Genomic DNA, 56940 nt, shown 5'->3' with positions numbered 1-56940 from the left:
AAGCCGCCCGCGGCGGCTGAAAAGCGCCTGCCGCGCGAGCAGCTGTTTCATGCCATGCGTGCTGGCCTGCGGTTCGCGCTGCACAGCAAGCCGCTCAAATCCACGCTGGTCCGTGCCGTCGCGTTCTTCCTGTTTGCCAGCGCCTACTGGGCCCTGCTGCCGGTCATCGTGCGTCAGGTGTTGCAGGGTGGCGCCTTGCTCTACGGCATCATCCTGGGCTGCGTCGGCGCCGGTGCGGTGATCGGCGCCATCGTGCTGCCGCCGCTGCGCAAGAAGCTGGGTCCGGACCGCAGCGTCATGGCCGGCACGCTGGGCACGGCGCTTACGCTGGTGGTGTTTGCGGTGGTGCCGCATCCCGTCGTCGCCGGTGCGTTCAGCTTTCTGGCGGGCGCGTCGTGGATCATGGTGCTGACCTCGCTCAATGTGTCCGCCCAGGTGGCGCTGCCCGACTGGGTGCGCGCACGCGGGCTGGCGATCTTCGTCACGGTGTTCTTCGGCTCGATGACCGCCGGCAGCATGATCTGGGGACAGACCGCCGTGCGCGCCGGCGTTCCCACGGCCCTGCTGATCGCGGCCGCGGGCTCGATCGTGGCGATGCTGCTGACCCGCAAGGCCAAGCTGCAACTGGGCGCCGACCTGGACCTCGCGCCGTCGATGCACTGGCCCGAGCCCCTGATCGGCCAGCACGTCACGCATGATCGCGGCCCGGTGATGATTACCGTGGAATACCTGATCGATCCGGCACGCGGCGCGGACTTCGTGCAGGCCATGCAGCATGCCGGCGCCGAACGCCGGCGCGACGGCGCGTATGCATGGGGCATTTTTGAAGACGCCGCCCACCCCGGCCGCTACCTTGAATACTTCCTGGTGATGTCGTGGCTGGAGCACCTGCGCCAGCACGAGCGTGTCACCCACGCCGACGAGGACCAGCAGGCGGAAGTGCGCGCCTTTCACATCGGCGACACCCCGCCGCGGGTGTCGCACTTCGTCGCCCCCGTCCCGCAATAACGGGCAGCAGGATGAGACCGGCGCTGCCCGCACACACCGTTACAAGCGAAGCATGATTCCTGACTAGAATTGCGCCGACAGGGATTTTGATGCCGCGCGCCGACAGGCGGCGGCTTAGGTGTGACATGGATAGCGCTCCTCGCTTCGAGGCAGTCAACGGAGCCCGCTTCGAGGTTCTGTGGGTGGATGGCGACCGGGTCTTCGGGCGCGGCGCCTCGAAGCTGGCCGTCTGGCTCAGGCCTAATGACAGCTCGGAATGCGCGCGGCACCTGCTGGAACAGGAATACGGCCTGCGCGACTACCTGCATCCGGGCTGGGCGGCCGTGCCGACCGAGCTGGCGCGCGTCGGCGGCTCCACCGTCCTGTATCTGCAGGATCCCGGCGGACAACCGCTGGCCACGCACCACTCGCGGGCAATGGCCGCCCCGGCATTTCTGCGCTTCGCCATCGCGGTGGCGATGTCGCTGGGCAAGATGCACAACGCCGGGCTGATCCATCGGAATCTCAAGCCGGCGCACATTCTGTTCAACGAGCAGGACAGCGCCGCTCACCTGACCGGCTTTTCATTTTCCACGCCGCTCGGCGCCTATCAGACGGCGCCCGCCTCAACGCCGGGCGACATCGTCGGCACCCCGGCCTACATGGCCCCCGAACAGTCCGGCCGCTCCGGCCACCGCGCCGACGCGCGATCCGATCTGTATTCGCTGGGCGTCGTCTTCTACGAAGCCTTGACCGGCGAGCTTCCGTTCCAAGCCGAATCGGCGCTGACCTGGCTGCACAGCCATACGGCGCGCGTTCCCGTGGCGCCCGCCGAGCGCAACCCCGGCATCTGCGCCGAGATCTCAGCCATCGTCATGAAGCTGCTCGAGAAATCGGCGGACGACCGGTACCAGACGGCGGAAGGGCTTGCCGCGGATCTGCAGTGCTGCCTGACCACGCTGACGGCCGGCCCCGGCGCCGCGCCGGACTTCGTGCTGGGCCGCTACGATCACCCCGGGCGCGTGCGCGTGCCGGCCACGCTGTACGGCCGGGGGACGGAGTTGGACATCCTGCTCGGCGCCATGGGCCGGGTGGCGGGATCGGGCCGCGCCGAAGTGGTGCTGATCTCCGGCGAACCGGGCGTCGGCAAGTCCATCCTCATCGAAGAACTGCATCGCGTCGTCGGCAGCCAATACACCCTGCTCGCCAAGGGCAAGGGCGATCCTCACAGCCACGCCGGTCCCTACGCCGCGCTGGTCGAGGCGGCGCGAGGCCTGCTTCAGGCCGTGCTTGCCAAGAACGAAAGCGATCTGGGCGAGTGGCGCGAAAAGCTGCGCGTGGTGGTCTCCGCGGGCGGCGACAGCTTGCTCGCGTTGATTCCCGAACTGGCGATGATCGTGCCGGACGCGTCGGGCCTGCTGGCCGAAGGCGACGCCAAGGCGCGGTTGCGCCTGGCCTTTCAGCATCTGTTCTGCGCGTTCTCGTCGCCAGGCCATCCGCTGATCCTGTTCCTGGACGACCTGCAGTCGACCGACGCGGCCACGCTGCGCGTCATCGAACAGCTGGCGCAGATGGATCTGCAGAACATCCTGGTCGTGGGCGTGTACCGCGCCGAAGACATGACGGCGCGCCACGCGCTCGCCGCCTTCATTGACAGCCTGCGCGCCCACACGATTCCCCTGACCGAGATTGCGCTCACCAACCTGCACGAGCGCGATTCCGCCCGCCTGATCGCCGATGCGCTTCAAAGCAAGTCGCCGTGGATCGATCCGCTGGTCAGCCTGGTGCAGGCCAAGACGGCCGGCAATCCGTGCTTCATGCTTCGCTTCCTGGCCACGCTTGCGGCCGAGGGACTGCTGCACTACGACCCGCGCCGCCAGCGCTGGATCTGGGATGCGGACGCCATCCGCGAACAGGCCTATACCGACAACGTGGTCGGCATCATCATCCAGCAGGTCGAGCGGTTGCCGGCGGACAGCCGCGAAGCCATTCAACACATGGCGTGCCTGGGCCACGACACGTCGCTCGACAAGCTTGCGCTCGCGCTGGACTGGCCGCGACTCGACGTGGCCACCGCCATGCGCGAATGCGAGCGGCAGAGCCTTGTGTTCCGGACCGGCGACGTGTACCGCTTTCCGCACGACCGGGTGCAGGCGGCCAGCTATGCGCTGATTCCCGAACGGGAGCGCGCGGCCACGCACCTGGCGATCGGCCGGCGGCTTGCGCAGGACCTCGAATCCGAACAACTGAAGGCGCAGGCATTTGAACTGGTCGACCAGTTCAACCGGGCATGGCAACTGGTGCACAGCCGGGAAGAACGCGTCCGGCTTGCCCATCTGAACGCCCTGGCCGGCGCACTGGCGAAGGACACCGCCGACTATTCCGCGGCCATCCGATATCTGGAGGCCGCCTCGGCGTTCCTGTCCGACGACGGCAGGCAGCATCAACCGGCGCTGGCCTTCACCATCGAGATCACCCGCGCGGAATGCGAGTTCCGCAGGGGCGCGGTGGCGAGCGCCAAGCATCGGCTGGCCCGGCTGGGAGAGCGCGAGGGACCATTGCCGGAACTGGCCCGCGTGACACAGTTGCGCGTGGAAGTGTTCATGGCGCTGGGCGAGCGGCACGAGGCCATTGACGCCGGGCTGCACTACCTGCGCCGCGCCGGCATCGACTGGACGAATAGCCCGTCCGATGAAGCCGTCTCCAGCGAGTACGCCCAGTTCAATGCGCTGCGCGACGGCCGGCCTGCGGCTGCCCTGCTCGGCCTCCCAGAGATGCAGGACGCCGACGCGGAAGGCACGATGGGCGTGCTGACCGCGCTGCTGCCCCCGGCCTGGACGCTCTTTGCGAATCTGCGCGAGCGCGTCATTCTGCGCATGGCCAACCTGAGCCTGCGCCATGGCAATACGGATGCGTCCAGCCTGGGTTACACGTGGCTGGGCATGATCCTGGCCGCGCGCACCGGCGACTACGCAGACGGCTACGCCTTCGGCAAGCTGGGCGTCGATCTGGTCCAGCAGCGCGGACAGGTCCGTTTCAGCGCGCGGGTCTATCAGGTGTTCGGCGGCCAGATCGTGCCGTGGTCGCAGCCCGTCAGCCAGGCGCGCGACCTGCTGCAAACCGCCTTCGAACTGGCCAGCCTGCAGGGCGACTGGACCTATGCGTCCTTCGCGCTGAACAGTATGGTCACGCACATGCTGGCCACCGGCGGCGCGCTGAACACCATCCGCGCCGACGCCAACCGCGGCCTCGCCTTCGCGCGCAAGGCGGGTCTTGAAGTCCTGGACCGATATACGTCGCAGCTTCAGCTGGCCAAGATGCTGCAGGGCCTCACGACGCAATTCGGCACGCTGGACGACGCCGGTTTCAGCGAGGCTGAATTCGAACGGAAGATCCAAACCGAGCCCGGCCGGAACGTCACGGCCTGCTGGCACTACCTGCGCAAGCTTCAGGCCCGGGTTTTCGCTGGTGATTTCACCAGCGCCGTGCGCGCCAGCCAGGAAGCCTCCGCGTTCGTCTGGACGTCGCTGGCGTTCATCGAGGAGATGGAATTCCACTTCTATTCCGCGTTGGCCCGCGCCTGGTGTCCCGTACCGGCGTGTCCGTCGGAACGCGCCGCGGCGCTGGCCGCCGTAAAGATCCATCTTGAGAAGCTGTGCCCGTGGGCCGCATCCAGCCCGTCCAACTTCCAGAGCCAGCAGCTGCTGATCGACGCCGAAGTCGCGCGACTGAATGGCGACGTGCTGGACGCGATGCAACGCTACGACGACGCCATCCACTGCGCCAGCGACCACGGCCTCGTGCACGTCGAAGGACTGGCCAATGAATGCGCCGCGCGCTTCTTCGAGAGCCGCGGCCAGCAGCGCATCGCGCACACGTATCTGCAACATGCACGCGCGTGCTACCAGCACTGGGGCGCGTCGGGCAAGGTCAGGCAGATCGACGCCCTGTATCCCACGCTTTTCGTGGACCGCCGAAGCGCCGCGCAGGGCTCCACCATCGAAACCCCGGTAGAAAGCCTGGATCTGGCCACCGTCATCGACATCTCCCGCGCGCTGGCCAGCGCGCTGGATCTGCGGACCTTGCTGGACAAACTGATGAAGATCGCGCTGGAACAAGCCGGCGCGACACGCGGCGTGCTTGTCCTGCAATCCGACGGCGAACTGTATGCGCGCGCCATTGCGACCACATCCGGCGATTCCGTGACGATCAGCCAGCGCGCCCAATCGCTGGACGAAGCCGGCCTGCCGCAGCAGATCGTGAACTACGGCTGGCGGACCGGCGAGACCATCGTCCTAGACGACGCGTGGGTGACGGGCGCATTCAACGGCGACCCGTACGTGCGCGCCGCGCGGCTGCCGTCCGTGTTGTGCCTGTCGTTGACCACCCAGTCCAAATCCATCGGCGTGCTGTACCTGGAAAACACCCTGGCGCGCGGCGTATTCGCGCCGCACCGGACCGCCGTGCTGCGCCTGCTGGCCTCGCAAGCCGCCATTGCCATCGAACGCGCGCGCCTGTATCGCGATCTGGCGCAGCGCGAAGCCCGGATACAGCGGTTGGTCGAAGCCAACATCATCGGCATCTGGTTCTGGCGCGACGACGGACAAGTGCTGGAAGCCAATGACCTGTTCCTGTCCATGACCGGCTACGACCGCGAGGACGTGGGCGCGGGCCGGCTGCGATGGACGGCGCTGGTGTCACGCAGCGGCGCGGTGTCCCTGGATGAACTGTTGCTGCGCGAGACCGCCGAGCCGGTCGAGACCGAACTGATCCGCAAGGATGGCCGCCGCGTGCCCGTGCTGCTGGGCTCCGCCCGGTTCGCCGCCGACGACAACCAGGGCGTGTCGTTTGTCCTGGACCTGTCCGAACGCAAGGCGGCAGAGGCCAAAATGCAGCAGATTCAATCGGATCTCGCGCACGTCACGCGCATGACCACCGTCAGCTCGATGACGGCATCCATCGCGCACGATGTCAGCCAGCCGGTGTCGGCCGTGTTGACCGAAGCGCAGGCGGCGCTGAACTGGATTGCGCGCACGCCGCCCAACACGGAAGAAGTCGCCGAGTCCCTGCGCCGCATCGTGCGCAGCGGCCAACGCGCCGGTTCAATCATTTCGGGAGTGCGCGCGCTGATCAAGAAGGCGCCGGCGGCCTTTGGTCCGATCGAACTGAACGGGCTCGTGAAGGAGACGCTGACGCTGCTGCGCAGCGAGCTCGATTGCAGCGACGTCCAAGTGATCCTGGACCTGGCTGATGGAGCGCTGCACACGTCCGGAGACCGCATTCAGCTGCAGCAGGTCCTGCTCAACCTGTATGTCAACGCGGTGGACGCCATGAAGCACGAGCCCTCTGCGCGGCAACTGACTGTCGTCACCCGGCTTGCCTCAGACGACGAAGTGCTTGTGGAGGTGCTGGATACCGGCAGCGGCATCGACGCGGCGTCGGTGAAGAAACTGTTCGATCCCTTCTTCACCACCAAGACCAAGGGACTGGGAATGGGTCTTGCCATCTGCCGCGAGATCATCCAGCTGCATCACGGCCAGATGTGGGCGCGGCCCAACAGCCCGGCGGGCGCGGTGTTCTACTTTTCGCTGCCCGCGCAGGCTTGAGTCATTCGCCGTCGCCCGCCTCGGCATCGTCGCGCGAGGCCGGCGCGTGCGCGGCCACGCGTGGGTTGACCTTCATGATCATCTGCACCAGCTGGGCGAAGCTACGCGCCTGCATCTTCCGGTAAGCGCTGGCACGGTGCGCCTTGACCGTCACTTCACTGATCCCCAGCTGCTCGGCGACTTCCTTGTTCAGGCAGCCGGACGCGATCAACTCGATCACCTGCTGCTCGCGCGCGGTCAACGAGCGATAAAGCGCCATGACCTTTTCGAACTCCTGCTCCTTTGCGCGGCGTGCGACGTCCGACTCCAGTGCGCGGTGCACGGAATCCAGCAGCCGCTGCTCGGAAATGGGCTTTTCCAGGAAATCGATGGCGCCGGCCTTCATGGCCTTGACCGTCTGGCGGATATCGCCAAAGCCCGTGACCACCACGATAGGGATGTGATCGCCCAGTTCACGCATGCGCGCCTGCAATGCCAGGCCGTCGCCGTCCGACAATTGCAGATCCAGAATCAGACAGGAAGGCACCGGCGGCCGCGCCGCCGCCTGAAAGGCGCTGATCGAGTCGAAGGTTTCGGCGTAGATCCCGATGGACGACAGCAAGCGAAACAGCGAGTCGCTGACCTCGGCGTGATCGTCCACGATATACACAATCGCAGAGGGCACGCCGGATTTTTGAATGTTCAACGCTATGACTCCTTGCGGGGCGCGGCGCAATGCTTGCGTCGCATGCCTCATAGGGCAGCCACCAGATACAAATGCTGCGAGTTTAAGCGTTGAGATTTGTCCCCTTTATTGGGCGAACCGGCGTGCGCCAGACACCGTCCGTGCCGGCTGCCGTCAGCCGTGGGCCGTGCGCCGTGGGCCGTGGGCCGCGGCGTCAGCCTCAGCGCCCCGGCTGCATCACCGCCAGCGCCACCCCGTCGCGCTGCGGATCCGCGCCACCCTGCAGCGCACCGGTCATGCGCGAAACCACGTGCGGCGCCGCGAAGGCATAGCTCTGATGAGAGCGGTTGATCGCGTGTCCTTCCTGCTCCAGCACGTCGGTCACATAGCGCGGAATCCGGTTGGAAACGTCGATCGCGTTGCCAGTCACCGAGATGCGGGGCGCGGCCACCGCCTCGAAGGCGCTCATGCCGAAATCCACTAGGTTCACCACGGTCTGCGTCAGTGCCGAGGCAATGGCCGTGCCGCCGGGCGCACCCAGCGCGGCCTGCACCTCGCCATCGCGAAACAACAGCAAGGGGCATTGCGAACTGGTGCGGCGCTTACCTGGCCCGATCGAAGCCGCCCGGCCGGGCCGCGGGTCAAAGCCGCTGAGCAGGCCGTTGTACAGCACACCCAGGCCATCGGTGATGACGCCGGAACTCGTGCCCAGGCTGTGCGTCAGCGTGGCGGCGTTGCCATCGGCGTCGATCACGCAGACCTGCGTGGTGTCGCGCGGCTCGGTAGCGATGCCGGGCGCCAGCCGGGTGACCTCGGCAGACTGGCGCGACCGGATGCGCGCGGCGATCTCCGCCGCGTGCTCGCGCGACAGCAGGCGCGCCACCGGCACCTCCACGAACTCCGGGTCGCCGATCAGGGTGTCCTTGTCGATCGTCACCCACTTCAGCGTCTGGGCCAGCAATTCCAGATACGCCGGGCTGTTGTGGCCCAGCGCGGCCACATCGAACTGCGCCAGCACGTGAAGCGCCTGAATGAGCGTCAGGCCACCCGCCGGCGGTGGAAACCCCGCCACCTGCCAGCCGCGATAGTCGCCCCAGATCGGCGCCGCCTCGGAGACGGCATAGGCATTCAGATCGGCCAGCGTCAGCAGGCCGTCGTGTGCCCGCATGTCGTCGGCGATGCGGCCGGCGATCTCACCGCGATAAAAGTCCGCCGCGCCGGCACGCGCCAGATGTTCCAACGTCGCCGTCAGATCGGGATTGTGCAGGCGCTCGCCGGGCCGCTTGAAGTTGCCATCGGCACCCAGGTACACCGCGCGCCCGGTCGCCGTCAGCGCCAGCCTCCCGCGCGTCTCCAGCATGCCGCCGCGGGCGCGGTCGAGCGCGCCGTATTGGTACATGTGCGGGCGCACCACCACGCCGTCGCGCGCGTGCTGCAAGGCCGGCGCCAGCGCGTCGGCAAAAGACCAGGTGCCGTAGCGCGCCAACGCATGATCCAGGCCGGCCAGCGTGCCCGGCGTGCCAATCGATTGATAGCCCGCTTCGTTGACGTTGCCCTGGACCACGAAGGCGTAGCCGTCGGGCGTTTCGTTCAGCGGCAGATGGGCCCAGATATCCGGCCGCGCCGCTGCCGGCGCGCGGGCGCAGAAGTCCACGCAGGTATGCACGCCGCGCCCGGGCAACGCGACCTGCAGCGTGCCGTAGCCGGCGATGCCGGCCATCATCGGATCCACCACGCATTGGGTGAGGGCCGCCGCCACCGCGGCGTCCACCGCGTTGCCGCCATCCATGAGCACGCGCGCGCCGGCCTCGGCGGCCTCCGGCTGCGCGGCGCAGATCATGGCGCGGCGGGCGGTCATGCGACAGCCCCGGTGGCCTCGCGCAGCGCCAGGATGAAGGCGTTCAGGCCCGCATCGCGGTCGGGCTCGTTGGCGCTCAGGTAACGCGGCTCGGGGTAGGCGGCAAGCTGCACCACCGCCAGTTGCGCGCGGGGGTCAATGAAGATGCGTTGGCCAGAATGGCCCATCGCCATCATCGCGCCGTCCTCGCGCAGCCACCAGCTGTAGCCGTACGCCGTAAGGCCCAGCGCCTGGCGCTGCGCGGTGTGCAGGTCGGCCGGTATCTGGAAGGCCGGCGTGGCGGACTGCGCCACCCAGCCCTCGGGCAGGATGCGCTCGCCATTGACCACGCCGTCATCCAGCACGAACTGCGCGAAGCGGCCGATGTCGCGCAGCGTCATGCCGGCGCGGCTGCCGCCGATCTCCTGGCCGTCTTCGGATTCCAGCGTGTAGAAGCCGTCGAACTCCATCCCGCAAGGCTGCCAGATGCGGCGCGACATGTAATCGGCCAGCGTGCCGCCGGTCGCCGCGCTCAGCACGGCGCCCAAGAGGTACGTGTCGCCGGTGTTGTAGTGCCAGAAGCGCCCGGCGTCGTGGGCACGATGGCATCCGCGCAGCAGCGTCAGCACGCCGCCCGGCACCTTATCGGCCAGCGACTTGCTGTAGCGGTTCACGTCGGACGCCTTGTCCGTGTAGTTTTCTTCCCAGGCAATGCCGGACGACATGGTCAGTAGATGCCGAACCGTCACGGCGTCGTAGGCGCAGCCGGCCAGCGCCGGCACATAGGCGGTGACGGGATCGTCCAGGCTCTTGATGGCGCCGTCGTGCAGCGCCGCGCCGGTCAGCATGGCCGTCATGGATTTGACGGTCGACATGGTGGACCAGCGTTCCTGCGGCTGAAAGCCCAGGCCATAGCGCTCCAGCACGATGTGGCCGCGGTGGATCGCGATCAGGCCGGCCACGTTGTTGCGGTCCATCAGGTCGCCCACGCCAAGCGTCTCGCCATCCTGCGTATAACGCACGTCGATCTCGGGCGCGCGCGGCAAGGGCCGGAACGTCGAGCCGCGATGGATCGTGCGGGTGGCGAACAGACGGTCGACGATGCGATAGCCATACGACTGCAGGCATGGCGGCCACAGCAGGAAATCTTCCCCGCGCGGCAGGTGTTCAACGGCCTCGGCCAGCGGCGGGGTGGGGATAGCGTTCATGAATGCCTCAAGAAAAAACCGGGCGCGAGGCCCGGCACTGATCAGTCGTTACGGATGCCTAGGCGCTTGACGATGGGGCCCCATACCTCGGCCTCGGTCTTCATCGATTGCGACACGGATTCGGCGCCAAGTTCCTTCGGCGGCGTCATGTAGATCTCGTCCATCTGCTTGCGCACCGCCGGGTCCGCCCAGAACTTGCGCGTGGCCTCAGTAAGCCGCGTCACGATTTCCGGCGGCGTGCCCTTGGGCGCCATCAGGCCGTACCAGGCATCGCCCGGAAACCCTTGCACGCCAACTTCCGCGATGGTGGGCACGTCGGGCAACTGCGCGACGCGGTCAGCGCCGAAGATCACCAGCGGCACGGCCTTGCCGGTCTTGACCTGCGGCACCGCGCCGGTCAGCGCGTCAGCCGTCAGGTCGATCTGCCCGCCGATCAGGTCCATCATGGCCGGCGCCGCGCCCTTGTAAGGCACGTGCGACATCTCGATCTTGAAGTGCTCGGCCAGAAACGCGACGTTCAGGTGCGTGGAGTTGCCGATGCCCGCCGAGCCGTAATTCAGGTGGCCTGGACTGGCCTTGGCTTTCTTGACCAGATCGTCCACCGACCGGATGCCCGTGGCGAGATTGGCGACCAGCACCTGCGAGGTGCCGGCAATCTTCGTGACCGGATCGAAATCGCGCGTGGGGTTGTAGGCCAACTGCGAGTAGGTGAACGGATTCACCGACATATTGGACGTGCTGCCAAACAGCAGCGCGTAGCCGTCCGCCGGCTGCTTGGCTACGAACGCGGCGGCGATGCTGCCGTTGGCGCCGGGCTTGTTCTCCACCACCACGGTGCCCCCGATCTCCTTGCTGGCATACGCGGCCCAGGCGCGCGCCAGCGCATCGGCCGCGCCGCCGGCAGCCACCGGCACCACCACCGACACCGGCCGCGCGGGCCAGTCCGCCGCCGTGGCCGGTGCGGCAAAAGCCAGGACCAGCGAGCCGGCCGCAGCCAGGCCCATCAGCCGTTGAACGACGCGGAAATTCGACTGCGGAAAGGGCAAATCGCGGGCCATGGCCTGTGCTCCAGATGAAATCGGACGTTGAAGACCCGCATTCTGGTAGCGCTTTTTCATTACGTCCAATGCATAATTCATCATCAAACCATAATCAGCGCGTAATAAAACCGGGGGACGCGGATGAATCTTCAACAGCTCGAACACTTCCTCGTGCTGGTCGAAACCCGCTCTTTCAGCCGCGCGGCAGCCAAATTGCACCTGACGCAGCCCGCGCTCAGCCGCAGCATCCAGGCGCTTGAAGACACGCTCGGCGGACGCCTGCTGGAACGCGATAAAGGGAAAACACTGACGGCGCTGGGCGAGCTGGCCATCGTGCGGGCACGCAGAATCCGCGTGGAACTGGCCGAATTGCGCCGCAGCGCCAGCCTGCTGGCCGACTACGCGGGCGGCACACTGCGGCTGGGACTGGGCCCCACGCCCACCGCAATCCTGTCGCTGCCGCTCTTGCGCGACATGAAGGAACGCTATCCCGCGATCAAGCTGCTGCTGAGCGGTGGCACGCCCGAGATGCAGGTCCAGGAATTGCGCGAAGGCGCGGTGGACGCTCTGGTGGTGCATCGCAATCACATCCCCGCCGACCCCGACCTGCACCTGCGCTTTTTTCCGCGCACCCCGCTGGGCTTTGTCGTGCGCGCCGGCCATCCGCTGGCCGGCAAGAACGGCCTGGATTTCGACGCGCTGCGCCGCTACGCGGTGGCGGCCAGCGGCCGCGCCATGAGCGACGAGGTCATGCACCGGCTCAACGCGTATTTCGGTCCGCCGGTCCACTTCATCGACGCGATCCAATACCAGTCGAACGACATCCAGGCGCTCGTCGACCTGGTTCGCACCACCGACACCGTCTTCTTTGGCGTGCTCCGCGTGGCGCAACCGGCCATCGCGCGCGGCGAACTCGTGCATGTCGACGTGCGCCCGGCGCTGGAGCTGTCGTCGCAGTTCGTCTTCGTGACGCTCGAGGGCAAGACCTTGCCCCCGGCGCTACTGCGGCTCAGCGAGCTGTGCATGCGGTACATGTCAGGCGCCGACGACCCGCAGCCTGACTGATCATTTCTTGTTATCGCAGTCGATCACCCTACGGTTTTCCTCGTAGCCCACTGGGGCGATAAGGGGACGCCAAGGAGACGCCCTATGCCCCCCCGTTAGACGTCCGGCGTCGCAGCATTGGCGGCATTTGCGGCCTTCGCTGCGGCAGGCTGACGCGCCATCTCGATGAACGCCCGCTGGTAATCCAGGGCGTCGTCCGCCTCGCGCGACCCCAGGAAGATCTGCTTGGGAATACCGCGCGGACCCAAGCGCACCGGCACCAGATCCATCTTGACCGCGTACTCCTCGACCAGCCAGCGCGGCAGCGCGGCCACGCCCCGCCCGCTGGCCACCATCTGCAGCATGATGTCGGTGGTCTCGATCGCCTTGTGCCGCTTGGGCGTGACGCCGGCCTTCAAGAGGAACTGGTTGTAGATGTCCAGCCGTTCGATATCGACGGGATAGCTGATGAGCACTTCCTGCGTCAGTTGCTCGGGCTTCACGTAGGCCACCGACGCCAGCGGATGCCCCTTCGCCACCACCAGCACCTGTTCGTAGTCAAACACGGGTTCGAACTTCAGGCCCGGCTTGAACAGCGGATCGGGGGTGACCAGCAGGTCGATCTCGTAGCCGAAGAGCGCGCCAATGCCGCCGAACTGGAACTTCTGTTTGACGTCCACATCCACGTCCGGCCAAGCGGCCAGATACGGCGCCACCACTTTCAGCAGCCACTGATAGCACGGGTGGCATTCCATGCCGATGCGCAGCGCGCCGCGTTCGCCCTGGGCAAACTGGCCCAGCCGCTCTTCGGCCAGATCCAGTTGCGGCAGCACCCGGTTCGCCACCGCCAGCAGATATTGACCGGCCTGCGTCAGGCGCAATCGTCTTCCTTCGCGCAGCCAGATATCGGTGCCGAGCTGCACCTCCAGCTTCTTCATGCTGTGGCTCAGCGCCGACTGGGTCAGGTTCAGCACGCCTGCGGCGGCCGTCAACGAACCTTGTTTTTCGACCTGCTGGACGATGCTCAGATGGATACGTTCAAGCATTCTTATGATCTAGATTCATGGATTTGTGAAATAAAACCATTTTACGTCATGGGTTTTGATATTTAGCATTGCGTTCTTGTTTGCCGCTGTGTTCCGCACGTTGACCCGATCAACACGCACGTTCCATGGCAAGTCGACTCCCTCCGCGCCGATTGGCTTCATGGAAGCAAAGATGACACACCCCCTACGCTTGGTCGCCGTCTCCGGCGGCATGCAACGTCCCTCCAGGACCACCGCCCTGGCAGAGGAACTGCTGACGCTGATCGCCAATGAAATCCCCTGCGAACCCCGCCTGGTCGAAATGGGGCGGATCGCCCCGCAGCTTGCCGGCGCGACGTGGCGCTCGAACTTGCCCGACTCGGTCGAGCGCGAGTTGACCGCGGTGGAGCAAGCCGATGTCCTGGTGGTGGCAACGCCCGTCTATCGCGGCTCTTATACCGGCCTGTTCAAGCATTTCTTCGATTTCATTCATCAGGACGCGCTGATCGACAAGCCGGTCCTCCTGGCCGCCACCGGTGGCAGCCAACGCCATGCGCTGATCATCGACCACCAGTTGCGGCCGTTGTTCAGCTTCTTTCAGGCGCGCACGCTGCCGCTGGGCATCTACGCCACCGACGAGGACTTCGTCGATTACCGGCTTAAGAACGACGCGCTGATCGAGCGTGCCGGACTGGCCGTGCAACGCGCACTGCCGCTGGTCGAACTGACCCGGCAGATGCGATCTGCCGCGGCCGTGGAAGCCATCGCGGCCTGACGCCCAGGCCAAGCGGCTTTCGCAGCAAGCCGCGCAGAAACGCCTCCGCGAACGCCGGCCCCGTTCACCCCGAATTCACGCTTATCGCAGCACTTTTGCATCCGACCATCATGAACAAAGACTTCACCTTCAGCATCAAAAGCCTTCGCTTCGATGAAAACTATCAGCCGTCGGACAGCACGCGCATCACGACCAACTTCGCCAATCTGGCCCGAGGCGAAAGCCGCGAGCAGAATCTGCGCAACACGCTGAAGATGATCGACAGCCGTTTCAATGACCTGGCGCATTGGGACAACCCCACGGGCGATCGCTACGCCGTCGAGCTCGACATCATCACCGCCGAGATGACGCTAGGTGCAAACGGCAACGCCAATGCGTTTCCGCTGATTGAAGTGTTGAAGACCAACATCGTCGACAAGAAGACCGGCAACCGCATCGACGGCATCGTCGGGAATAACTTCTCGTCCTACGTGCGCGACTACGACTTCAGCGTGTTGCTGCCCGAATACAACGACAACAAATCCACGTTCAGCACGCCGGAAGATTTCGGCGACCTGCACGGAAAGCTGTTCAAGCACTTCGTTGAATCCGAAGCCTACAAGGCAAACTTCAAGAAGCCGCCGGTCATCTGCATCAGCGTTTCCAGCAGCAAGACTTATCACCGCACCGACAACCACCACCCGATCCTGGGCGTGGAGTATCAGCAAAGCGAATTCTCCCCAACCGATCAGTACTTCGAAAAGATGGGGCTGCAAGTGCGCTACTTCATGCCGCCGAACAGCGTTGCGCCGCTGGCGTTTTATTTCCAGGACGACCTGCTGGGCGCCTACACCAATCTTGAGCTGATCGGCACCATCAGCACGATGGAAGCGTTCCAGCGCATCTACCGCCCCGAAATCTACAACGCCAATTCCGCGGCCGGAAAGCGCTATCAACCCAGCCTCAAGAACCAGGATTATTCGCTGACGCAGATCGTGTACGACCGCGTCGAACGCAGCCAGCTGGCCGTCAAACAGGGCAAGTTTGCCGAGGCGCACTTCATCAAGCCGTACAAGCACGTGCTTGATCAATGGGCTGCCAGCCACTCCCACTAATAAACCGAACACAGACGGACACCCGCCATGAAAAAGCTTTTGCCCACCTCGACCGCCGGCAGCCTGCCCAAACCCTCCTGGCTTGCCCAGCCCGAAAAGCTCTGGTCGCCCTGGAGCCTGCAAGACGAACAACTGACCGAAGGCAAGCAGGACGCCCTGATCCTCGCGCTGAAGGAACAGGAACTGGCCGGCATCGACATCGTCAGCGACGGCGAGCAGACGCGTCAGCACTTCGTCACTACGTTCATCGAGCATCTGGACGGCGTTGATTTCGAAAAGCGCGAAACCGTCCGCATCCGCGACCGCTACGACGCCAGCGTGCCCACCGTCGTCGGCGCCGTCAGCCGCCAGAAGCCCGTCTTCGTCGAAGACGCCAAGTTCCTGCGCCGGCAGACCAAGCAGCCGATCAAATGGGCGCTGCCCGGTCCCATGACCATGATCGACACGCTGTACGACGCCCACTACAAGAGCCGCGAAAAGCTGGCCTGGGAATTCGCGAAGATCCTGAACCAGGAGGCCCGCGAACTCGAAGCCGCCGGCGTCGACATCATCCAGTTCGACGAACCTGCGTTCAACGTCTTCTTCGACGAAGTGAACGACTGGGGCGTCGCGACGCTGGAACGCGCCATCGAAGGCCTGAAGTGCGAAACCGCCGTGCACATCTGCTACGGCTACGGCATCAAGGCCAACACCGACTGGAAGAAGACGCTGGGTTCGGAATGGCGCCAGTACGAGGAATCGTTCCCCAAGCTGCAGAAGTCCAGCATCGACATCGTCTCGCTGGAATGCCATAACTCGCATGTGCCGATCGACCTGATCGAACTGATTCGCGGCAAGAAGGTCATGGTCGGCGCCATCGACGTGGCCAACCACACCGTCGAAACGCCGGAAGAAGTCGCCAACACGCTGCGCACGGCGCTCAAGTTCGTGGACGCCGACAAGCTGTACCCGTGCACCAACTGCGGCATGGCGCCGTTGCCGCGCGCGGTGGCCAAGGGCAAGCTGAACGCGCTGAGCGCGGGTGCGGAGATCATTCGCCGGGAACTGTCCGCCTGACGTCGCAGGCGGCCAGCGGCTGGGCGGTGCCTGGCAACCTCCGATCAGTTCGCCTTCGGCCTGCGCGTTGCAATGACCAGGCCCGCGGCGACCATCGCGAGGGCGACCAGCACCGCCATCGGCGGAAGCCGTTGTGACAGGATCGACTCGATAATCGCAGCGGCCACCGGGCCAAGGGCTTGGAAGGCGGTGACCTTGCTTGCCGCCAGCTTGCCCAGCGCCCACAACCAGCAAAAATAGCCCAGACCGCTCGATAGCCCAACGAACGCGACGTTGGCCCATTCCAGCCGATTCAGCGCGGGAATCAGCGGCTGCGACGTGAGGGCGCAGAATCCCAACAGGAACACGACCGCCGAAACCATCGCCAGCCGGCAGGTCGCAAGCGCCGGATAGCGGCGCAGGTATGGCGCGTACAGAATGCTCGTCACGGCGCCGACGACGGTGGCCGAAACCAAAGCCAACACGCCCCAGCCGCTGTTCGCCATGCCTGCCGAGGACTCGGAAGGCATCAGCAGCAGATATGCAACCCCGGCAACCGCGATGCACACGCCAACCAGGCCTCGGCCACTGAATGGCTCCTTGCCTGTGAGCACCGCAAGACACATCGTCACCAGCGGCATCGTGGCAAACACAAGCGCGCACACGGTTGCCGACACTGTCAGCAGCGCATGGTTGAGCAATAGCACCAATACCGCGAACTGAAAAATGCCCAGCGCGGCGATGGCCGCGGCATCGTTGACCCTGAAGGGTGTTCGTGCGGCCGAACCAATCGGCAGCAGCAGGACTGCGGCTCCGATCAGATAGCGCAGAAACGCCAGAGTGGCGGGCGAGAGGGCACTGGACACCACGCTTGTGGAAACCATCGCCGCGCCAACGAGCACCCCCACCGCCGCCGCGGCAGCGATCGCGTTGAGCTCGGTCCGCATGGAAGTTCACCCAGGTTGGTGGCTGGACGCGGGTTTAATCCTGGTGAATTGCTGCTCTGTGACGATGCTTCCCCACTGTTGGCCGTCTTCCTCGTGCACGAGCTTGAAGCCCACGGACTCATACAACTTGCGCGCTGCATCGAGGCCCTTGAAGGTCCACAACTGACACTCGGGAAAACCGAACCGGTCACAGAAATCCAGGGCAGTTCCGATCAGCTTTCGGCCGATCCCGCCGCCGCGGCATCCGTCATCCAGGATGAACCAGCGCAGATGCGCCTGGTTGTTGCCGAGGTCTTGGCCGTCTATGGCGATGGAGCCCACAATCCGGTCGTTCTGGATCGCCGTCCACACCCCATTGCACGGCTCGCCGAGCCGCCCCGTAAACTCGGCAATCCCCGCGGCCACCTGGCTTTCGAAGAATTGGCCAAAGCCCGAGTGCTTTGAATAGAAGGCCGCATGCATCTCGGCCACGCGTCCCACCAGACCGGGTCGATATCCCGACACGATCTGCACCGTATCCAGCGCGGCCGATGACTGCGTCCCGTGGCTGGCCTTGAGCGCTCTGGCGTACTCCGACAACCCTTGCGCGACCGCCTGCTGTTGCGAGGGATTCAAGTGCGCCATCGCCGTGGTGACCTGATTCCGTCCGTAGGCGTGGATACGCTTGACCAACGCCTTGCCCTTGCCGGTCAGCGTCAGTTGCTTCAGTCGCGCATCCTCCGGCGTGGCCGACTCGGCAATCTCGCCCGCGGCGATGAGTTTGGACAGCATGCGACTGACACTGGATTTCTCCAGACCAAGCGCGCTGACCAGGTGGGCCGCCGCCACCATGCCCTGGGCATCGATTTCCAGCAACGCGTGCACAGCTGAAGCGGAGTAGGCGGTGCCCGCCAAGGTCGGCCGCATGAAGCCCAGCTCGCGCACGATCGTGCGCGACGCGGCTCGGATCTCGTCTATCGATTTGGCGGGCATCTGCATGGTGCATCCCATTAAGTTGTATTGCACAACGACTATGTTGTTCAACACAACCAAACCTGTCAAGCAGATTTCCACGCCGGGATAACCCGTAATAACAAGAATCTCTCAAATCAGCGGGCATTTGTGATTACTGGCGCTTCAAACCCGCGTGCTAATTTTTCCCTGCAATTCAAAGCTCGCTTCATAACACTCAAGGGAATCACACCATGCACGCCGTGGGAAAAGCATGCCGCAAGGCAGGGATGGCATCTACCGTTCGCAGCACGTTCTTGAAGTTGATGGCGCCGGCGCTGATCGCCGGGTTGGCGCTGGGCATGACCGCCGCGCCAGTCCGGGCTGCCGACTTCCCGGGCGACAAGCCCATCAGCCTGGTCGTGCCGTTCCCCGCCGGCGGAGGCACCGACTTCATCGGCCGCCTGCTCGCCTCCGAGATGGGTAAAGCGCTCAAGACCACCATCGTGGTCGAGAACAAGGGCGGCGCCAACAGCAACATCGGCACCGCGTACGTGACCCAGGCGCGCCCCGACGGCCACACGCTACTCGTGTCGGGCGTGGGCATCGCCACCAACCAGGGCCTCTACAGCAAGCTGCCCTACAAGCTCGATCAGCTCGACCAGATCGCAATCCTGGCCTTCGGCGCCGACGTGCTGGTGACCGCACCCGGCTTTCCGGCCAAGACGCTGGCCGAGTTCGTCGCGCTGGTGCAGAAAGAGCCCGGCAAATACTCCTACGCATCGTCGGGCAACGGCACCACCGGCCATCTGGGCATGGAAATGCTCAAGCAGCGCGCCAAGCTCGACATCATGCATGTGCCCTACAACGGCGGCTCGGCTGCCATCAACGACGTGCTGGCGGGTCGCGTGGACGTGCTGTTCGTCAATCAGGACACGGCGCTGCCGCACGTGCGCGCCGGCAAGCTGCGCGCGCTTGCCATTGGCAGCGCCAAGCGCAATCCCACCTATCCCGACACGCCCACCGTGGCGGAAAGCGGCTATCCGGGTTTCTCGTCCGAATACTGGTTTGGCCTGTCCGCCCCGGCCGGTGTGCCGGCGCCGGTGTTCCAGCAACTCTTCGAGGCCACCCGCACCGCCATGCAGTCGCCCGCCATTCAGGAAAAGCTGGGCGCCGTCGGCCTGGTGATTCCGCAGCTCACGGATCGCAAGCAATTCGTGACGCTGGTGGATGCCGAAGTGCAGAAGTGGGGCGAGGTCGTGCGGGTGTCCGGCGCGCGCATCGATTGATGCGTGACGCTGCACGGTCCGGGCGGCCCGTGCCGTGCGCGATAACATGAAGCCGGATCGGGGCCGCTAGCGCGGCCCCGTTGTCATGCCTGGCCAGCGTTCGCAGGCGCGGCGTCGATCGGCGCCAGGAAGTTCAGGCGCATGAGCGTGTCGCGCGTGATGTCCACGATCGAGTCGATGTGCGCACCATGCGAGGCGGTCAGATACGAGATATAGAAACGCGCCGGCGGAATCGGCGGATCGGCGGGCAGGGCGCGCAACACGCCCATGGTCAGCATGTCCTGCAAAAGCGGCACGGGCAGAATGCCGATGGCGTGGCCCGCCGCGATCAGGCGTGAGATCAGCGCCAGCGAATTGGTGGTGCTGGGCCCAGACATATCGACACCGCCCGACGCCAGCCAGTTTTCAACCACGGTGTAGAGCGTGGAAGGCGGCGAGTGCGTGGCGATGTGATGGCCGCGCGCGTGCTCTGCGCGGAACGGATCGGCCGTGATGTGCAGCGTGGGCGAGGCCACCCAATGGAACGTCATCCAGCCGATGAACACGTCGGTGATGGTGTCGCCCGTGGCCGGATTGGTCAGCAGCGCCATGTCCAGTTCGCCCGCGTTGAGCTTGCTGTTGAGCACCGACCCCACGTCCACCGTCATCTCCAGCGCGAGCGAGGGATAGTGTTCCTTGAGCTGTGCGATCACCGCGGTCAGGCCTACGTTCGCCGAGCACTCGTCCGCGCCCAGCCGCAACTTGCCGCCCAGGCTGCGATCCTTGCCAAAGTGTTCGAGCTGGCGCGTGCTGTGCAACGCGCTCTCGGCATGACGCAACGCCGACTGCCCCACATCGGTCAACGTCACGCGCTGGCGCGAGCGATCAAACAGCTGCACCTCCAACGCGCCTTCAAGTTCGCGGATGCGGGCCGAGACGGCCGGCTGCGTCACGTGCAAATGGCGCGCGGCCGCGTGGATGCTGCCCAGCTTGGCGGTCCAGTAAAAGGCCTCAAGCTGGCTTAGGGTTATCCGCATGATAAGAACTCTTTTTCAAACTGCGCCGAAACTTTGATTATTGGCCCGGAAAGCCCGCGTGATACCTTTTTTTCACCGGCTTCCGAGCCTTTTTCATTGTAGTGAAGACAAGCGATGTATCTGATTCATCCCATGCCCGAGGCCTTGCCGCATGAAGATCTGGCGCTGTTGCTGAAGGCGGAGCCGGCCACCATCGGGCACTTCCAGACCACCGGCTTCATGCGCGGCGACATCCGTGCGCATCAGCAGGACGTGCGCATTGCCGGACCGGCCGTGACGGTGCGCATGCCCGGCAACGACGGCGGCATTCTGCATCATGCGATGGCCTGCGTGCGTCCCGGCGACGTGCTGGTGATCGACCGGGCTGGCGAGGCCGTGACGGCTGCCTTCGGCGGCGCCATGGCCTACGCCGCCAAGCAGGCCGGCGTGGCCGGCATCATCGTGGACGGCCTTGTGACCGATCTTGGCGAATTGCGCCAGCACGGCATGCCGGTGTGGTCGCGCGGGCCTTCTCCCATCACCACGCGCTTGCTGGGTCACGAGGGCGAATTCTGCGGCACGATCCACTGCGGTGGCGTCACGGTGCGGCCCGGCGCGGCCGTCCTGGCCGACGAAAACGGCGTGCTGGTGCTTGATCGCGCCGCCGTGCGCGCCGCCGCGCAGCAGGCTATCGACTTCCAGACCCAGGAGCAGACCACGCTGGCGCGCCTGCGTGCCGGCGAGAAATTCCCCGACATCGTGGGCTCGCGCGCGCTGATCGAACGCGCCATCGCGGCAGCCCAAGGAGCAAACGCATGAGCATCGACCTCGACATCACCGACCTCGCGCAGCGGCTGCGCCGCCGCGAGCTGCGATCCGAAGCGCTGGTGAGTGACTACCTTGCGCGCATCGCCGCGCTCGACGGCTGGCTGCACGCCTACGTGGCCGTATACGCAGACGAGGCGCTGGCCGCCGCACGCGCAGCCGACCTGCAACTGGACCAGGGCATCTGGCTCGGCCCGCTGCACGGCGTGCCGATCGCACTTAAAGACCTGATCGACATCGCCGGCCAGCCCACCACCATCGGCTCGCCCATCCACGCCAACACCATTGCCTCGCACACGGCCGAACTGGTGCGGCAATCGCAGCGCGCCGGCGCCATTATCCTGGGCAAGACCCACATGGTGCAGTTTGCCATGGGCGCGTGGGGGCCCAATCAGCACATGGGCACGCCGCGCAATCCGTGGGATGACCGCGTGCACCGCATCCCCGGCGGATCGAGCAGCGGCTCCGCGGTTGCGGTCGCGGGACGCCTGGCGCCGGCCGCCATCGGCACCGATACCGGCGGCTCGGTGCGCGTGCCCGCCAGTTACTGCGGCATCACGGGCTTCAAGCCGACCGTGGGCCGCATCTCGGCGCACGGCGTGGTCACACTGAGCCAGACGCTCGACAGCGTAGGTATCTTCGCGCACAGCGCCGCGGACGCGCGCCTGGTGTTCGACGCGCTGGTGCCGGTTGAGCCCGGCGAGTGGCGCGAGCCGCTCGACGCGTCGCGCTTTGGCATTGCCGGCGCCACGCTGGGCCGTCTGCCGGAGGCGTTCCTCAATGACGTCACGCCCGCCGTGCGACGCGCCTATGAAGACTCCATCGCGCTGTATCAGAGCCTTGGCGCGCAGATCGTCGAAATCACACCGCCCGCCACGCTGTCCGAGTTCAAGGCCGTGACGGGCGACATCATGATGACCGAAGGCGTGGCGTCGTTCGAGCGCGAGATGACCGACCTCGACCTTCCCGTTGACGACTCGGTGCGGCCTCGCCTGCTTGCTGCCCTCGACGTGCCGGCCTTGCGCTACCTCGCCGCGCTGCGCGAGCGCGACCGCCTGCAAGCGGCGATGGAGTCGCGGCTGCAGGGCATGGCGGGACTGCTGACGCCCACCACGCTCACCACCGCGCTGCCGCTCGACGAGGTCGATCACGGCAACGCGCCCGTCCACTACACACGCATCGGCAATCTGTTGCAGATGTGCGGCGTCTCGGTGCCCAACGGCCGCGACGACGCGGATCTGCCCACCGGCCTGCAGATTCTCTGCCCGGGCGGCGAAGACCGGCTGGCGCTGTTTCTGGCCGAGGTCTTCCAGCGTCATTCCGATTGGCATCGCGTGCGCGCCGACACGCGTGCGCAAGCGACCACGGCATAACCCGATGCCGTGGCAGGGCGCGCGCAGCGCGCGTGCCCATACACAAACAGGGGGAAAAACATGAAACGAAGCATTCTGGCGGCGCTGCTGGCGGCCGCGGCAACCTCGTTCGCCGCGGCCGGGCCCGCCCGCGCGCAGACCGCCGCCTTGCCCGAAACCCACTTCGCGGTCGTCGGCGGCGGCAGTCACAACTACACCTTCGGCGCGGTTGAAAAGCCGTTTTGGGAAAAGACCCTGCCCGAAGCCTCCGGCGGCAAGGTCACGGCCGAGCTGATCGGCCTGTCCGAGAGCGGCCTGAAAGGCCCTGAGATCGTGCGCCTGATGCGCGCCGGCGCGCTTGACGTCGGCATGGGCGTGTTCGCCTTCGTCAGCGGCGACGACCCCACCTTCGAAGGCGTCGACCTGCCCGGCATGGCGACCGACTACGCCACCGCGCGCAAGATGGTGGCGGCCTACCGGCCGGTGCTGGAACAGCGCATGCTCAAGCGCCACGGTGTGCGGCTGCTGGCCACGGTGCCGTACACCGCACAGGTGTTCTTCTGCCGCGCACCGGTTAAGACCCTGGCCGATCTGAAGGGCCGCAAGGTGCGCACCCGCGGCAGCAACATGGCCGAATACGTTCGCGCGCTGGGCGCGTCGCCGGTGACCATACCGTTTGCCGAGGTCATCCCCGCGCTGCAGACCGGCGTGGTCGATTGCGCGGTGACCGGCATCGGCTCGGGCAACGCCGCGAAGTGGTACGACGTCGCCAAGAATCTTTACCTGCTTCCCATCGACTGGTCCATCGGCTTTTACGCCATCGCCGAACGCCGCTGGCAGAAGCTGGATCCCGCCGTGCAGCAGTTCATGCTCAAGGAGGCGAAGGTGCTGGAAGATCGCCTGTGGGACGAGACCGGCCGCGAGGGCGACTATGCGCTTGCCTGCAACACCGGACAGGGCGAATGCCGCATCCACACCCAGGCCGACATGCAGGCCACCGCGCCCACCGAGGCCGAGCGCGCCACATTGCGCGAGGTCGCCACCGAAATGGCGAGCCGCTGGGCGCGGCGCTGCGGCGAGGAATGCGCCGCCAATTGGAGCGCGTCCGTGGGCCAGGCCCTGGGCGTGACGCTGCGCTGAACTTCAAGGAAATCTCATGACGACAGAAACGCATGGTTCGCTACGCCTGCTCGACCGCGTGGCCCGCATCGGCGCCTGGATAGGCGGCCTCGGGCTGCTGCTCGTGTCCTGGCTCATCGTGGCCGACCTGATCGCGCGCAAGGTCGCGGGCGTCTCGCTCGGCGGCGCCGACGAGCTGGCCGGCTACACGCTGGCGGTGGCCAGCGCCTGGGCCTTTCCCATCACCTTGCTACGCCGCTCGCACATCCGGGTCGACGTGGTCTACACGCATCTTCCCGCCAAGACGCGCGTCGTGCTCGACCTGTTCGCGCTGGCTTGCCTGGGCCTGTTCGTGGGCACGCTGACGTGGCACGCATGGTTCGTGCTGGCCGACTCCATCGCCTTCCAGTCGGTGTCCAACACGCCGCTGCAGGTGCCGCAATGGATCCCGCAATCGCTCTGGTTCGCCGGCTACGCGTTCTTCCTGCTCACCATCGTGGTGCTCGGCGCCAGCGCGCTGGGCCGCGTGATGCGCGGCCGCTGGCAGGCGGTCAATGCGCTGATCGGCATCCACTCGGTGGAGGAGGGCATCGAAGAAGAAACCGCCGACGCACCCGTACCCGCGCGCACGCAACCCCAGGAGTGAGCCATGCTGATAATGACGATTTCCATGCTGCTCGGCCTCCTGGCGCTGAGCGTGACCGCGGCCGCCACCGTGGGCCTCCTGGGCATGAGCCTGGCCGGCGTCTATTCCCCGCTGAAACTGACCAACGCCATCGGTGAACTGGCCTGGGGCACCAGCGCCGAATTCCTGCTGGTCGCGATTCCGCTGTATGTGCTGATGGGCGAGCTGCTGGTGCATTCCGGCGTCGCCGGCCGCATGTATGGCGCCGTGTCCAAATGGGTGTCGTGGCTGCCGGGCGGCCTGATGAACGCCAACATCGGCGCCTCCGCCATGTTCTCGGCCACCAGCGGCTCCAGTGTGGCAACCGCCGCCACAATCGCCACGCTGGCCCTGCCGGAGCAACGCAAGTCGGGCTACAACGCGCCGCTGTTCCTGGGCTCGATCGCGGCCGGCGGCACGCTCGGCATCCTGATCCCGCCCTCGATCAACATGATCGTGTACGCGCTGATCGCCAACGTGTCGGTGCCCAAGCTCTATCTGGCCGCGACGCTGCCGGGCATCCTGCTCACCGGGCTGTTCATCGCGCTGATCGTGGGCCTGTGCCTGTTGCGTCCGGGCCTCGCCGGCAAACGCCCCGCGGTGAGCTGGTCCGAACGCATCGCCGCCCTGCCGCACCTGCTGCCGCCGCTCGCGATCTTCGCGCTGGTGATTGGCGTGATCTACGGCGGCATCGCCACCGCCAGCGAGTCGGCCGCGCTGGGTGTAGTGGCCGCCACCCTGCTGTGCGCCTACAAGCGCGTGCTGACCTGGGAAATGCTGGGCCGCGCCTTCGAAGCCACACTGCGCACCACCGGCATGATCATCCTGATCACGCTGGCCGCGTTCTTCCTGAACTTCGTGCTGTCCTCGATCGGCCTGACCACCTTGCTGGTCAATGCCGTGACCAGCCTGGACCTGCCGCCGCTGGGCATGATGCTGGCCATCATCCTGTTCTACATCCTGCTCGGCTGCTTCATGGACACGCTTGCCATGCTGGTCACCACCGCGCCGCTCACCGTACCGATCGTCATCGCGCTGGGCTATGACCCGGTGTGGTTCGGCGTGCTGCTGATCGTGCTGTGCGAAATGGGCCAGCTCACGCCGCCATTTGGCATGAATCTTTTCGTGGTGCATAGCGTGCGCGGGCAGGGGAAGTTCATGGATGTGGTGGTGGGCGTGCTGCCGTTCCTGGCGATGCTGTTGCTGATGATCGTGCTGCTGCTGGCGGTGCCGCAGCTGGCGCTGTGGTTGCCGGGGCAGATGGCTACGCTGTGAACGAGGCGCGGTGGGTGCACGCTCGAGCGGAGTACCATTTTTTCGAGCAGATGCATTAGTCCCGCCGGCAGCCCACGCCAGGCAGCCGGCCGCCTTAACCCTCACCGCGTGGAGTTGAATCGAACACACGGATGTCGCCGTTTCGCTTGGGCGGCCTGAGCACGTTGCGTTGCGGGCCGCACTGGACGTGGTTCGCGATGCTGCGCAGTTACTCGGCGATGAACACCATCAGCCCGGCGACGTAGCCCACCAGTTCCTGGACTACAACGGCACTACCGCCGCAGCGCTGCGTGCCGCGATCCACGCGGGATTCGAAGGGGCGATTCAACGGGCCGTCGACGCGGGCGCATCGACCGCTCGTGAATCCTAAAGGCGTTCCCGCAAGGCCTGAAGCCGAGGACGGGGACTGAACGCCTCGGCAACTCAGACACCGTCTGAAACCCGCCCGGCCATGTCGCCGTTGAGCAAGTCCGCCAACCGGTTCAGCCCGTGCGTCAAACGTGTCCGATCAATCGCGCCCCCCAACGACACACGGAGCGCCAAGGGACTGAACGCTCCCGTCGCAAATGATGCCGAATCCGTGACACTCACACCTTGTTCAAGCGCGGTTTGAATCAGCCGGTACAGATCGATATGACCCGGCAACTGCAGCCAGAGATGCAGCCCGTTCGGGTCGGCCTGAATCTCCCCCGGCAGGATCGACGCCGCAATGGCTTGCCGATGCTGCAGCTCACGCTTGACCTGCGCCATCCATTGCACCGCAGCGCCAGATTCGATCCACGTCGACGCCATCTCCGTCATCCAGGGCGTGGGCATCAGCGCCAGCGAGCGCAGGGCATCAAGCACGGGCGTCAACGGCTCGCCGGCAGGTACGACCAGGTATGCGGTCCGCAGGCCGGGCGCGATGCATTTCGATAGCGTCGACACGTAGTAGACCGGCGTCGACAACGTGTTGGCGGCAACCGAAAACATCGTGCTCGGCGGCTGCTCAGCCAACAGCCAATACGGATCATCTTCAATAACCGGCAGCGAAAATTTCTTGGCCACCCGCAGCAGCTCGGTTCGCCGCGCGGAGGACAGCGTCAGCGCGGTCGGGTTCTGAATCGTCGGATTCAAGTACAGCATTGCCGGACGATGTTTTCGGCACACGCGCTCGAGGTCGGCGGGGTCCATGCCGAATGCATCCGACTCCACCCCGACGGCCAAGCGCTGCAGCAGGCGGGCCGCAGCCAGGAAGCCCGGGTAGGTCAGCGCATCGCACGCAATCGCATCTCCGGCCTGGCTCCTGGCCAGAAGCAGGGCTGCGATCGCGGTTTGGGCGCCGGGGCAGACCACGATCCGGTCAGTGTCCACGCTGCCCAGCACCGGCTGCAGCCATTTCGCGCCGGCTGCACGATGCCGTGCATCCCCCGCCCCCACGTGATAGCTCATCAGATCCATCGAGCTTGCCGCGGCCTGCGTCGAGCCGCTGCCTTCTGCAAGCATCTGCGAAAACGCGGCACTGCCGAGCAACGGCGGGATGTTCATCCCCAGATCGATCGTGCCGCCTGTTGCCGACCCGGCATACGCCACATAAGTCCCGCCGGCCCCCTGTGCTTCCAGAATCCCTTTCTGGCGAACTTCCGAATACGCCCGCGTGACGGTCGTGAGATCGACGCCCAATGTCTGGGCCAGTTCACGCTGCGTGGGAAGGCGATCACCCGGCCGGAGAACTCCATCCTCCACCGCGGTGACGATCTGCGTGGCGATTTGCTGATACCGCGAGCCCGCGCCGGGGGTCAGGGGCCGCACCCACGACAGGCTTGCTTTTTTCAGACGACGCGAGAGAGCCATGTTTGATTTTTTGGGTTTTTGGCCACTTCCGCGGGTGGCAAGGAGGTACGGGCCGGACAATTCAACTGCTTGTATGGATTTTGGCAGTAGAATTGGCAATCTTGTATGGATTTTAGCACTTGCTCCGCGCGTTCCTGATCCGGTTCAGCGTCCGCGCGTAGCGATCAAGCTGCTCAAGCAGCGTTTTGAGGAAATGATGAATTTCTGGGTCCCTTTAGCCTTCGGTACGTTCAAGCTCGGCGTGCTGGGCGTGTGCATGTTCCTCGCCATCAAGTCGCATCGCGAAGGCGCTAGAAAAGAGAAAGAGAAAAAGGAGATGGAACGCCTTGAAAGCCTCAAGGCGCTATCTCAGGAACGTTGAGCAGATCAGCTTCACCCCGAGATGATGCCCCGCATTGCATCCAGGCATAAAAAAATGCGGCTCGAGTGAGCCGCATTCGATAACAACAATGCTTAGGACTGCTGCGGTGCCACGAAGTGAGACACCTTCGGCGGCGCATCCCCGATGTGGAAACCGCGCACTTCGGCCTGCTGGTCCGCGTCGGCGTGCGTCACACGCTCGTGTTGGCGCAGGTGTTCCAGCCACGACGTCACCAGGAAGTATTCCAGGTAGCGGCCCGGCTGCGCCGCATCTTCAAAGATCCCCCAGGCGTAGGCCCCATCGCGGCGGCGTTCGGCGCCGGCATGCTGCATGGCTCGCACGAAGTCCGTGCCGCGTGCCGGATCGATCAGGTATTCCACCGTGATCATGACCGGGCCGCGGTCATGCGACACCTGCTGATCGATCAGGGGCTCGGGCCAGTGCATCGACGGTGCGAGGTCCAGGTCGGCGCCCAACTGCAGTTTGGCCTTGCGGGTCAGCAGCATCGCAATCACCGAGCCGGCGGCGGCGATAAGCATCGCGGCGGGGACGCCGGCATGCACCGCGGCTTGGCCCCAGATCATGCTGCCTGCGGTCATCGAGCCGAAGAACACCGTCACGAAGATCGCCAGGCCACGAGCACGCACCCAGTCCGGCAGGGCAACCTGCGCCGATACGTTGAGCGAGGTCAGCACCATGATCCACGACGCGCCGGCCAGGAAGCTGAACGCACCGGCCACCACGGGATGCGGGATCACCGCAAAGACCACCAGCGTGAGCGCCGTGCCCAGCGTACCCGCCATGACGCTGCGGTCAGGACCGAGCTTCTTGCGCAGCGGCGGCAGCACCATCGCGCCAATCACCGCACCCGCACCGACGCAGCCCAGGATGATCCCGTAGAGCATGGCGCCGCCATTGAGCACCTGGCGCACGATCACCGGCAGCAGGGCCCAGTAGGCGCTGGCAAACAGGAAGAACGCGACGGCACGGACCAGCGTGGACTTGAGCGGCTTGCTGTGCAGCGCAAAGCGCAGGCCGGCACGCATGGCATGAAACAGCTGCTCGCGGGGCAGACGCTTTTCGGCGGCAACCGGCGGCTTCCACCAGATCAGTGCGGCCACCACCACGATGAAGCTCAGCGCATTGACGAAGAACGGAATCGCCATGCCCAGGCTGGTGATCAGCACGCCGGCCAGCGCCGGGCCGATCGCACGGCTGACGTTGATGCCCACGCTGTTCGTCGCGATGGCCTGCTGCAGCGAAGGACGCGGCACCAGGCTGGGCACGATGGCCTGCCAAGCGGGCGCCGACAGCGCCGTGCCAATGCCCATCAGCAACGTAAAGCCCAGCAGCACCCACGGCGTGGTCAGGCCAAACCACACCACCAGGCCCAGCGCCAGGGCGATAAAGCCCATCGCGATCTGCACCATCAGCAGCAGCTTGCGGCGATCCATCGTGTCGGCCAGCGCACCGGCCAGGAGCGACAGCAGGAAGACCGGCAGCGCGCCCGCCGTCTGCACCAGCGCCACGAACATGGGCGAGGGCGACAACGACGTCATGAGCCATCCGGCGCCCACGTCATGCATCCAGGTGCCGATGTTGGACAGCACGGTGGCAACCCAGATTACGGAGAAGGCGGAATAGGCGAAAGGCGAGGACGGCTGGGCGTCGGCGGGGCGGGTGTCGGCGGTCGTCATGGGAGGCTCCGGGGCTGCCGGTCAATACGAGAAAAAAAGCCCGCGGCATCGGCCGCGGGCCTGGGGATTTAGCGAGCGATAACCGGCGCAGCGACGGGCGCGATCGCCTCATGCTTCGTCTGCGTACGTTGCGCGGCCTTGTGCACCATCGTGTAGGCGTAGTCCACGCCCATGCCGTACGCGCCCGAGTGTTCCTTGACGATTTCCATCACGGCATCGTACGAATCGCGGCGGGCCCAGTCGCGCTGCCATTCCAGCAGCACTTGCTGCCACGTCACCGGCACCACGCCAGCCTGGATCATGCGTTGCATGGCCATGTCGTGCGCTTCCTTCGACGTGCCGCCCGACGCGTCGGAAACCATGTAGATCTCGTACTCGCCTTCCAGCATGGCGCACAGGGCGAAGGTGGTGTTGCAGACTTCGGTCCACAGGCCGGCCACGATCACCTTCTTGCGGCCATTGGCGGCGAGCTGGTCGCGCACCTTCTGGTCGTCCCAGGAGTTCATCGAGGTGCGTTCCAGTACTTTCTTTTCCGGGAAGACATCAAGCAGTTCGGGGTAGGTGTAGCCGGAGAACGATTCGGTTTCGACGGTGGTGATGATGGTCGGAATGTCGAACGCCTTGGCGCCCTTGGCCAGACCCACGACGTTGTTCTTGAGCGTCTGGCGGTCAATCGACTGCACGCCGAAGGCCATTTGCGGTTGGTGATCGATGAAGATGATCTGGCTGTTTTCGGGGGTCAGCACTTCGAGCTTGGCGGTGGTGTTGGTCATTTCAGTGTCCTTGAAGAGGTAGGTTTGGGGTGTTGCTTGCAGCGCGTTGCTGCGATGAACAGAACTATATTCTTCGGGACAATCGGGCGGTAGATGGCTATTTTTGCCTTCATCGTTCTTTTTATGGAACGATGAAGGTTTGCAGGACTGTTCGGCGACGGCCATCTATGGGAACGACATGGGTATCATCCGCAGTCCTGCCGCTCAGACCGGCTTCAGCATCCCGCCTCCGATCCCATGCAATGCCCTCGCTGCAACTGGCAGAACCCGGCCGCCAATAAGGTGTGCTTCAGCTGCAAGGCCGTCTTGCCGGTTACTGCCCACGAGGCGCCCGCCCAGCGGCCCGGCCCGGGCGTCAACGCCCCCATCTTTCCCGGCATCTGGGCCCGACTGGCCGCCACGGCGTTCGACGCCATCGTCATGGTGGCCGCCATGGTCGGTCTGTCCATGGCCGCCTCATACACCTATCAGGGCCTGACTGGAGCAGACGGGCCCGCGCTGCTGGCAATCGCGGGCGGGCTGCTGGGCTTGCTGCTGCCCGCATTCATGGATGCCTGGGGCAATGGCTCCCCCGGCAAGCGCCTCTTGAAGCAGCGGGTGGTGACGCGCAAGGGCAGCTCACCGGGACTTCTGCGTTCGATCTGGCGGCATACCCTGAAGTACTCGCTGAACCTGGCGTTACCCGGCCTCTTCCACCACATACAGCAGGCGGTTTTTGGCGAGCGCGCCATGCACAACGCCCTCGCCGGCACTCACGTGGTGTCCAGCCAAGTCAATCCGCGGGTCGTGCTGCCGGCGCTGGCTCGCGTCCGTGCCGTCACGGGCGCCGGCCGGTTCTTGTTCATCGTATTCGGCATGGTGGCGCTGGTCCTGGCCGGCATGGTGATCGCGGTCGTCGCCCTCGACAAGGATGACGCGGACAGTCCGCTGCGCGCCGACGTCATCCACCTGGATCTCGTGTCGGATCCCGTGCGCCTGCTGGCGGAAAGCTACTATCAGCGCACCAAAACGTTTGCGCCCGACATGGCCGCGCTCGGCGTGACGCTGGAATCGCTGCGAACCAGCGGCTTCAGCAAGCTGGAGATGAATCCCGTCAACGGCGTGCTGCGCTTTACCATCGCGGGCGATCCGGGCACGGCGGTCCTACCGTCGTTGGGCGGCAAGCACCTGGTCTATCTGCCCGAGCTGCGGTCCGAAAAGAAGGGTGGCGGCGTGCGCCGTTGGCGATGCGGCAGCGACGACATCCCGCGCGAAGACCGCCCCTACAGTTGCCGTCACGAAGCCGGCGCCCTGGCGCGCTAGTCCGATCTTCCGAACAGAGAACCTTGCGCATGTCCAGCCTGATCGAATCCATCCACCGCGCCGATGACGGCAGCGACCTTGCCCAAATGCAGGCCTTGTGCGAGCAAGGTCTGCGCGAACAGCCCGATCTCGCCGTCATGTGGGCACTGCGCGCCCGCTATCACGACCAGCGCCGCGCGTACGCGCAGCGTGACTCGGACCTGGACCGCGCGTTGGCGCTGGATCCGCAATGCAGCGACGCCATTCGCTTGCGAGTCACCGCGCTCTACGACGCGGGCCAACAGCAGCAGGCCTGGCGCCTCCTGCGCGAGGCCCTGACACGTACGCCGTCGCACTTCGGATTGCTGATGGCCGAGGGATATCTGCTGATCAACGACCGTCAACTGGACGACGCCATTGCAAGCTGGACCCGCGCCTCGCAACTGCGCCCATTCGCCGCCGCGCCGCATTGCTACATCGGCTCCAATCTGCACAACGCAGGCCGCTACCAGGACGCGCTGCCCTACCATCAGCGCGCCGTCGCGCTGGCGCCCAACAATGGTGGCTTTCTTTATGACGCCGGCAACAACTATCGCCGTCTGGGCGACCTGAACAACGCCATCGTGATGTTCGACCGCGCCCGCGCCATCCTGGGCGAGGAGAACGCAATCCAGCACAATCGCGCCTCGTGCCTTCAGGCGCTCGGACGCCACGAAGACGCGGTGGAGGAATGGACCAGCCTGCTGCGCCGCGAACCCGACTGGGATTGGCCCCTCGAGGGCAAGGCGCGCTCCCTGCACCGCCTGGGCCGAGGCGACGAGGCGGCGCCGCTATGGCGGCGCCTGGATGCACTTTCAGACAGCGGCTGGGAAGGCCGCAAGGAGCAAGCCCGCGAGTATGTGCGCAGCGGCGACCCTGAGTTGGCGGAAGCGGCATTGCAGGGCCTGGATCCGCTGTCCAGCGGCGACGCCCAGCTGCTGTTCGTCGCCGGCAATGCGCAGCGCGACCAGCGCCGCTGGGAAGCAGCACTGACCTATTACCTGCGCGGCTACGAACTCGCGCCCGACAACGACTTCCTGCCCGGCAACGCCGCCGACATGCTGAACAGGCTGGAACGTCACGATGAAGCGTTGCCCTTGTCCGAGGTCGCGATCTCGCTGGATCCCGATTGGCTCAAGTGGCGCCGCGCACGCATCGAGGCGCTGACCCACCTGGGGCGCGCAACCGAGGCCGTGGCCGACGCGGACCAGGCGATGGCACACTGGCCCGACAGCGGCCCCCTGCACGCCGAACGCGTCAATGCGCTGATCGCCGCCAGCCGCTATGACGAGGCGCTTGCAGCGTGCGACCGCCTTATTGCGCTGGATCCCGACTACCGCAGTTGGGCGCTGTTCTCACGCGGGGAAATCTACGGCCACATGAAGCGGCATGCCGAATCGGCGCTGGCATTCCGCCAAGCGTCCGCCTCGTATCAACAGAACGGCAAGCCTCAGTACCAAGAGCTGTCGATGCAAAATGCGCTGGCTGCAGAACAGGCCGCGGCCGCGCCGCGTGGAATTCTCGGCCGACTGTTTGGCCGCAAGTGAGCGTTGAAATTCGGTGCTTCCCAGGTTGAATCCACGCGAACCTTTCGACGGCGACGGCGCAACAGAAAGAAATCGGTGCTCTCAAACGATCATCGACTGTTGCGCAAAGATTCCCGCCATCGCGCCTTGCCAGGATGCCGTGGTGACTGAATGCATGGCAGGGTTGGCAAGGTCGCCCGCGGCGTAGATGCCGGGCGTGCTGGTCTGGCGGCGCTCATCGACCTTCAGGGCGATGCCTTGGGGCGTCTCAACCGTGGCGAGGCCCAGCGATTCATGCAAGCGTGCAGAGGGCTTGTTGCGCGGATGGGCAAACACGATGTCGACTGCAACAGCAGGGCCTGCATCGAGCTTGACGGTGACGTTATGGCTTTCGTGATGGTTCAGTTCGGTGATCAGGCCATCAACGACGCGGACGCGGCGGCGTGCTAGATCATCCCGGACGTCGGGCGAGATGTCGTGACCATGAGCGAAGACCGTCAGCGTGTCAGTCCAGTCGTGGTACAGCCTGACGTAGTTGTGCGACGGCGGGCCGGACCAGATAAGGCCCCAATGCCGCCCTGCGACCTCGAAGCCGTCGCAATAGGGGCATGGAACGATGGACGTGCCCCAGCCCTCGGCGAAGCCCGGAACATCAAGCATCTGGTCAGCCACCCCATAGCTCAAAATCACGCGGCGCGCGCCAAGGCGCTCGCCATCGCCAATCAGGACAGAGAAATCGTCCAAGGCGCCGGAAACGCTTTCAGCTTTTGCATTGATGATCCTGACTGAGGGGTACCGCGCGAGCTGCTCCCTCGCCTCCGTCAGGATGTCCTGCGGTGGCCTGTGGTCGTGACCGAGCAGTCCATGGGAATGGTCGGCAAAGCGATTACGCGGCAGGCCGGTGTCGAGAACGATGACCTTTCGGCGGGCACGTCCGAGTTGAAGCGCCGCGGCAAGGCCGGCAAAGCTGCCGCCGATGATGATGACGTCATTCATGGTATTGGGATCCGTGTTCTATATCGAAGGGATTGGGACTGCGCTCGGCGGTGAGCCGTGTATGCGCGAGGCGCCGGAAGGCGCCGCTACGGTTGAAGCCTATTCACCGGCGCGCACATTTCGGATACCATGAGGTATCCTAAATCCCTAATTACGATACTGTCAAGTACTGGAATACACGTGGCGGAGAAAAAAACGCAGGGGCGGCGTGGCCGCCCCGCCAATGAGGCGCTGGGCCAAGCAATAGTGAACGCGGCCAGCCAGCTATTCGTGGAACTGGGTTTTCAGGCGACGACCATGGACAAGGTCGCTCAGCGCGCGAAGATATCCAAGCTCAGCATCTATCGCCATTTCGAGAACAAGGAGGCGCTATTCAGCGCGGCCATCGCGGCGCACTGCCACCAGTTTGCACCTCAGGCACTTATCAATGGCGTCGAGGGCTCAGCCGAAGATCAGCTCATCACGGTGGGATCATTCCTGCTTCGCACGCTGTTGAGCCCGGACGTTCGCAATGTTGAAGCCATGATCATGGCTGACAAGACGAATCAAAAGTCGTTAAGCAAGCTCTATTTCGAAGCCGGCGCAGCCTATGTCATTGCCCAGATCGAGGCCCTGTTGCGTCAGTTGCACGCGAAGGCGGCGCTGAACGTGCCCGATCCTGGCCGCTCGGCCCGCTTGTTTGCCGCGCTTATCAAGGGTTGCGACCTTCTGACAATCGCGCGTTTCGATGAGGCGAAAGCAGAGGACGACGACGAAATCGAATCCTATTGCCGGTCGGCTGCCGCCATGTTCATCGCCGCGCACGTCGGCGGGCAGAAAGAGACTCCACAGACATAGCGTCAAGAGACAGGCGCCCAAAAGCCTAGATCTGCTCGGATTGCCAACCGCATCCGAAGCGCACTAAAAAGGGCTGCGAACGCAGCCCTTTTTTCAACTACGGTAAGGTCGACGGATTCGCGCCGTCGCCTGAATCACTCCACCGTCACGCTCTTCGCCAGGTTCCGCGGCTTATCCACATCCGTACCCCGCGCGCATGCCGTGTGATACGACAGCAACTGCAGCGGCACCGTGTGCAGAATCGGCGACAGCTTGCCGTAGTGTTCCGGCATGCGGATCACGTGCATGCCTTCGGCGCTTTGAATCTTGCTGTCGGCATCAGCAAAGACATACAACTCACCGCCACGCGCGCGCACTTCCTGCATGTTGGACTTCAGCTTTTCCAGCAGCTCGTCCTTGGGCGCGATGGTGACGACCGGCATGTGCTCGGTGACCAGCGCCAGCGGACCGTGCTTCAGTTCGCCGGCCGGGTAGGCTTCGGCGTGGATGTAGCTGATTTCCTTGAGCTTGAGCGCGCCTTCCAGCGCGATCGGGTAGTGCATGCCGCGGCCCAGGAACAGGGCGTTTTCCTTGGAGGCGAAACGATCGGCCCAGGCCATGATCTGCGGTTCCAGCGCTAGTACCGAACCGATGGCGGACGGCAGGTGCCGCAGGGCCTTCAAATGCTCGGCTTCCTGCTCTTCCGTGAGCTTACCGCGCGTCTGCGCCAGCGCCAGCGTCAAGAGGAACAGCGCAGTGAGCTGGGTGGTGAAGGCCTTGGTCGAGGCCACGCCGATTTCGACGCCGGCGCGCGTGATGTATGACAGCTTGCACTCGCGCACCATGGCGCTGGTGGACACGTTGCAGATGGTCAGCGTGTTTTCCATGCCCAGCGAGCGCGCGTGCTTCAGCGCGGCCAGCGTGTCGGCGGTTTCGCCGGACTGCGAGATCGTCACGACCAGCGAGCGCGGGTTCGGCACGCTGTCGCGGTAGCGGTATTCGCTGGCGATTTCGACGTTGACCGGGATCTTGGCGATGGATTCGATCCAGTACTTGGCGGTCAGGCCGGCGTAGTAGCTGGTGCCGCAGGCCAGGATCAGCAGGGAGTCGACTTCCTTGAAGATCTTGTAGGCCTCGTCGCCAAAGAGTTCGGGCGTGATGGACTCGATGTCCTGCAGGGTGTCGCCGACCGCGCGCGGCTGCTCGAAGATTTCCTTCTGCATGTAGTGGCGGTAGGGGCCCAGCTCGGCGGCGCCGGTGTGCACGTGCACGGTATGCACTTCGCGATCGACGTTCTTGCCGGCGGCATCCACAATCCAGACGCGCGAGAGCTGCAGGTCGACGACGTCGCCGTCTTCCAGGTAGATGATCTGGTCGGTCGTGCCGGCCAGCGCCAGCGCGTCGGACGCGAGGAAGTTTTCGTTCTGGCCCACGCCCACCACCAGCGGCGAGCCTTGGCGCGCGCCGACCACACGGTGCGGTTCGTCGCGGCAGAACACGGCAATCGCATAGGCGCCATGCAAGCGGCGAACGGCGTTCTGCACCGTTTCGAAGAGGTCACCCGAGTACAGGTGATTCACCAGGTGTGCGATGACCTCGGTGTCGGTCTGGCTTTCGAAGACGTAGCCGACGGCTTGCAGCTCGGCGCGCAGTTCGTCGTGGTTTTCAATGATGCCGTTGTGAACGAGCGCGATGCGCGGCTCGTCATTGCCCAAATGCGAGAAGTGCGGGTGGGCGTTGTGCGTGGCGGGCACGCCGTGCGTGGCCCAGCGGGTGTGGGCGATGCCGGTGAAGCCTTGGATCTTGTCCTGCGCAACCTGGTCGGCCAGCTCTGCCACGCGCTGCGTGCTGCGCGTGCGGCGCAGATGGCCGTCGGCGTAGACAGCGACGCCGCAGGAGTCATAGCCGCGGTATTCCAGGCGCTTCAGGCCTTCAACGAGGATCGGGGTGATGTCGCGCTGGGCGACGGCGCCAACAATGCCGCACATAGGAGTGACTCCGGGTAAGTTCAGTACCGACGCATTGTGCGCGACCCTTAAAGAAATTTGATTTCTTTATGTTCGACAATTTGGCAGTTAATTCCCTTACACAAATGTGATTAAATTATCTTTCGTCAAGATCGACATTTTGAATTAATCATGCAAAACACGTCCATTCCCCTACCTGAACTGGATGATCTGGACCGGCGCATTCTTGAACAGTTACAAGAAGACAGTTCGCTGACCAACCAGGATCTGGCCGCGCGGGTGCACGCATCGCCCCCGACCTGCCTGCGGCGGGTGCGGCGATTGGTGGAAGAAGGGGTGATCGACCGGCAGGTGGCCATCCTGTCGGCCGAGAAGCTGGGAAGCACGCTGACGGCGATTGTGGAGATCACGCTGGACGTGCAGGCCGCCGAAAGCCTGGACGCGTTCGAGCAAAGCATGCTGACGGAGCCGGCGGTGCTGCAGTGCTACCGCGTATCGCCCGGTCCGGATTTTGTGGTGATCGCGCAGGTGAAGGACATGCCGGCGTATCACGCGCTGGTGCACCGCGCCTTCACCGCGCAGGCCAATGTGCGTAATGTGCGCACGTTTTTCTCGGTGCATCGCGCCAAATTCGAGACGCGGATTGATGTGCGGGGGTGAAGTGCCGGCATGAGGTGCGGCTATCGAACAGCCGCAGAGAAACGCGGCAGATGAAGCGGCCTACTTCCGCCCCACCAACCGCTCAAACTGCGCCAGATACCGGTTCCCCATCTTCTGCACGTCGTGCTCATTGCGCACGTACTCATACGCACGTTCGGTGACCTCGTGCCGGAACGCCGCATCATCCAGGCAGCGCGCCATGCCGGCCGCCATGGCCTGATGATCGCCCACGGCGCATAGCACGCCGCGGCCGTCGGCCAGGCTTTCCTTCAAGCCGCCGGCGTCGGTGGAAACAACGGGCACACGTTGCAGGAAGGCGTCGAGCACACTGCTGCCCAGCGCTTCTTCCTCGGAGCTCATGACGAAGACGTCGAGGATGCTGTAGAAGTCTTCCACGCCCTTGCGAAAGCCGGCAAAGCGGTAAACGTCTTCGATGCCGAGCTTGCGAGCTTCGTCCTTGGCCTGCTGTTCGCGGTCGCCGCCGGCGCCGAAATGCAGGAAGACGAAGTCGCGGCGCGTCTTGGCCAGTTCGCCGACGGCGCGCACCAGCGTAACGGGGTCCTTGTCGCGGATGAGGGCGGCGGAGGTCGCCATGACCTTCTTGCCCTCCAGGTCGAACTCGCGCACCAGGTTGGCGACGTTCTCGGTGTTGATCTGATGCGGTTCGACGGCGCTGCGGATGATGACGGGCTCGATGCCCAGTCGGCGCGGCTCGCCGGCGGCCATCTCGCTGATCGCCACAAACAGATCCGTGTGACGCCACTTGTACCCGGTCTTCCATTCGTCGCCCGGCTTGACGACAAACGACGTGCGGCGCGAGAACACGACCGGCCGGCGGTGCAGCCATTTGGTCAGCACGGCCCACGTGATGGTGTTGGCGGTCTGCGCGTGGATGATGTCGTAGCGGCCGGCGCCGGCCAGAAACGCAAGCTGTCCGGGCACGTTGCGCACAGTGTGGGCGACGAATCCTTCCTGGCGGGCGCGCTCGGCAAGCGGCGCGCCTTCGCGGCACATCACTTCGACGTCATGGCCCGCCTTGCGGAAGGCGCGCATGCAGTACAGCGTCTGGCGCTCGCCGCCGCGCCAGCCTTTTTCGAAGTTCAGTTGCAGGATCTTCATGCGCGGCCGATGCCCGAGTATTCGAAGCCCAGGCCGCGCACGTCGGCCGGCGTGTACAGATTGCGGCCGTCGATGATGAGCGGCGTCTTGAGCAGGGCCTTGACGCGATCGAAGTCGGGCGCGCGGAAGACCTTCCATTCGGTGGCGATGAGCAGGGCGTCCGCGCCGTCCAGCGCGTCGTACATGTCGGTGGCGAAGCTGACGCCTTGATGGCCGGCCAGCACGCGGCCGGCTTCGTGCATGGCCACCGGATCGTAGGCGCGTACCTCGGCGCCGCGGCGCGTGAGTTCGGCGATGACGGTCAGGCTGGGCGCTTCGCGCATGTCGTCGGTGTTGGGCTTGAAGGACAGGCCCCACAACGCAATCTTGCGGCCGCGCAGGTCTTCGCCGAAGCGCTCGACCAGTTTCTCGGACAGGCGGAATTTCTGCGCGTGGTTCGCGGCTTCGGCGGCTTCGATGACGCGCATCGGCAGGCCGTGCTCGGACGCCGTGTTGACCAGCGCCTGCACGTCCTTCGGGAAGCACGAGCCGCCGTAGCCCGCGCCGGGATACAGGAAGTGATAGCCGATGCGCGGATCCGCGCCAATGCCGCGGCGCACCTGTTCGACGTCGGCGCCCAGCACTTCGGCCAGGTTCGCCATCTCGTTCATGAACGAGATGCGCGTGGCCAGCATGGCGTTGGCGGCGTATTTGGTCAGTTCGGCGGAGCGCACGTCCATCACCATCAGGCGGTCGTGCGTGCGCTGGAAGGGCTCGTAGATGCGGCGCATGACGCCGATCGTGTAGTCGTCGTCGGCGCCGACGATGACGCGGTCCGGGCTCATGAAGTCGTTGATGGCCGCGCCTTCCTTCAGGAATTCCGGATTGGACGCCACCGTGAACGGCAGGTCCACGCCGCGCTCGGCCAGTTCCTTGGCGACCACGGCGCGCACCTTGTCGGCCGTGCCGACGGGCACCGTGGACTTGTCCACGATCAGCTTGCGCGAGGTCATGTGGCGCGCGATGTTCTGCGCGGCGGCCAGCACGTACTTGAGGTCCGCGGATCCGTCTTCGCCGGGCGGCGTGCCCACGGCGATGAACTGGACGTCGCCAAACGCCACGCTCTGCGCGACGTCATCGGTGAAATGCAGCCGGCCGGCCTGCACGTTGCGGCGCACCAGGTCTTCCAGGCCCGGCTCGTAAATGGGGATGCCGCCCTGGCGCAGCAGCGCGATCTTGGCCGCGTCCACGTCCAGGCACATGACATCGTTGCCCATGTCGGCCAGGCACGCTCCCGACACCAATCCTACGTAACCGGTACCCACGACCGTGATTTTCATGCCTGTGCGCCTTCAAATAGGTAATCTTTGCGCCCGGAAAGTGAAACCGGGCGCCGGCCGCCATTATAGAAGCGGCCCGCGCCCGGGGGTCCGGACGGGTTTAAGGCGGCGCCAGCGGCTGCTAAGTCCGCAGCTTGTTGAAGCGGACGGTGTTGACCACCACGGCCAGCGCCGCGCACACCGTGCCCAGCACAAGCGCCAGTCCCGGCCCGTGGGCCGCGCTGACACTGAAGGCAATGGCCACCAGCGCGGTGCCGAAGCTCTGCCCGAAAACCCGGGTGGTGGCCTGCAAGCCGCCCGCCGCGCCGCTGCGCAGCCGGGGCGCGGCAGAGAGCAGCGCGCGGTTGTTCGGCGTCTGGAAGAAACCGAAGCCTACGCCCGCCACGAACATGCCGGCGATGACGGGCCAGTTCGACACCGTGGACGGCAGGAGCGCCAGCCACAGCATGCCCGCGACCATCGTGGCCGCGCCGATGCCACTAAGCGTGGCGGCGGAATAGCGGTCGGACAGGCGTCCAGCCAGCGGCGCGATGATGGCCGTGCCGACCGGCCACGCCCCCATCAGCATGCCCACTTCCAGATACGGCCGGCCGAGCACCTGCTGGAAGTAGAACGGCAGCGACACGTACGAGGCCATCTGCGCGGCGAAGGTGCACGCCGACGCGCCCACCGCGAACGCCAGCGGCCGGATGCGCAGCAGATCCACCGGCACCAGCGGCGCGGTCTGCTGACTGGCGCGGCGCACCAGCACAATACCCGCCACTGCCGAAATCGCGACCAGACCGATGCCGCGCAGCAGATCCTCGCCCATCATGTCCACGCCGGAGATGAACACGCCCAGCGTCGCCATGCAGAGCAGCGCGCTGATCCAGTCCAGCTTCACATCGTTGCGCGGCACTTCGGGCAGATGGCGCAGGCCAAACATGGCAAGCGCGCAGATCGGCAGGTTGACGGCAAAGATCCACGGCCACGGCGCGACGGACAGAATCGCCGAGCCGATGGTGGGACCCAGCACCGACATCACCGCCACCGTGGTGGCGTTGATGCTGATGCCCCGCCCCAGCATCTTGAGCGGATAGATATTGCGCACCAGCCCGCCAAACATGCACATGAGCGTGGCGGCGCCCAGCCCCTGGAACACGCGCGCGGCGGTCAACTGCCACAGCGTGCCCGCCAGCGCGCAGCCCAGCGAGGCCAGCGTGAACAGCACCAGTCCGAACGTGAACATGCGGCGAAAGCCGATGCGCTCGGCCAGCGCGGACAGCGGCAACAGCGCCATCACGACGGCCAGGTTATAGGCGTTGACGATCCACACCGCCTGCGCGGGCAGCGCGTTCAGATCCTTGGCGATCGTGGGCAGCGCCACGTTGGCGATGGTGGTGTCCAGCACCGACAGGCTGATGCCCGTCATCACGGTGGCCGCCGCCCAGTACCGGCGCGGCGCCGGCAGGCCGTCGGGCGGCGCGGGCTTGGCCCCGCCGCCCGCGGCCGCTGCCTGTTCCTGCGTCACGACTTCTTGACCGGGCGCTGCCATCCGTCGACGGTGACCTGCTTGGGACGCGACACTGTCAGCTTGTCGGCCGGTGCGTCGCGCGTGAGGGTGGTGCCGGCGCCCAGCGTGGCGCCGCGGCCGACGCGCACGGGCGCGACGAGCTGCGTGTCAGAGCCGATGAAAGCGTCGTCTTCGATGACGGTGCGGTGCTTGTTCACGCCGTCGTAGTTGCAGGTGATGGTGCCCGCGCCCACGTTCACGCGCGCGCCGATGTCGGCATCGCCGATGTAGGCCAGGTGGTTCGCCTTGCTGTCGGCGCCCAGCACGCTTTTCTTGATCTCGACAAAGTTGCCGACGTGGCTGCGGTCGCCCAGTTCGGCGCCGGGACGCAGGCGGGCATAGGGACCCACGCGCGCATCGCGGCCGACTTCGGCCTGCTGCAGGTGGCTGAAGGCTTCGATCTGCGTGCCCGCACCGACGCTGACATCACGCAGCACGCAATGCGGGCCCACGCGCACGCCGTCGGCCAGCGAGACCTGGCCTTCGAACACGCAGCCCACGTCGATGAACACATCGCGGCCGCAGGTGAGCGTGCCACGCACGTCAAAGCGCGCCGGGTCGGCCAGCGTGACGCCGGCTTCGAGCTGGCGGCGGGCCTGCTCGGCCTGCCAGCGGCGCTCCAGTTCGGCCTGCTGCACACGGCTGTTCACGCCCAGCGTTTCCCAGCCGGCGCCCGGCTGGGCCGCCCCCACGGGCACGTCGTCGACCACGGCCAGCCCGACCACGTCGGTCAGGTAGTACTCGCCCTGGGCGTTGTTGTTGTCGATGCGGGTCAGCCAGTTCTTCAGCTTCGCGGTGGGCGCGCTGAGAATGCCGGTGTTCACTTCCTTGATTTCGCGCTCGGCATCGGATGCGTCCTTGTGTTCGACGATGCGGCACACGTTGCCGTTGGCATCGCGCACGATGCGGCCGTAGCCGGTGGAATCGGCCAGCACTTCGGTCAGCACGGCGGCGCCCTGGCCGCGCGCGTCCAGCAAACGCTGCAGCGTTTCGGGCTGCACCAGCGGCACGTCGCCGTACAGCACCAGCGTGACGTCGTCCTTGCCGTCGCCTTCCAGCAGCAGCGGCACGGCCTGTTGCACGGCGTGACCCGTGCCCTGTTGCGGTTGCTGCAGCACGAAGTGCAGGTCCGGCTGGCCTTCAAACGCCTGCTTGACGCGTTCAGCGCCATGGCCGACCACCACGATGATGCGCGCGGGCTTCAGTTGGCGCGCGCTGTCCAGCACGTGCGACAGCATGGGTTTGCCGGCCAGCGTGTGCAGCACTTTGGGAAGGTCGGACTGCATGCGTTTACCCAGTCCGGCGGCAAGAATCACAACATTAAGCATAGGTTCCAGTAGGTTGAGAGACGGGCGGGCGGCCTTGCGGCCTACCCGCGTGTCGATTGAAGGATGGGTTCAGGGCTTGCCGTCGGCAGGCCCATTTTTCTTGGCGGTCTTGGCCGTGCGCTTGGCGGCGGCCGGCTTGCGCGCGGCGGCGGGTTTGGCGGGCGGCTTTCCGGTCTTGGCGTCCGGCTGGGCCGACGCCTTGGGGGCCTCGGAGTCGGATTTGGACTTGGACTTTGCGGCGTCCGGCGCGCCTGCTGCGCCCGGTGCGCCGGCCGGCATGGATGCAGCGGTAGCCGCTGCGATCTGATTGAACTGCTGCTGCAGCAGGTCCCACCACGCCTTGGACGCTGACTGCGCCGCGGCGCCCATCTGTTCGCTCATGGCGGCGGCCGATTCCGGTCCGCTCCCGGCCGATGCGCCTGCGCCTTCCGGTTGAACACCCGACTGCGCGGCGGCATTTTCCTTTTCACTTGCAGGGGTCGCATTGCTGGACTGCGCAGAAGCGGCACTGGCAGAACCCGCCGTTTTCGGCGCCGGCTTCAACCCCAGCGCAACTTCCAGCGGCGACGCCGCGGCGCCGTCCTGGCTTGCGCCCATATCCATACGCGATGCGCTGTCCACGAAGGCGCGCAAGGTGCTGATCGTGGAGCGCTGCACTTCCATGCCCTGGATGGTGCTCGAGAGCATGCTGAGATTCATGCGCAGCCAGTTTTCCACCGAGCGAAGCTCGGCGATGCGGCGGTCCAGGTCTTCCAAATTCATCGGCGGGGCCATGGGCAGGCTGCTGGCAAGACCGCCGGGACCGGTCAACCCGGCCCACGCCTGTCGCATCATCTCCATGCTGGCCAGCAGCGGGTTGCCCGACAGATCAGAGCTCTGGCCCATGCCGGGCAGGACGAACGGGTTGTTGTATTGGTCGCTCATTCCAGGTGTCTCCATAGTCGGGTGCTTGCTGCCGGCGGCCGGGGTCACCCGGGCAGCAGTTGATTGTTCTCCACGCGCACGTGGTCGCCGGACGCGAACGCGAACGGCTGCGCGCTGCGGAACTGGCGGGTGCTGCCGTCATTCATGCGCACCGTGAGTTCATAGTGCGTCACTGTTTGTTGCTGTCTGATATTACGCTCAACTTCACGGCCTGCCAAAGCACCGCCGACCGCGCCCAGCACCGTCAGCGCCGTCTTGCCGTTGCCTCCGCCAAACTGATTACCCACAACGCCGCCGGCCACGCCGCCCGCGATGGTGCCGACCAGATGGTTGCTGTCGTCCTTGGTGGGCACCTGCACCTGGCGGATGGTCTGGACCACGCCGCAGGTCGCGCAGGCCTGCTGCGCCGGCGCTGCGGCCGCACGCTGGGGCTGGGCGGGTTGCGATGGCTGCGATTGCTGCGCCTGATGCATCTGGCCAGCGGGCCTGCCCGCGCCCGGCGGTGCGGTATTCGCGGCGGTGGGCGGTTCAGCAGCCGGCGCCGGCGCCAGGTTGGCGTCCTCGGGCCCGGCCTCGGCCACGGCGGCCTCCGCGTGCGGATTGGCGGACGGCGACGGCAGCCAGCCCAGCACGGCAGCGACGCCTACCGAACACATGACGATGACGGCGATCGCCGCGGCGGCAAGCAGCGGATGCAAGCCGCGGCGCGGCGACGCGGAAGAGGTCGAGGTATTCATGACGATGCTCCATCGTAACTAACCGGCAGTGGTATAGCACCCGCGCGCGGTTTCGGCATGTTGCGATGGTGACCCTTCATTGCAGGGCAGATGGAGGGTGGACAGGGTGGGGCATTCGTGGACAATAGGCCCCATGGATTCGATCACGCTGACCCAACTGGAACAGGCAATCAACTACTGGCGCAACACGTCGCCATCAGTGGGAGAAGAGTCTCGCCTGTGCCCCGAGGCGGCCGCGCTGGCCACCCCTTACGCGCTGATGATCATCAGCCATCAACGCGAAATCGCCGCCGCCGAACTCGGCGATAAAGCGCGCGCGGCGCTGGCGGCCTGGGCGGCTGCAAAGGCCTGAGCAGGCTGGCGGCCAGTTCCGCCGCAATCAACCCCGCCGTTATCCCTTGAGCAGCGCCTGGATGTCATGCGTCAGGGCATCAACCCCGACGTTGTTGTTGACCAGCACGCGCGACTCGCCCTTGCCGTCCAGCAGGTAGAACGCGGCCGTGTGGTCCATCGTGTAGCTGCCGTCCTTGGTGGGCGCCTTGGCGTAATACGCCTTGAACGACGCCGCCGCCTTCTTCACCTGGTCCGGCGTGCCGGTCAGCCCCAGGAACCGCGGATCAAACGCCGTGACGTATTGCTTGAGCACCTCGGGCGTATCGCGCTCAGGGTCCACCGAAATCAGCAGCACCTGCACGCGATCGGCGTCCGGACCCAGCTTTTTCATGACTTCGGTCAGTTCGGCCAGCGACGTGGGGCACACGTCTGGACACTGCGTGAAACCGAAGAACACGACCACGACCTTGCCGGAAAAGTCCGACAGCTGGCGCATCTTGCCATTGTGATCGGGCAGTTCCATGGCGCGGCCCAACTGCGTGCCGCTGATGTCGCTGCCCTTGAACACGGGTTTGGTCTCGCCGCAGGCAGCCAGGGCGGCGGCGACGGCGGCAGCTGCGCCCAGTCGCAGGGCCAGCCGGCGGCTGGCGGAAAACACGGACATCAACAACCTCCAGGGGATCAGCGCAACAGGCCGACCCAGTGGTCCACCAGCAGCGCGCCAAACAGCAGCGCCAGGTAGAGAATGGAAAAACGGAACATGCTGCGGGCCAGCTCGTCGCTGTAGGCGCGATACAGGCGCCAGGCGTAGGACACGAACATGCCGCCCAGCACCAGGGCGGACAGCAGATAGAGTTCGCCGCTCATGCGGATGGCGTAGGGCAATAGCGTGGTCGCCATCAGCGCCAGGCTGTACAACAGGATGTGCAGGCGGGTGAACTGGTTGCCGTGCGTCACCGGCAGCATGGGCAGGCCGGCCTTGGCGTAATCGTGATTGCGATAGAGCGCCAGCGCCCAGAAGTGCGGCGGGGTCCAGATGAAGATGATGAGGACCAGCACCCAGGCCTCGGCCGGCACCGAGTCCGCAACGGCGGCCCAGCCCAGCGCGGGCGGCATTGCGCCCGACAGGCCGCCGATCACGATGTTCTGCGGCGTGCGCGGCTTGAGGATGATGGTGTAGATGATGGCGTAGCCCACGAACGTGGCGAACGTCAGCCACATGGTCAGCGGGTTGACCATGTTGTAGAGCACGAACATGCCCGCGCCGCCCAACAGGCCCGACAGGCTCAGCACCTGGAATGCCGAAATGGTGCCGCGCGCCGTGGCCCGGCGCGCAGTGCGCAGCATGCGGGCGTCGACTTCCTGTTCGATCAGACAGTTGATGGCGAACGCGGCAGCGGCCAGCAGCCAGATGCCGATCGTGCCGAACAGCACACGGCGCATGTCGGGAATGCCGGGCGCCGCGAGGAACATGCCGATCACGGCGCAAAACACCGCCAGCTGCGTGACGCGCGGCTTGGTGAGAACGAGGTACTGGCGGAGCAATCCGGATTGAGGAGCGGCAAGACTGGTCATAGTGGACCTCATTTTAAACGCGCACCAAATTGGGGTCGTACCGCCCCACCGGCTCGCGGCCGGCCGACGCCAGCCGCACCATCAAAACCACCGCCGCCAGCGTCAGGCCCGCAGCGCCCCCATTGTGCAGCACGGCGATCAGCAGCGGCCACTGGAAGAAGATGGTGGTGAGTCCCGTAAACAGCTGCGCGGCCAGCAGGGCCAGCATCAGCGTGGCCGGGCCGCGCAGGCCGGGCTCGGCGGCGCGCAGCCGCCACGCCAGGATGCCCAGATAGACGAACACCACGAAGGCGAAGTTGCGGTGCACCCAGTGGATCGCCGTCAGCGCGGGCTGCGAGATCATTTCGCCGGAAGGCAGCTCGCCCAGGCCCCGGATGACGGAATAGCCGCCGTGGAAGTCCATTTCCGGCACCCACACCCCGTGGCAGGTGGGAAAGTCCATGCAGGCGAGCGCCGCATAGTTGGTGCTGACCCAGCCGCCCAAGATGACCTGCACCAGCAGAAGTCCGAATCCGACCGCCACCCACGGCTTCCAGCGCACGGCCTGCGCGCTTACCGGGAGGTGCGGACGTTCGCGCGAAGACAGCCAGGTCATCAGCGCCAGCACCGACAGGCCGAACACCAGATGCGCGGTCACGACGGCGGGCATGAGCTTGTGGGTCACGGTCCAGGCGCCGAACGCGCCCTGCACGCACACGGCGACCAGCGTCGTGATGGCCAGCGCGGGCGAGCGGCCCAGTTCGCGGCGGTAACGCCACGCCATGTAGACGATGCCGATGATGAGCATGCCCAGGATGGCGCCGACATAGCGGTGGATCATCTCGATCCAGGCCTTGGACAGCGTCACCGGCCCGAAGGGCATGGCCTGCGAGGCCTCGTGGATGTCGCCCATTGCGCCGATCGGCGTGACGCTGCCGTAGCAGCCGGGCCAGTCCGGACAGCCCAGGCCGGAATCCGTCAGGCGCACGAAGGCGCCGAACATGATGAGGTCCAGCGTCAGGAACCAGGTAAAGAAGACGAGCTTGCGATAACGCGCTTTGATGCGTTCCATATTCAAATCAAAAACCTACATTCAACCAATGCGCGAGTTATAGACGAGCTTGCTGATGTCCTTGCGCACCCGCACGCCATCCGCCTCGGCGGGATACTGCATCATCAGGTTGCCCAGCGGATCGATCACCCAGATCGGATCCTGCAGGCCGGGCTGGCCAGCGGCCGTGTCGCGCGCCAGGAGGAACCGCGCCAGCTGATCCGGATCCACGCGCACCATCACCGTGCCCTTGTAGGCCTCCAGCACCTTGTCCGGCACCACCGCGTCATCCGTGATGAACCAGACGCGCGCCAGGCGATCCACGTTCTTGCCCTGGCTGGCGTGGCTGTTGCGCGTGATGAACAGCTTGCGCGCGCAGCTTTCGGGGCAGGCCGCGCCGTCGGCGGCCACCAGCAGCCATTTGCCCTTCAGGCTTTCCAGATCGAAGGGCTTGCCGTCCAGTGTGGTCAGACGCAGTTCGGACGCCGCGGGCATGGGCCGTTGGGGCGACAGCAGCGTACCGTAATTGCTGGAATCGGTGGGCCACCACTGCGGGTTCAGGTAGACCACGAACGCCGCGACGATGGGCGCCAGCGAGCACAGGAACACCAGCACCATGGGCGTCAGCGAACGCTTGACTGCGGGCTTGTTGGTTGGAATGTCGCGAGCCACTTTTTATCCTGGATTAGCGTTGGTCATCTGCGCGCACGCATGCGCGCCTGGGCCTGCTGGTCCACGCGCTGGCGTGAGCGGCGGATGGCGCCCCCCAGCACCACCAGCCATGCAATGGCGGCAATTGCGCCAAAAGCGAACCACTGTACCGCGTACGACGTGTTCTGCTGGAAATCGACAGAGGGCTGGGGCCAGTCGCGCACCAGGCCATCATCGGCCTGGCCGCCTTGGCTCAGCACCGTGGGCAAAAAATTCAGTCCGGTCGCGCGGGCATAGGCGTCCAGCGGCAGGTTCTGCACCTGCGGCACCGTGCCGCCCGCCACCGGCAGCGCCGCGGGCAGGGTGGAGGTTTCCGCGCCGCTCAGCGACCACAGCTCGAACATGCGCGGCACACGCACCGACAGCTCGCCCTGCACGGTCTGCACGCCCTCGGGCGTGGCGGGCAGTTGCGGCTCGCCCTGGCCCTGGATGACGCGCGGCAGCCAGCCCCGCAGCACCAGCACCGCGCGGTTCGTGGCCGCGTCCAGCAGCAGCGGCGTGGCCAGCCAGTAGCCCGGCCGGCCTTCATGGTTGCGATTGTCCAGCAGTACACTGAATTGCGGCAGCCACGTGCCGCTTGCTTGCGCCACGCGCCAGGGCGTCATGTCGGCGAGCGGCGTTGACGGCGTCAACGCCAGCGGCGCTTGCTTGCGGCCCGCTTCGATCGAGGCCAGAATGGCGCGTCGCTCATCGCTGCGGCGCAACTGCCATTGCCCCAGCGACACCAGGACCATCACGGCCAGGCCAAGCAGCAATAGGGCGGCTACCGTGTAGCGGGTGGAATGCGGTCGGGACATCTGTCGTTGCTGAATCTGAATAGTCGGGAGACCACAATGCGCGTTTTCGTCGTTCTGGCCTTCATCGGGATACTGGCCAGTCTGGCATCCGCCCTGGTCTACCTGATGCGGGACAAAGGTACCACCAACCGCACGGTCAACGCGCTGACGGTCCGCATCGGCCTGTCGGTCGCCCTGTTCCTGTTCGTGCTGTTCGCCCATCACATGGGCTGGATCGAAAGCACCGGTTTTAGATAGGCTGCACGGGTCCCGGTTCCCCGGGTCCTGCACCGCATTGCCGGCGCGCGCCTCCAAATAGCCTGAAAGCGCGATGGATGCCGGCTTGCCGCCCAGCCATCCCTTCGCGCTTTCCCGTGCTGCAACCGCTGCCGGCGCCGCCGGCCGCGATCAGAACCACGACGTCAGAACCAGTACACGAACAGGTACAGGCCCAGCCACACCACGTCGACAAAGTGCCAGTACCAGGCCGCGCCTTCGAACCCGAAGTGATGGTCCGGCGTGAAATGGCCGCGGATCAGGCGGATCAGGATGACGGTGAGCATCGTGGCGCCCAGGATCACGTGGAACCCGTGAAAGCCGGTCAGCATGTAGAACAGCGACCCGTACGCGCCCGAGTTGAACTTGAGGTTCAGGTCCTGGTAGGCGTGGATGTACTCAAACGCCTGACAGGCCACGAACACAAAGCCCAGGATGACGGTGGCCGCCAGCCAGAACTTCGCCTTGCCGCGGTGGTTTTCACGCAGCGCGTGGTGGGCGATGGTCAGCGTGACGCCGGAGCTCAGCAGCAGGGCCGTGTTGATCGTGGGCAGCCAGAAGGGACCCACGGTCTGGAACGGTTCCACCACGCCAGCCGGACCGAAGTTCGGCCACGCGGCCTGGAAATCCGGCCACAGCATCAGGCGGTGGTCGATGTCGCCCAGCCACGGCGTCGTGATCGTGCGCGTGTACCAGAGCGCGCCAAAGAACGCCGCAAAGAACATGACCTCGGAGAAGATGAACCAGCTCATGCTCCAGCGGTACGAACCGTCGATGCGCTTGCTGTTCAGCCCGGTCTCGGACTCGTGGATGGCGTCGCCGAACCAGTAATACATGACGATGACCACGCCGATGAACCCCACCAGCACGGACCACTTGCCCCAGTCCGCGCCGTTGACCCAGGCCGCGGCTCCCAGGCCCATGAAGAGCAGTGCCACGGCCATGCGCACGGGATGGCCCGAGTCGGCGGGGACAAAGTAGTACGGTGCCTCTTTACCTTGAACCGAGTGGCTTGCACTCATGGCTTTCTCCCTGGTACAGATTTAGATTTAGGTAATTCAAGTCAGGCTGGATACGGCCCAACGAACAATTAAAACCAGCACAGTCACAAAGATTGCCGCTGCCAGCAGTCCGGCCACGATCACGTGAACCGGATTGAGCTTGGCGCTGTCCTCACGGTAGCCCGCGCCCTTGCGCACGCCGAAGAACCCCCACGCCACCGCCTTCATCGTCTGAAGGAAACTCAGCTTGCGCTGAGACGTTTCGCGAAGGTCGTCGCTCATGGCCCCGGCTCCTAGCCGACGGCCTTGCCGGTCAGCAAGGCCGAACCGCGGATCACCGTCCAGGCAAACACGGCAACGACGAAAACCAGAAGAACCAGTCCTGCGATCTTGTTACGGCGGCGCTGCTCGGGTGTCATTGCTGTGCTACCTGGAACATGGATAGGGATTTACTTCACTTCGGGCGGCGTTTCGAAGGTGTGGAACGGCGCGGGCGACGGCACCGTCCATTCCAGTCCTTCGGCGCCTTCCCACGGCTTGGCCGGGGCCGGTTCACCCTTGCCCATGTAGCAGCGCAGGATCGCAACCAGGAAAATCAGCTGCGACAGGCCGAACCAGAACGCGCCGATGGTGGCGAGCTGATGGAACGTCGTGAACTGCGCGGCGTAGTCGGCGTAACGGCGCGGCATGCCGGCCAGACCCAGGAAGTGCATCGGGAAGAAGGTCACGTTGAACGAGATCAGCGTCGACCAGAAGTGCAGCTTGCCCAGCTTTTCGCTGTACATGCGGCCCGTCCACTTGGGCACCCAGTAGTAGGCGCCGGCAAACAGCGCGAACAGCGAGCCGGCCACCAGCACGTAGTGGAAGTGCGCCACCACGTAATAGGTGTCGTGGACCTGGATGTCGATCGGGGCCACGGACAGGATCAGACCGGTAAAGCCGCCCATCGTGAACACGAAGATGAAGCCGATGGAAAACAGCATCGGCGTCTCGAACGTCATGGAACCGCGCCACATCGTCGCGACCCAGTTGAACACCTTCACCCCGGTCGGGATGGAGATGAGCATGGTGGCGTACATGAAGTAGAGCTGACCGGTCACCGGCATGCCCGTCGTGAACATGTGGTGCGCCCACACGATGAACGACAGCACGGCGATGGAGGCGGTGGCGTACACCATCGAGGCGTAGCCGAAGAGCTTCTTGCGGGCGAACGCGGGCACGATGGCCGACACGATGCCGAACGCCGGCAAGATCATGATGTAGACCTCGGGGTGCCCGAAGAACCAGAACACGTGCTGGTACAGGACCGGGTCACCGCCGGCGGCGGCATTGAAGAAGCCCGTGCCGAAGTGGCGGTCGGTCAGCACCATGGTGATGGCCGCGGCCAGCACCGGCATCACGGCCAGCAGCAGGAACGCCGTGATCAGCCAGGTCCAGCAGAACAGCGGCATCTTCATCAGCGTCAGGCCGGGCGCGCGCATGTTCAGGATGGTCACGATGATGTTGATCGCGCCCATGATGGACGACGCGCCCATGATGTGGATGGCGAAGATGGCCAGGTCCATGCCGGGGCCCATCTGCAGCGACAGCGGCGCGTACAGCGTCCAGCCCGCGGCGGTGGCGCCGCCCGGCACGAAGAACGAGGCGGTCAGCATGATCGCGGCGACCGGCAGCAGCCAGAAGCTGAAGTTGTTCATCCGCGCGAACGCCATGTCGGATGCGCCGATCTGCATCGGAATCATCCAGTTCGCAAAGCCCACGAAGGCCGGCATGATGGCGCCGAACACCATGATCAGGCCGTGCATCGTGGTGAACTGGTTGAACAGCTCGGGGCGGAAGAACTGCAGGCCGGGCTCGAAGAGCTCGGTGCGCAGCAGAAGGGCGAGCGTGCCGCCCTCCAGAAGCATGACGAACGAGAAGATGAGATACATCGTCCCGATGTCTTTGTGGTTCGTTGCAAAAAGCCACCGGCGCCAGCCCGTGGGCACGCCGTGGTGGTGGTCATCGTGACCGTGGCCGTGGCCCGGCGACACGTGGTCTACAGTGACGCTGCTCATGATGGACTCCTTCCTGCTGAGTGCCAGCCCCGTTCAACGGGGCGGCAGGGTATCTCTGACTAAACGGAACCGGTTCTACCGGTGAAGGAACGGCCCACGCGCAATCAGCGCGCGGGCGTGATGTCCTTCGGAAGAACCGTCGGGTCCTGCCCCTTGCCGGCGTTGCTCCAGGCATGGCGCGTATAGCTGATGACCGCTGCGATCTCGACATCGTTGAGCTGCCCGCCGAACGCCGCCATGGCGGTGCCGGGCTTGCCCTTCAGCACGGTGTTGATCTGCTCCCCCTTGGGGCCCAGAACAACCTTGTCTCCGTCGAGCGGCGGGAAGGAACCGGGAATGCCCTTGCCGTTGGCCTGGTGGCAGGCCACGCAATTTGCCGCGAAAACCTTTTCGCCGCGGGCAACCAGTTCAGCTTCCGTCCACTCTTTATTGGGATCGTCGGCGTTTGCCGCCATCTTCTTCTTTTGGTCTTCAACCCACTTATCGTAGTCGGGCTGCGCCAGGACTTCCACGACGATGGGCATGAAGGCGTGGTCCTTGCCGCACAATTCCGCGCACTGGCCGCGATAGATGCCAGGCTTTTCGGCGTTGAACCAGGTGTCGCGCAGGAACCCGGGAATGGCGTCCTGCTTCACGCCGAAGTCCGGAACCATCCACGAGTGGATGACGTCGGCCGCCGTGAGAACGATGCGGATCTTCTTGTTGGCGGGGACGACCAGGTGGTTGTCCACTTCCATCAGATAGAACTCGCCCTTGGGCTCGCGGTTCTCGATCTGGGCGCGAGGCGTGGAAAGCGTGGAGAGGAACTTGATGCCGGCGGCCGAACCGTCCAGATATTCGTAGCCCCACTTCCATTGATAGCCGGTGACCTTGACGGTCAGGTCCGCGCTGGAAGTGTCTTTCATGGCGACGACCGTCTTGGTGGCCGGCAGCGCCATGGCGATGACGATGATGAAGGGGATGACAGTCCAGGCGACTTCGACGCCCAGGTGTTCGTGGAAGGTCGCCGCCTTGTGGCCGCGGGACTTCCGGTGCGCCCAGATGGAGTAGAACATCACTCCAAAGACGCCGATGAAAATCACAATACAGATCGTGAGCAGCAACCAATGCAGCCACATGATGTCGCGCGAAATCGCGGTGACGCCTTCATGCAGGTTCAGCTGATTGACCTTCGGACCGCCGGGCATGTTTTGCACCTGGGCACCGGCCACGCCGCCAATCAGCATCGCACAAGCCCCCAGTATCCCTCTCCACTTCTTCATGCTTACCTCGAAATACGGCGCGAAGGCCCATTTGCTGGTGGCGGAAGTCACCGGAATACGGGCAACACGCAATTATTAGATGGCAGGGCGATGCAGGGAGATAGAGCGGCCCTGTCGTTCCCTCTCGAAATCACAAAGAAACTGGCGGATTATAGCGGACGCGCAAACAGATGTAATTTAGTGCTCTTGAATTCATGCGGCCCGCCCCCATGTGCGCTCGCCCCTTGACTACGGGCCGTAAACCGGGTGGCTTAAAATCGCCAGCAACCTCATCTCCTTGGCGCCACGATGCAAAAGCAGTTGCCCGATTTGTATGCCGCCCTGTGCGCCCGCGCGCAGGAGCCCGCCCCAGAAGGCGCGCGCGCTTTATATATAGCGGGGCGCCGCTGCGGCTGGGCCACGCACGCAGCCTGCGACGCGCTGCGCGATGCGCCGCAAACGCACGCGGACGACACGGCGCTGCGTATCGGCGAGGGCCTTGCCCCCGGCAATGCGCTGGACGCCGTGCTGGAACAGGCCGCGGAACTGTTGCGCCAAGCCAACTGCCTGCGCGGCTGGCGCGATGAATTGCTGGACGTTCTGGATGGCGACGAGCCGCTGGGCGTCATCGAACGCGCAGCAGTGCGGCCGCTCGGTCTGTTGACCAAGGCCGTGCATCTGAATGCGTGGACGCCCGACGGCAAGCTGTGGGTCGCCCGGCGCTCGCTCAGCAAGTCGACCGATCCCGGTATGTGGGACACGCTGGTCGGCGGACTGGCAGGAAGGGGCGAGGATCTGGAACTGGCGCTGGTGCGCGAATGCGGCGAAGAAGCCGGCCTGGACGAACCCGACCTCGCGCGCCGCACGCCGCTGCGCACGATTTTGCGCATCCACCGCCGGCTGCCCGAGGGCTATCAGGTGGAAGATGTGCTGACCAGCACGTGCATCCTGGCGCCGGACGCGCAGCCCGCCAACCGTGATGGCGAGGTCATGGAAATCGCCACGGTCGATGTCGCGACGGCCTTGCACCATATCGCCGAAGGCGAGTTCACGCTGGAAGCGGCCCTGGTGCTGGTCGAAGACATCATGCGGCGCCAGGCCGCCGGCGACATCACGATCTGAATCGCTGAATCGGGTCACGCCTACGGGGCGGGCCCAGTCACCTTCATATGAAACTGCCGGCACGCGCACGGTGGCGCGCCCGGCAGAGTGCGGCTAGCGGGACGCTGGTTCCGGCGTTCCCAGCACGGGGCCGCTCGGCGCAGCGGCGCCCGGCGCGTCGGCGCCCTGGGCGTTCGCGTCCGGGGCATTGGCGTCCGGCGCGCTGGCAACGGGTGCATTGGCAACCGGGGCCTTGACACCAGGGGCACCGGCGCCCGACGCATTGGCGCCCAGCACCTCTCCGCCGTCAGCCGGCTCGCCGCGCAGTTCACGCGCCGCCCGCAGGTCCTCGCCTTCCGGCGGCCCCCCTGCGCCGGCCGCTTCCGCCGCTTCGGCCGCCTGCGCGGAGCTAGGCCCCGCCACCGGCGCGGGCGTGGCCGCCGCCGCCGCGGAAGCCTGCGAAAACTGCTTCCAGACTTCAATCGCCCGCAGACGCTGCTTGGCCACGACCTGAATGCGATCGCGCAGGTTTTCGTCGCGGGCCAGCAGCGCATGGAAATCGCGCGAGGACAGCATCAGCAGCTTGCTGTACCCCAGCGATGTCACGTCCGGCGTCAGTTGCTCTTCGCCCAAAAGACCCAGTTCGCCAAAGAATTCGCCGCTACCCAGCTCGATCATGGTGTTGTCGGGCAGATGGACCGCCACCGCGCCCGATGCCACAAAGCACATCTCCTCGCCGTGCCGCCCCTTGGTCAACACCCGCTGGTCGGGCAGGGCCAGGCGCGGCTTGAGCAGCTTGCTGATGGCGCGCAGCGAATCGGGCGACAGGCCTTCAAAAAGCGGCACGCGCTTGATGAGTTCGGCCGCACTCATTTCGATGTCCAGCGGCGGATGCTTGTCGATGTGCGCCCAGCGGCTTTTCAGTTGCTCGGTCAGGTCGGCATAGACCTCGCCGCTGATCAGGAACTGCTCAAGCATGTCGCGGTAGCGGATGCGTTCAAGCTCGCGCGCCACGCGGCCCAAGTAACTTTCCTGCAGCCATTGGGCGTACGACGGATATTGCAGGTTCAGCGCCTGCATCGCGTTCTCGATCAGGTCCAGGCGGCGCTGATGCAGCGACACGATGCGCTGCGTGGCCTCTTCGCCCAGCAGCGGCGTGATCTGTTCGCGGGCAAAGCCGATCAGGCGCTGCGCGACCGACCGCTTGCTCATCAGGTTGGCAAAACGCTGGCCCAGTTCCCGCGCCAGCCAGCCCTGGAATCCAAATACGTAGTGCAGCCGAAGCGCCAGCCGGAAGCCCGTCGAATAGCGGACGTCGGCAGCAATGGCGCGCTCGAAGCCCTCCACGCCGCCCAGCCGGATGGCGTCTTCCAGCCGCTCGGCCCGCGCCAGCAGCGTTTCCGCCATGCGCCAGTCCACGATCTGCGCTTTCAGGATGTCGAAGAACATTTCCTCTTCGCGCTGCGCCACGATCGCCAAGCCCACGGCCACGCGCTGCTCGTCGGTCATCTGGCTGACCCGGCCGTCGTGCACGCTGGCCAGGCTGGCGTCGAACACCGCACGGATGCGGTCACGCACTTCGTTCCCGATATGCTCGGCCTTGGCCACTTCCTCGGTCTTGCCCTGCAGGTCTTCCAGCGCCACGGCCAGCACCTGGTTGCGGATGGTGCGCTCGACGGGCGACAACTGGTTCAGCCCCAGCATCCGGATCAGCGGCCGCAGGCTGATGCCGTTGACGAACAAGGTCATCAGCACAAAGCCCGTCGTCGCCACGGCAATGAACTGGCGCGCCTCTTCGGGCACGCCGGTCTGTTCGGTCACCGCCAGCGCCAGCGCCAGCGACACGGCGCCGCGCAGGCCGCCCCACAGCATCACCACCTTGTACGGATTGCTGACCTTGGTGCCCAGCCGCGTCAGACCCAAAAGCGGCAGCAGCCCGAACACCACAATCGCACGCGCCACCAGCGTCACCACGAACACCACGCCCACCAGCACCAGTTCCTGCCAATCGGCCGCCGCCATCAGCTTGGGGATCAGCATCGCCGCAAACAGGAAGATGAGGGAGTTGGCCCAGAAGCCAAACTGCTCCCACGCGCTGGACAGATGCTCGAAGGTGGTCGGCGACATGCGCGTGCGGCCGGTGGAACCCACCACCAGGCCCGCGATCACCGTGGCCACCACGCCCGAGACGTTCAGGTAA

51 protein-coding genes (2 of these 51 cut by a window edge) are annotated in these 56940 nt (G+C 65.3%); 21 read left to right on the top strand and 30 right to left on the bottom strand.

What is annotated here, in order from left to right; genetic code table 11:
- Both B2W22_RS14535 and B2W22_RS14530 read left to right on the top strand, forming a co-directional pair.
- Positions 1–1008, top strand: the 3' portion of a protein-coding gene (locus tag B2W22_RS14535) for an MFS transporter (RefSeq protein ID WP_286938291.1). The gene continues 600 nt to the left of window position 1, outside the view; the window shows 1008 of its 1608 coding nt (coding positions 601–1608); the start codon falls outside the window, past its left edge; its stop codon occupies positions 1006–1008.
- 125 nt (positions 1009–1133) lie between these two features.
- Positions 1134–6593 carry a trifunctional serine/threonine-protein kinase/ATP-binding protein/sensor histidine kinase gene (locus B2W22_RS14530; protein WP_286938289.1) on the top strand — a complete coding sequence of 1820 codons (5460 nt, stop codon included), beginning with the start codon at positions 1134–1136 and terminating at the stop codon, positions 6591–6593.
- Position 6594: 1 nt separating this feature from the next.
- On the opposite strand, the gene B2W22_RS14525 is transcribed toward B2W22_RS14530, so the two are convergent.
- The 4 genes from B2W22_RS14525 to B2W22_RS14510 all read right to left on the bottom strand — a co-directional run bounded on the left by B2W22_RS14525 (position 6595) and on the right by B2W22_RS14510 (position 11360).
- Positions 6595–7278, bottom strand: coding sequence for a response regulator transcription factor (locus tag B2W22_RS14525; RefSeq protein ID WP_254594293.1), 684 nt, complete (start codon positions 7276–7278; stop codon positions 6595–6597).
- A 199-nt stretch (positions 7279–7477) separates the two neighbouring features.
- The gene (locus B2W22_RS14520) at positions 7478–9115 is read right to left on the bottom strand and encodes a gamma-glutamyltransferase family protein (protein ID WP_254594979.1); all 1638 of its coding nucleotides are present in this window, start codon (positions 9113–9115) and stop codon (positions 7478–7480) included.
- Entirely contained in the window at positions 9112–10302 is a 1191-nt protein-coding gene (locus B2W22_RS14515; RefSeq protein WP_286938285.1) for a serine hydrolase domain-containing protein, read from the bottom strand. The genes B2W22_RS14520 and B2W22_RS14515 overlap by 4 nt, the downstream gene beginning before the upstream one ends.
- A 41-nt stretch (positions 10303–10343) precedes the next feature.
- Positions 10344–11360: a Bug family tripartite tricarboxylate transporter substrate binding protein gene (locus B2W22_RS14510; RefSeq protein ID WP_286938283.1), complete on the bottom strand. Its 1017-nt coding sequence runs from the start codon at positions 11358–11360 to the stop codon at positions 10344–10346.
- A 123-nt stretch (positions 11361–11483) separates the two neighbouring features.
- Here B2W22_RS14510 and B2W22_RS14505 point away from each other — a divergent pair, with 123 nt between their 5' ends.
- Positions 11484–12407, top strand: a complete 924-nt coding sequence (locus B2W22_RS14505; RefSeq protein WP_175123852.1) for a LysR family transcriptional regulator — start codon at positions 11484–11486, stop codon at positions 12405–12407.
- A gap of 95 nt (positions 12408–12502) precedes the next feature.
- On the opposite strand, the gene B2W22_RS14500 is transcribed toward B2W22_RS14505, so the two are convergent.
- A complete protein-coding gene (locus B2W22_RS14500) occupies positions 12503–13432 on the bottom strand; it encodes a LysR family transcriptional regulator (RefSeq protein WP_286938281.1) in 930 nt (309 codons plus the stop codon).
- A gap of 172 nt (positions 13433–13604) precedes the next feature.
- On the opposite strand from B2W22_RS14500, the gene msuE reads away from it, so the two are divergent.
- The 3 genes from msuE to B2W22_RS14485 all read left to right on the top strand — a co-directional run bounded on the left by msuE (position 13605) and on the right by B2W22_RS14485 (position 16336).
- A complete protein-coding gene (gene msuE, locus B2W22_RS14495; protein WP_175123853.1) occupies positions 13605–14186 on the top strand; it encodes an FMN reductase in 582 nt (193 codons plus the stop codon).
- A gap of 110 nt (positions 14187–14296) precedes the next feature.
- Entirely contained in the window at positions 14297–15280 is a 984-nt protein-coding gene (locus B2W22_RS14490; RefSeq protein ID WP_175123854.1) for a DUF1852 domain-containing protein, read from the top strand.
- A gap of 27 nt (positions 15281–15307) precedes the next feature.
- Positions 15308–16336: a methionine synthase gene (locus B2W22_RS14485; protein ID WP_175123855.1), complete on the top strand. Its 1029-nt coding sequence runs from the start codon at positions 15308–15310 to the stop codon at positions 16334–16336.
- 44 nt (positions 16337–16380) lie between these two features.
- Here B2W22_RS14485 and B2W22_RS14480 read toward each other — a convergent pair whose 3' ends face one another.
- Both B2W22_RS14480 and B2W22_RS14475 read right to left on the bottom strand, forming a co-directional pair.
- On the bottom strand, positions 16381–17262 hold the full coding sequence (locus B2W22_RS14480; protein WP_286938277.1) for a DMT family transporter: 882 nt from the start codon (positions 17260–17262) through the stop codon (positions 16381–16383).
- A gap of 6 nt (positions 17263–17268) precedes the next feature.
- Positions 17269–18240, bottom strand: coding sequence for a bifunctional helix-turn-helix transcriptional regulator/GNAT family N-acetyltransferase (locus B2W22_RS14475; RefSeq protein ID WP_175123857.1), 972 nt, complete (start codon positions 18238–18240; stop codon positions 17269–17271).
- 242 nt (positions 18241–18482) lie between these two features.
- Between B2W22_RS14475 and B2W22_RS14470 the strand changes: the two genes are divergently transcribed.
- Positions 18483–19481, top strand: coding sequence for a Bug family tripartite tricarboxylate transporter substrate binding protein (locus B2W22_RS14470; RefSeq protein WP_254594982.1), 999 nt, complete (start codon positions 18483–18485; stop codon positions 19479–19481).
- 83 nt (positions 19482–19564) lie between these two features.
- On the opposite strand, the gene B2W22_RS14465 is transcribed toward B2W22_RS14470, so the two are convergent.
- Positions 19565–20497 carry a LysR family transcriptional regulator gene (locus tag B2W22_RS14465; protein ID WP_175123859.1) on the bottom strand — a complete coding sequence of 311 codons (933 nt, stop codon included), beginning with the start codon at positions 20495–20497 and terminating at the stop codon, positions 19565–19567.
- A 114-nt stretch (positions 20498–20611) separates the two neighbouring features.
- Between B2W22_RS14465 and B2W22_RS14460 the strand changes: the two genes are divergently transcribed.
- From B2W22_RS14460 to B2W22_RS28540, 6 genes are all read left to right on the top strand, one after another.
- Positions 20612–21295, top strand: coding sequence for an RraA family protein (locus tag B2W22_RS14460; RefSeq protein WP_175123860.1), 684 nt, complete (start codon positions 20612–20614; stop codon positions 21293–21295).
- Complete coding sequence (locus tag B2W22_RS14455) at positions 21292–22674, top strand: amidase (RefSeq protein ID WP_286938272.1); 1383 nt, start codon at positions 21292–21294, stop codon at positions 22672–22674. The genes B2W22_RS14460 and B2W22_RS14455 overlap by 4 nt, the downstream gene beginning before the upstream one ends.
- A gap of 60 nt (positions 22675–22734) precedes the next feature.
- Complete coding sequence (locus B2W22_RS14450) at positions 22735–23793, top strand: TRAP transporter substrate-binding protein (RefSeq protein WP_175123862.1); 1059 nt, start codon at positions 22735–22737, stop codon at positions 23791–23793.
- A 16-nt stretch (positions 23794–23809) separates the two neighbouring features.
- A complete protein-coding gene (locus tag B2W22_RS14445; protein ID WP_175123863.1) occupies positions 23810–24418 on the top strand; it encodes a TRAP transporter small permease subunit in 609 nt (202 codons plus the stop codon).
- Between the two features lie 3 nt (positions 24419–24421).
- Positions 24422–25711, top strand: coding sequence for a TRAP transporter large permease (locus B2W22_RS14440; RefSeq protein WP_175123864.1), 1290 nt, complete (start codon positions 24422–24424; stop codon positions 25709–25711).
- Between the two features lie 187 nt (positions 25712–25898).
- Positions 25899–26081: a pyrroline-5-carboxylate reductase dimerization domain-containing protein gene (locus B2W22_RS28540; protein WP_239216544.1), complete on the top strand. Its 183-nt coding sequence runs from the start codon at positions 25899–25901 to the stop codon at positions 26079–26081.
- A gap of 53 nt (positions 26082–26134) precedes the next feature.
- On the opposite strand, the gene B2W22_RS14435 is transcribed toward B2W22_RS28540, so the two are convergent.
- Complete coding sequence (locus tag B2W22_RS14435; RefSeq protein ID WP_175123865.1) at positions 26135–27544, bottom strand: PLP-dependent aminotransferase family protein; 1410 nt, start codon at positions 27542–27544, stop codon at positions 26135–26137.
- Between B2W22_RS14435 and B2W22_RS14430 the strand changes: the two genes are divergently transcribed.
- Positions 27543–27905 (top strand): hypothetical protein, encoded by a 363-nt coding sequence (locus B2W22_RS14430; RefSeq protein ID WP_286938268.1) that lies wholly within the window; start codon positions 27543–27545, stop codon positions 27903–27905. The genes B2W22_RS14435 and B2W22_RS14430 overlap by 2 nt on opposite strands.
- Positions 27906–27997: 92 nt before the next feature.
- Here the strand turns inward: B2W22_RS14430 and B2W22_RS14425 are convergent, their stop codons facing one another.
- Together B2W22_RS14425 and B2W22_RS14420 are read right to left on the bottom strand one after the other, a co-directional pair.
- Positions 27998–29602, bottom strand: a complete 1605-nt coding sequence (locus B2W22_RS14425; protein WP_175123866.1) for an MFS transporter — start codon at positions 29600–29602, stop codon at positions 27998–28000.
- Positions 29603–29670: 68 nt separating this feature from the next.
- A complete protein-coding gene (locus tag B2W22_RS14420) occupies positions 29671–30375 on the bottom strand; it encodes a hydrolase (protein WP_105236975.1) in 705 nt (234 codons plus the stop codon).
- Between the two features lie 306 nt (positions 30376–30681).
- Between B2W22_RS14420 and B2W22_RS14415 the strand changes: the two genes are divergently transcribed.
- Positions 30682–31677, top strand: a complete 996-nt coding sequence (locus B2W22_RS14415) for an RDD family protein (protein ID WP_286938265.1) — start codon at positions 30682–30684, stop codon at positions 31675–31677.
- A gap of 29 nt (positions 31678–31706) precedes the next feature.
- Positions 31707–33242: a tetratricopeptide repeat protein gene (locus tag B2W22_RS14410; RefSeq protein ID WP_175123869.1), complete on the top strand. Its 1536-nt coding sequence runs from the start codon at positions 31707–31709 to the stop codon at positions 33240–33242.
- 81 nt (positions 33243–33323) lie between these two features.
- On the opposite strand, the gene B2W22_RS14405 is transcribed toward B2W22_RS14410, so the two are convergent.
- Complete coding sequence (locus B2W22_RS14405; RefSeq protein WP_286938263.1) at positions 33324–34217, bottom strand: NAD(P)/FAD-dependent oxidoreductase; 894 nt, start codon at positions 34215–34217, stop codon at positions 33324–33326.
- A 180-nt stretch (positions 34218–34397) separates the two neighbouring features.
- On the opposite strand from B2W22_RS14405, the gene B2W22_RS14400 reads away from it, so the two are divergent.
- Positions 34398–35054, top strand: a complete 657-nt coding sequence (locus B2W22_RS14400; RefSeq protein ID WP_254594984.1) for a TetR/AcrR family transcriptional regulator — start codon at positions 34398–34400, stop codon at positions 35052–35054.
- 134 nt (positions 35055–35188) lie between these two features.
- Here the strand turns inward: B2W22_RS14400 and glmS are convergent, their stop codons facing one another.
- Positions 35189–37021 (bottom strand): glutamine--fructose-6-phosphate transaminase (isomerizing), encoded by a 1833-nt coding sequence (glmS, locus tag B2W22_RS14395; protein WP_191576302.1) that lies wholly within the window; start codon positions 37019–37021, stop codon positions 35189–35191.
- Between the two features lie 150 nt (positions 37022–37171).
- On the opposite strand from glmS, the gene B2W22_RS14390 reads away from it, so the two are divergent.
- Positions 37172–37660: an Lrp/AsnC family transcriptional regulator gene (locus B2W22_RS14390; RefSeq protein ID WP_175123873.1), complete on the top strand. Its 489-nt coding sequence runs from the start codon at positions 37172–37174 to the stop codon at positions 37658–37660.
- A 60-nt stretch (positions 37661–37720) separates the two neighbouring features.
- On the opposite strand, the gene B2W22_RS14385 is transcribed toward B2W22_RS14390, so the two are convergent.
- The 6 genes from B2W22_RS14385 to B2W22_RS14360 form a co-directional block, all read right to left on the bottom strand.
- On the bottom strand, positions 37721–38779 hold the full coding sequence (locus B2W22_RS14385; protein ID WP_175123874.1) for a glycosyltransferase family 4 protein: 1059 nt from the start codon (positions 38777–38779) through the stop codon (positions 37721–37723).
- Entirely contained in the window at positions 38776–40098 is a 1323-nt protein-coding gene (locus tag B2W22_RS14380) for a UDP-glucose dehydrogenase family protein (RefSeq protein WP_286938260.1), read from the bottom strand. Before B2W22_RS14380 ends, B2W22_RS14385 begins: the two co-directional genes overlap by 4 nt.
- Before the next feature lie 121 nt (positions 40099–40219).
- Positions 40220–41632: an MFS transporter gene (locus B2W22_RS14375; protein ID WP_414631963.1), complete on the bottom strand. Its 1413-nt coding sequence runs from the start codon at positions 41630–41632 to the stop codon at positions 40220–40222.
- Entirely contained in the window at positions 41605–42978 is a 1374-nt protein-coding gene (gene glmU, locus B2W22_RS14370; RefSeq protein WP_175137078.1) for a bifunctional UDP-N-acetylglucosamine diphosphorylase/glucosamine-1-phosphate N-acetyltransferase GlmU, read from the bottom strand. The genes B2W22_RS14375 and glmU overlap by 28 nt, the downstream gene beginning before the upstream one ends.
- A gap of 69 nt (positions 42979–43047) precedes the next feature.
- Positions 43048–43902 carry a PhaM family polyhydroxyalkanoate granule multifunctional regulatory protein gene (locus B2W22_RS14365; RefSeq protein WP_286938255.1) on the bottom strand — a complete coding sequence of 285 codons (855 nt, stop codon included), beginning with the start codon at positions 43900–43902 and terminating at the stop codon, positions 43048–43050.
- A gap of 44 nt (positions 43903–43946) precedes the next feature.
- A complete protein-coding gene (locus B2W22_RS14360; protein WP_218342362.1) occupies positions 43947–44639 on the bottom strand; it encodes a glycine zipper 2TM domain-containing protein in 693 nt (230 codons plus the stop codon).
- Between the two features lie 133 nt (positions 44640–44772).
- Between B2W22_RS14360 and B2W22_RS14355 the strand changes: the two genes are divergently transcribed.
- Positions 44773–44991 carry a DUF3717 domain-containing protein gene (locus tag B2W22_RS14355; protein WP_286938252.1) on the top strand — a complete coding sequence of 73 codons (219 nt, stop codon included), beginning with the start codon at positions 44773–44775 and terminating at the stop codon, positions 44989–44991.
- Between the two features lie 39 nt (positions 44992–45030).
- On the opposite strand, the gene B2W22_RS14350 is transcribed toward B2W22_RS14355, so the two are convergent.
- The 5 genes from B2W22_RS14350 to B2W22_RS14330 form a co-directional block, all read right to left on the bottom strand.
- Entirely contained in the window at positions 45031–45636 is a 606-nt protein-coding gene (locus tag B2W22_RS14350) for an SCO family protein (protein ID WP_286938249.1), read from the bottom strand.
- A gap of 17 nt (positions 45637–45653) precedes the next feature.
- Positions 45654–46547 (bottom strand): heme o synthase, encoded by an 894-nt coding sequence (gene cyoE, locus B2W22_RS14345; RefSeq protein ID WP_175123882.1) that lies wholly within the window; start codon positions 46545–46547, stop codon positions 45654–45656.
- Positions 46548–46560: 13 nt separating this feature from the next.
- Positions 46561–47598 (bottom strand): COX15/CtaA family protein, encoded by a 1038-nt coding sequence (locus B2W22_RS14340; RefSeq protein ID WP_286938246.1) that lies wholly within the window; start codon positions 47596–47598, stop codon positions 46561–46563.
- A 21-nt stretch (positions 47599–47619) separates the two neighbouring features.
- Entirely contained in the window at positions 47620–48195 is a 576-nt protein-coding gene (locus B2W22_RS14335; protein ID WP_175123983.1) for an SCO family protein, read from the bottom strand.
- Between the two features lie 77 nt (positions 48196–48272).
- Positions 48273–49085 carry an SURF1 family protein gene (locus tag B2W22_RS14330; protein ID WP_286938244.1) on the bottom strand — a complete coding sequence of 271 codons (813 nt, stop codon included), beginning with the start codon at positions 49083–49085 and terminating at the stop codon, positions 48273–48275.
- Positions 49086–49121: 36 nt separating this feature from the next.
- Between B2W22_RS14330 and B2W22_RS14325 the strand changes: the two genes are divergently transcribed.
- Entirely contained in the window at positions 49122–49322 is a 201-nt protein-coding gene (locus B2W22_RS14325; RefSeq protein ID WP_105236947.1) for a twin transmembrane helix small protein, read from the top strand.
- Between the two features lie 164 nt (positions 49323–49486).
- On the opposite strand, the gene B2W22_RS14320 is transcribed toward B2W22_RS14325, so the two are convergent.
- The 5 genes from B2W22_RS14320 to coxB form a co-directional block, all read right to left on the bottom strand.
- On the bottom strand, positions 49487–50362 hold the full coding sequence (locus tag B2W22_RS14320; RefSeq protein ID WP_175123885.1) for a cytochrome c oxidase subunit 3: 876 nt from the start codon (positions 50360–50362) through the stop codon (positions 49487–49489).
- Positions 50363–50398: 36 nt separating this feature from the next.
- On the bottom strand, positions 50399–50623 hold the full coding sequence (locus tag B2W22_RS14315; RefSeq protein ID WP_056565538.1) for a DUF2970 domain-containing protein: 225 nt from the start codon (positions 50621–50623) through the stop codon (positions 50399–50401).
- 11 nt (positions 50624–50634) lie between these two features.
- Positions 50635–50760 carry a cytochrome oxidase small assembly protein gene (locus tag B2W22_RS14310; protein WP_217467855.1) on the bottom strand — a complete coding sequence of 42 codons (126 nt, stop codon included), beginning with the start codon at positions 50758–50760 and terminating at the stop codon, positions 50635–50637.
- 30 nt (positions 50761–50790) lie between these two features.
- A complete protein-coding gene (gene ctaD, locus B2W22_RS14305; protein ID WP_175123886.1) occupies positions 50791–52398 on the bottom strand; it encodes a cytochrome c oxidase subunit I in 1608 nt (535 codons plus the stop codon).
- A gap of 104 nt (positions 52399–52502) precedes the next feature.
- A complete protein-coding gene (gene coxB / locus B2W22_RS14300; protein WP_175137072.1) occupies positions 52503–53660 on the bottom strand; it encodes a cytochrome c oxidase subunit II in 1158 nt (385 codons plus the stop codon).
- Positions 53661–53948: 288 nt separating this feature from the next.
- Between coxB and B2W22_RS14295 the strand changes: the two genes are divergently transcribed.
- Positions 53949–54761: an NUDIX hydrolase gene (locus B2W22_RS14295; RefSeq protein WP_286938243.1), complete on the top strand. Its 813-nt coding sequence runs from the start codon at positions 53949–53951 to the stop codon at positions 54759–54761.
- A gap of 93 nt (positions 54762–54854) precedes the next feature.
- On the opposite strand, the gene B2W22_RS14290 is transcribed toward B2W22_RS14295, so the two are convergent.
- Positions 54855–56940: the 3' portion of a cation:proton antiporter gene (locus B2W22_RS14290; RefSeq protein WP_286938240.1), read on the bottom strand. Its footprint extends 746 nt past the window's final position; the window shows 2086 of its 2832 coding nt (coding positions 747–2832); its start codon lies off the right edge, out of view; it ends in the stop codon at positions 54855–54857.

Source organism: Achromobacter sp. UBA4530, from assembly GCF_002388205.1.
In the GTDB taxonomy this organism is placed as follows: domain Bacteria; phylum Pseudomonadota; class Gammaproteobacteria; order Burkholderiales; family Burkholderiaceae_B; genus Achromobacter; species Achromobacter animicus.
The sequence above is the reverse complement of the archived record's forward strand: the minus strand, read 5'-3'. Positions and strand labels throughout refer to the sequence as shown.

Coding starts and splice junctions, on each gene's coding strand:
- B2W22_RS14530 (WP_286938289.1), top strand. CDS start 1,134: ATGGATAGCGCTCCTCGCTTCGAGGCAGTCAACGGAGCCCGCTTCGAG.
- B2W22_RS14520 (WP_254594979.1), bottom strand. CDS start 9,115: ATGACCGCCCGCCGCGCCATGATCTGCGCCGCGCAGCCGGAGGCCGCC.
- B2W22_RS14515 (WP_286938285.1), bottom strand. CDS start 10,302: ATGAACGCTATCCCCACCCCGCCGCTGGCCGAGGCCGTTGAACACCTG.
- B2W22_RS14510 (WP_286938283.1), bottom strand. CDS start 11,360: ATGGCCCGCGATTTGCCCTTTCCGCAGTCGAATTTCCGCGTCGTTCAA.
- B2W22_RS14505 (WP_175123852.1), top strand. CDS start 11,484: ATGAATCTTCAACAGCTCGAACACTTCCTCGTGCTGGTCGAAACCCGC.
- B2W22_RS14500 (WP_286938281.1), bottom strand. CDS start 13,432: ATGCTTGAACGTATCCATCTGAGCATCGTCCAGCAGGTCGAAAAACAA.
- msuE (WP_175123853.1), top strand. CDS start 13,605: ATGACACACCCCCTACGCTTGGTCGCCGTCTCCGGCGGCATGCAACGT.
- B2W22_RS14490 (WP_175123854.1), top strand. CDS start 14,297: ATGAACAAAGACTTCACCTTCAGCATCAAAAGCCTTCGCTTCGATGAA.
- B2W22_RS14485 (WP_175123855.1), top strand. CDS start 15,308: ATGAAAAAGCTTTTGCCCACCTCGACCGCCGGCAGCCTGCCCAAACCC.
- B2W22_RS14480 (WP_286938277.1), bottom strand. CDS start 17,262: ATGCGGACCGAGCTCAACGCGATCGCTGCCGCGGCGGCGGTGGGGGTG.
- B2W22_RS14475 (WP_175123857.1), bottom strand. CDS start 18,240: ATGCAGATGCCCGCCAAATCGATAGACGAGATCCGAGCCGCGTCGCGC.
- B2W22_RS14470 (WP_254594982.1), top strand. CDS start 18,483: ATGGCATCTACCGTTCGCAGCACGTTCTTGAAGTTGATGGCGCCGGCG.
- B2W22_RS14465 (WP_175123859.1), bottom strand. CDS start 20,497: ATGCGGATAACCCTAAGCCAGCTTGAGGCCTTTTACTGGACCGCCAAG.
- B2W22_RS14460 (WP_175123860.1), top strand. CDS start 20,612: ATGTATCTGATTCATCCCATGCCCGAGGCCTTGCCGCATGAAGATCTG.
- B2W22_RS14455 (WP_286938272.1), top strand. CDS start 21,292: ATGAGCATCGACCTCGACATCACCGACCTCGCGCAGCGGCTGCGCCGC.
- B2W22_RS14450 (WP_175123862.1), top strand. CDS start 22,735: ATGAAACGAAGCATTCTGGCGGCGCTGCTGGCGGCCGCGGCAACCTCG.
- B2W22_RS14445 (WP_175123863.1), top strand. CDS start 23,810: ATGACGACAGAAACGCATGGTTCGCTACGCCTGCTCGACCGCGTGGCC.
- B2W22_RS14440 (WP_175123864.1), top strand. CDS start 24,422: ATGCTGATAATGACGATTTCCATGCTGCTCGGCCTCCTGGCGCTGAGC.
- B2W22_RS14430 (WP_286938268.1), top strand. CDS start 27,543: ATGTTTGATTTTTTGGGTTTTTGGCCACTTCCGCGGGTGGCAAGGAGG.
- B2W22_RS14435 (WP_175123865.1), bottom strand. CDS start 27,544: ATGGCTCTCTCGCGTCGTCTGAAAAAAGCAAGCCTGTCGTGGGTGCGG.
- B2W22_RS14425 (WP_175123866.1), bottom strand. CDS start 29,602: ATGACGACCGCCGACACCCGCCCCGCCGACGCCCAGCCGTCCTCGCCT.
- B2W22_RS14420 (WP_105236975.1), bottom strand. CDS start 30,375: ATGACCAACACCACCGCCAAGCTCGAAGTGCTGACCCCCGAAAACAGC.
- B2W22_RS14410 (WP_175123869.1), top strand. CDS start 31,707: ATGTCCAGCCTGATCGAATCCATCCACCGCGCCGATGACGGCAGCGAC.
- B2W22_RS14405 (WP_286938263.1), bottom strand. CDS start 34,217: ATGAATGACGTCATCATCATCGGCGGCAGCTTTGCCGGCCTTGCCGCG.
- glmS (WP_191576302.1), bottom strand. CDS start 37,021: ATGTGCGGCATTGTTGGCGCCGTCGCCCAGCGCGACATCACCCCGATC.
- B2W22_RS14390 (WP_175123873.1), top strand. CDS start 37,172: ATGCAAAACACGTCCATTCCCCTACCTGAACTGGATGATCTGGACCGG.
- B2W22_RS14385 (WP_175123874.1), bottom strand. CDS start 38,779: ATGAAGATCCTGCAACTGAACTTCGAAAAAGGCTGGCGCGGCGGCGAG.
- B2W22_RS14380 (WP_286938260.1), bottom strand. CDS start 40,098: ATGAAAATCACGGTCGTGGGTACCGGTTACGTAGGATTGGTGTCGGGA.
- B2W22_RS14375 (WP_414631963.1), bottom strand. CDS start 41,632: ATGGCAGCGCCCGGTCAAGAAGTCGTGACGCAGGAACAGGCAGCGGCC.
- glmU (WP_175137078.1), bottom strand. CDS start 42,978: ATGCTTAATGTTGTGATTCTTGCCGCCGGACTGGGTAAACGCATGCAG.
- B2W22_RS14365 (WP_286938255.1), bottom strand. CDS start 43,902: ATGAGCGACCAATACAACAACCCGTTCGTCCTGCCCGGCATGGGCCAG.
- B2W22_RS14360 (WP_218342362.1), bottom strand. CDS start 44,639: ATGAATACCTCGACCTCTTCCGCGTCGCCGCGCCGCGGCTTGCATCCG.
- B2W22_RS14355 (WP_286938252.1), top strand. CDS start 44,773: ATGGATTCGATCACGCTGACCCAACTGGAACAGGCAATCAACTACTGG.
- B2W22_RS14350 (WP_286938249.1), bottom strand. CDS start 45,636: ATGTCCGTGTTTTCCGCCAGCCGCCGGCTGGCCCTGCGACTGGGCGCA.
- cyoE (WP_175123882.1), bottom strand. CDS start 46,547: ATGACCAGTCTTGCCGCTCCTCAATCCGGATTGCTCCGCCAGTACCTC.
- B2W22_RS14340 (WP_286938246.1), bottom strand. CDS start 47,598: ATGGAACGCATCAAAGCGCGTTATCGCAAGCTCGTCTTCTTTACCTGG.
- B2W22_RS14335 (WP_175123983.1), bottom strand. CDS start 48,195: ATGGTGCTGGTGTTCCTGTGCTCGCTGGCGCCCATCGTCGCGGCGTTC.
- B2W22_RS14330 (WP_286938244.1), bottom strand. CDS start 49,085: ATGTCCCGACCGCATTCCACCCGCTACACGGTAGCCGCCCTATTGCTG.
- B2W22_RS14325 (WP_105236947.1), top strand. CDS start 49,122: ATGCGCGTTTTCGTCGTTCTGGCCTTCATCGGGATACTGGCCAGTCTG.
- B2W22_RS14320 (WP_175123885.1), bottom strand. CDS start 50,362: ATGAGTGCAAGCCACTCGGTTCAAGGTAAAGAGGCACCGTACTACTTT.
- B2W22_RS14315 (WP_056565538.1), bottom strand. CDS start 50,623: ATGAGCGACGACCTTCGCGAAACGTCTCAGCGCAAGCTGAGTTTCCTT.
- B2W22_RS14310 (WP_217467855.1), bottom strand. CDS start 50,760: ATGACACCCGAGCAGCGCCGCCGTAACAAGATCGCAGGACTGGTTCTT.
- ctaD (WP_175123886.1), bottom strand. CDS start 52,398: ATGAGCAGCGTCACTGTAGACCACGTGTCGCCGGGCCACGGCCACGGT.
- coxB (WP_175137072.1), bottom strand. CDS start 53,660: ATGAAGAAGTGGAGAGGGATACTGGGGGCTTGTGCGATGCTGATTGGC.
- B2W22_RS14295 (WP_286938243.1), top strand. CDS start 53,949: ATGCAAAAGCAGTTGCCCGATTTGTATGCCGCCCTGTGCGCCCGCGCG.